This is a genomic window from Psychrobacter sp. Ps7 (assembly GCF_022129225.1).
GTDB lineage: Bacteria > Pseudomonadota > Gammaproteobacteria > Pseudomonadales > Moraxellaceae > Psychrobacter > Psychrobacter immobilis_A.
The window spans coordinates 115,343-158,857 of record NZ_JADQAH010000003.1; the positions used below are offsets into that span (position 1 = coordinate 115,343).

Here is a 43,515-nt window from a genome sequence, read left to right on the forward strand (position 1 = left end):
CAGGTTTGAGTGATCATCCCGCTCATGAGCTTGCGACGCGTCAACATCATATGACAGATGGCTATGGTGCTATCATGGGTTTTGAAGTAAAGGCTTCTGACAGCACTGATTCAAATAGTCGTGATTCGAAATCTGCCGCTTGGCATGTCATTGATTCTACCCAAATGGTTTCTATCACCAATAACTTGGGCGATGCCAAAACGACGATTACCCATCCTGCAACAACGACCCATTTTCGCTTGAGTGCAAAAGAGCGCGCAGAAGCGGGCGTAAAAGATGGTCTTATTCGTTTGTCAGTAGGCTTAGAAGATGTAGAAGATATCATCAAAGATTTGGCGCGTGGTTTAGACAGTTTGTAAAGATAACGGTATAATCGCGGTTAGCACTTTATATTAGGGCGTGTCCTTATTTCAAAAATGGTGATAAAAATGAGATAAATTGCAGTCAAACGAGGAAAATAGCGCAGATAATATCGGGATATTAACCAGCTATTTAACGATGTTTGGCAAGATTTAGCCATTTTTAGCCCGTTTAGATATGATCAATTGAATTGAGGACACGCCCTAGTAAAATATCAATCATTTATGATTAAAAAACAAAAGAGGCAACTATGAATATCCAAGCATTAATGCAACAAGCACAAACAATGCAAAAGAAAGTCGAAGCAAACGTTGAAAACGCTAAAAAAGAGCTTGCCAATAAAGAAGTACAAGCTGAAGCGGGCAGTGGTCTGGTAAAAGTCACCATGACGGGTCGCCATGTGGTTAAGCGTTTAACCATCGATCCAAGCTTGCTAGAAGATGAGCCAGATATGATCGAAGATCTTATCGCTGCTGCTATCAATGATGCCGTTCGTCAAGCAGATGCGCTATACGAAGAAACCATGGCTGGCGCGACCTCAGGTATGGGTCTACCACCTGGTATGCAAGGTATGTTCTAAGTCGTTATTTTTTAAGCCAAACACGACATGTTAAAGACAAAATGGGGTTGTTATCGACATGATACGACCCCATTTTCATAGCTACGATTTATAAATTAAGTTAAATAAAGGAAGATGCTTTGCTGACAGCCAAATTTGATCAGCTGGTTAAACAGCTGCGTATTTTGCCGGGTGTGGGTCAAAAAAGTGCCCAACGTATGGCACTGCATTTGCTTACCAAAAAACGCCCACAAGGCATGGCACTTGCTCAAGCGCTTGATGAGGCGATGCGCGATATCGTCGAATGCCAACGCTGCCATAGCTTCAGTGATGATCACATCTGTCCGCTGTGCCAAGATCCGCGCCGTGATGATGCCTTGCTATGTGTGGTCGAAACGGCAGCAGACGTGATGGCTATCGAACAAACCGCAGGCTACCGTGGCCGCTACTTTGTGTTAGGTGGTCATTTATCACCGATTGATGGTATTAGCGCTGATGATTTGAATATTGAACAACTGGTCTGGCGGGTCAAGCAAGAGCCTGTTGAAGAGTTGATATTGGCGACTGGTACGACTGTCGAAGGGCAGACCACCGCGCACTTTATCAGCGCAGCGGTTAGTCGTCATGTTAATAAGGTCACACGTTTGGCACAAGGTGTACCAATGGGCGGCGAGCTTGAATATCTTGATAGCATGACCCTTGGACAAGCGATGCAAAATCGTTCATTTTTATAGCATACTGGCATTTTTTCTATAACTTCTTTATAAAAACCAAGTCTTGTCCATTTTATTTCATGAAATTGTTATAATTGATTCACTAATATTTTGTTATCTACTTTTATTGAGACGCCCTTTAGCGTTTTATTTTTTCCTATTTATGCAGGTATCTGCCCGTGTCCAACCATGCTCCAACAGCTTCAACTGCTGCCATCCAATCAAACCTTGCAGACAACATTAACATTGCTGTTTCTGATGATTTATTAGCACCATCAATCAATTCTAAAATAGAATCAGCTATACCTTCAGAGCCAGATATTGATGCACTGCTAGATAGTGCCGACGAAGCTGCTGTCACGTGGGTGCGTGCGCAAAATGGTTTGGCTGAAGTTATCGATGCATTGGCAACTTGTGGTCGGGTGGCGTTAGATACTGAGTTTATCAAACGTGATACTTACTATCCGCGCTTGGCATTGGTGCAGCTCAACACCGGTAATCATGTTTATTTATTAGATGCCCCGCAGTTGCAACTGACCGAACTGTGGCAGGCACTGGCCAAAGTTGATGTAGCGATTTGGCATGCCTGTGGTGAGGATTTAGGAATTTTTTATCTACTCTCTGGCTGTCCGCCATTGACCAATATATTTGATACGCAAATTGCGTTGTCTTACTTAACGGGTCAATTACAAATGGGCTATCAGCAAGCGCTTGACGACCAGCTAGACATGCACATTGATAAAGAACAAAGCCAGTCGGACTGGCTACAACGTCCATTATCAGACGAGCAAGAGCAGTATGCGATTGATGACGTACGCTTTTTGCCAGCGCTTTATTTAAGTCTTGAATATGCGTTAAAAAAGCAAGGTTTATACGATTATGTATGGGCAGATTGCCAGCTTTATGCCAGTGATTTGTATGATGCTCAGCATGTTGAAGACAATGCAATGTACCTAACAATGGCAGATTATCGTTATACTTCACAGCAGATGGCGATACTGCAAGCGGTTGCGACGTGGCGCGAGGAGCTGGCGCGTTCGACCAATCAGCCGCGTACGTTTGTGATCAAAAAACAAGCAGTACGTGAGATCATCACTGAAAAACCAAGCAATATGCGAGAGCTTGCGCACAAAACCACGATGCATCGCAGTATGTTGCGCTTATACGGCGAAGAGCTGCTAAAAGTGATAAATCGAGCAAAAAACCTGCACCCTGCTGAATATCCTGATTGCCTATTACCGCCGTATCGCTCAAAAAATAAAGTACTGTCAAAAGCAGTGCAGCAAGCGATCGATGATCACGCACGAGCTATCGGCGTACCTGACAATGTATTGATGCGTAAGAAGTGGCTCGGGCAATTGTATGAAGTAATTGCTTTTGATAAAGATTTAAGCGAGTTGCCAGAAGGCTTAAAAGGTTGGCGGAATGACTGGGTCATGAACACCCTGATTCCAGTCATCAAAAAACATAAAACTGAGTTGCAGCAGGGTATGGGTATCAATGTTAGATAAGCCATAAGATTCTATCATTGATAAAAGATGATGCTTTTCTCAAGACGTAAGCTTGTTATGCTCGAATTGTCCATGTTGTAAAAAGTACTTGGTTTGCGCGGCCACGGTTTTATCGACCAGCATCCCAGTATGCGACACTGGTAATACGATATGATCCGTGGCTGCCTCTATTTTGGTTTCTGCTACATATACGGTGCCATCATGTAGCAGATGTTCTACTGATGGCATATTATCTGCTCGACGCAGTTTGCGATTATGATACTGCAAAAACAACTGTCCTAGGCCATAAGGACGATTACCCGCAATCACCCCAAGGGTAATATGCTCCGGTAAAGGTGCGACCGTTCCATCTAGCGCATCGACGTACGAGCACCCCACCACAGCTGGGGTCAAGCGCCAAATGTAATCAGCACATACACTGCCTACATGCGGTGTCCCAAGTGTCACGCAGCGTCCTATCTGCCATTGCGGATATGTAGTGACAAAATCACGAATAATCAAACCGCCCAAACTATGACCGACCAAATCTATCGGTTGGTCAGGGTGATGATGGTTTTCTAGCCAGCTATTTAGGCGGGCACTATTGGTTTTGATACCGTCACGCATACTACGATAACCGAATTGATGAGTATCAAATCCTGTTGCTTGCAAGCGTTTGGCCAGTGGTCGCATGATCCAAGCGGTTTGGTGCAGACCATGGATGAGAATGACAAGATTGTTTTTCTGCATAGTTAATTCTAACCAAGTAAATAATGTGAATAGATTGATAGCCATTTTATTATAGCGCTAAATATTAGCGGCAAAATAAAAACCTCCAAGTCAGCTGCTGACTTGGAGGTTTATTTTTATATCAACTGTTCATACTTATTTGAAAACTACATATAGTTTTCGATACTTGGGCAAGAACACATGAGGTTCTTATCACCATAAGCGTCATCGACACGTGCTACGCTTGGCCAGAACTTATGGGCGCGGATATAAGGCAGTGGGAATGCTGCTGTGTCACGGCTGTATGGGTGCGTCCATTCGCTGTTGGTGACCATCGCCGCGGTATGCGGTGCGTTGACCAGTGGGTTGTCTTCTAACGTCCAACCCTCTTCGCCAGCTTTGGCTTTCATTGCTTCGGCTTTGATAGATTTTAGGGCACTGATGAAACGATCTAATTCTTCTTTAGATTCAGACTCAGTTGGTTCAATCATCAAGGTACCAGCAACTGGGAAGCTCATCGTTGGTGAGTGGAAACCGTAATCCATCAAGCGCTTAGCAATATCGCTTTCACTGATGCCAGTCTCTTCTTTCAACGGACGAATATCGATGATACATTCGTGAGCAACGCGACCGTTTTTGCCCGTATAAAGGACAGGGTAGTGGTCTTTTAATTGAGCAGCGACATAGTTAGCATTTAATAGCGCAAGCTCAGTGGCTTTTAGCAGACCATCACGACCCATCATGGCAATGTACATCCATGAAATTGGTAAAATGCTTGCTGAACCATAAGGGGCTGCTGATACGGCCGAGCAGTCTTTTTGCGCATTATGCACAGGGCTCAATGTATGATTGGCCATAAAGGGTGCTAAATGCGACTTCATGCCGATAGGGCCCATGCCTGGACCGCCGCCGCCATGCGGGATGCAGAAGGTTTTATGCAAGTTCATGTGCAATACATCAGCGCCAACGTCAGCCGGTTGCATCATGCCAACCTGTGCATTCATATTGGCACCATCCATATAAACTTGACCGCCATGTTTATGAATGAGGTCACAGATTTTACGGATGCCTTCTTCAAACACGCCATGCGTTGATGGATAAGTAATCATCAATGCACCTAGATTGGCACTGTTTTCTTCACACTTAGCAGTTAGATCATCGATGTCAACGTTACCATTGTCATCAGTTTTAACCACGATTACTTTCATACCCATCATCATAGCTGTCGCAGGGTTGGTACCGTGCGCTGACTGAGGGATTAAACAAACATCACGGTCAGTTTCACCCAATGATTCATGATAGCGGCGAATCGCTAATAGACCCGCATACTCACCTGAAGCGCCAGAGTTTGGCTGCATAGACACATCATCAAAACCAGTAATCGCTTTAAGTTGGTCTTGTAGACTATCAATCATGGCGATATAGCCAGTGACTTGATCACGCGGTGCAAAAGGATGCACATTAGCAAATTCAGGCCAAGTAATCGGTAGCATTTCACTGGTGGCATTCAGTTTCATGGTACAGCTACCCAATGAAATCATGCTGCGGTTCATTGCCAAATCTTTGTCTTCAAGCGATTTTAAATAACGCAGCATTTCGTGTTCAGTATGATGCGAGTTAAATACTGGATGCGATAAAATAGGATCGGTACGCAAGTGCGCACTATCAAGAGAAACGCGAGCGTCTTCTGGTAGGTCATGTGCTTTACTAACAAACAGTTGAGTTAGGACGCTAAAATCTTGTTGATCGCTGGTTTCACTAAAGGCGACGCTTAATTTGGTTTCACCAAGACGCCATAAGTTATAGCCTACATTGTCAGCATTTTCGAAAATTTGAGTGGCCAGTTTTTCTGAGCCACAATCAATCACAACGCTGTCAAAGAATTGGTCATGTACGACATTTAAGTTGCTGTCGTTAGCATGTTTGATGACATCTGCAAAGGCAGTCGCAAACGCATGGATACGAGTAGCGATACGTTTTACGCCACCTGGACCATGATAAACGGCATACATACCGGCTAGGTTGGCAAGCAATACTTGCGAGGTACAGATGTTTGAGTTGGCTTTTTCGCGGCGGATATGCTGCTCACGAGTTTGTAGTGCCATACGGAGGGCAGTATTGCCTTGTGAATCTTTAGAGACACCGATGATACGACCAGGCGCTGAGCGCTTAGCTTTATCAGAGAAGGCAAAGTAAGCAGCATGTGGACCACCAAAGCCCATTGGAATACCAAAACGCTGCGTGCTACCCAAAGCGACATCTGCGCCCATATCTGCTGGTGATTTTAATAGCACCAAGCTCATAATGTCGCTGACGACACTCACGTAAGTTTTGTTTTTCTTCACCGCAGCGATGACGTCGGTTAAGTCTTTAACATCGCCTTCAACACCGACGTACTGGAATAGCGCACCGAAATAGTCGCCAGATTTAGCGGTTTCAAAATCACCAACCACCACTTCCCAACCAAAGTACTTGGCACGGGTATTAATAACATCTAAGGTTTGTGGATAGGTACGGTCATCAACAAAAAACTGCGTTGATTTGCTTTTGCTCACACGCTTTGACATTGCCATGGCTTCTGCGGCTGCGGTTGCTTCATCAAGCAATGACGCGCCAGCGAGCTCAAGACCAGTCAAATCAATACATACTTGTTGGAAGTTAAGCAAGGCTTCTAGACGACCTTGGGCAATCTCTGCCTGATAAGGCGTATAAGCGGTGTACCAGCCTGGGTTTTCAAGGACGTTACGCTGAATGACCGCAGGCATACGTACTGGCGAATAGCCTTGTCCGATATAGCTCTTATTAACAGTGATGTCATCTGCCATGGTACGCAATTTGGCAAGCGCGGCATGCTCACTCATCGCTACTGGCAAATCTAGCTCTTTATGCAAGCGCACTGGCTCAGGCACGGTATCGTTGATGAAGCTCGCCATGTCTTGATAACCAACGGCACTGAGCAGGTCAGCTTGCTTGGTCTCATTAGAGCCGAGATGACGATAGACAAATTCAGCTTCGTTGAATAAACCTTTAAAGGTATCAAACGTTGGGTTTTGCGAGATAGTCATGACAATCCTTGGTTAAGGGAGTAATAAAGGGATGGCTAAAATAACTAGTAATAATAACTAATGACGGTTTAAGATTTTATACGTAATGAACAAATTGCTTTTGGTCAAAGCGGAACTGGCTGTTGTAAACGCCATTATCAGCGCGCTCACCAGCACCAATCATCATAATGATATGTTGATCGTCGCTTAAATTTAATAAGCGCTTCATGGCAGGCTCATCAAAACCACCCATCGGACAGCTATCAAAGCCATGCGCGCGTAGTGCAAGCATTAGGTTTTCAGCCGCAAGGGCGGTATTGTTGGTTGCCCAGTTTTTGGTGTCTTCAAAAGTATAGTAAGGTGATTTAATCGGACCTTTTACCCGTCTGACCACTTGAGTCGCACCCCATTTAGCCGCTGATACCACATTGGCAGGTCCTCGTAAGAAGTCCATGGCAACGACTTTGGTATAATAGTCTTTGACCTTTTTGGGTACTGGCTTATCAGGGTATTCGCGCAATATTTGCTTGGCATGATCATGCCACACATCGGTGCGCGCAACGACTGCGATTAAACGAGCGGCGGTTTTCGCTGCATTTTGATTCATGCAGTTTTTCACCGCGCGTTTGCGCTTATCCGCATCATCAATCACATAAAATTCCCACGGCTGTAGATTGCTAGAGTTTGGTGCAAGCATGGCCAAACGCAAACAGTCTGCTAACACATCATCAGGTATCGGCGCATCGGTAAAGCGGCGCACTGAACGACGTGATTCAACCACTTCGCGAAACGCTTGCAGCTGCGGTGTATTATCAGGCGTGGCAAATTTTTCTTGAGAACTTGCTTGAGCGTTTGCTTGATTATCAGTGTCAGGGGTCATATGAGAATCCATGCTGGAGATTAAGTGATCAACTTGGGGCAGTATTGAGTACGTCTCTTTAATAGCGCCTGACAGGTAATTGATATGAATAAATCAGATAGCGATTGGACGCAATAAATTGAGCGATAAGCATTCTAAGAAAAAGCGTACAGATATCAGCTGACGCCAATATCTGTCATAACAAGCTATATTTTTTAAGGTTATAAGTAGCGGCATTTAAATCAAACACCGCTTTTAAGCGAGAGAGTGAAGATTAGATTACAGCTCGTTTTCGTACTCATCAGCGGTTAGCAGTGCTTCGTAATCAGCGATGTTGTCAGGCTTCATTCTAAAGAACCAACCTTCGCCATATGGGTCAGAGTTGATGATTTCTGGATCGTCTTCTAGGGCTTCGTTGATCGCAACGACTTCACCTGAGATAGGCGCATAAACGTCAGAAGCAGCTTTTACTGATTCAACTACAGAGATTTCGTCATCAACAGCGATGATGTCGCCCACGTCTGGCAATTCAACGAATACCACGTCACCCAATAGGTCTTGAGCATGGTCAGTGATACCAACAGTGATAGTACCGTCGTCTTCTAGGCGTAACCACTCGTGGCTGGCGATGTATTTTAGTTCTGCTGGGATATTGCTCATGGTCTCTCTCCTAAATGATAGAGGATGGTTAACAAAAATAGTGGACGTTAATAATAGGGTTTATAATGCCTACGAGTCAAACTGCTGTTTGCCATTACGGACAAACGGTAGCTTAAGAACACGAACATCAACGAACTTGCCTTTGCCGCGCAGATCGACCTGAACGCTATCATCATCTGATACGCTGGCAGGCACACGGGCAATCGCAATTGAATTTTTTAGACTAGGGGAGAATGTACCACTGGTGATAATGCCAGTTTGTTCATTGTCCGTGCCTTGATTGATGGTGACTGTCATGCCTTCACGCAATACGCCGCGCGTCGTTAGCAACAAGCCAACTTGCTTCATGGCAGAGCTATTGTCTTTTGACTGTCGGCGTTTACTAACTAAAGCATCACGACCGACAAAATCACGTTCGTCTTTAAGCGCGAGTGTCCAGCCCATGTTGCACTCGTAAGGACTGACGTTGTCGTCCATGTCATGACCATAGAGGTTCATGCCAGCTTCCATACGCAAGGTATCACGCGCGCCAAGCCCGGCAGGTTTAATGCCATGGGCTTTTAATTGTTCAAAAAACGCGGGTGCATCATTACCATGCATAATGACTTCGACGCCATCTTCGCCAGTGTAGCCAGTCCGAGCAACGAACCAATCTTTGCCTTCGATGTCTGTTAAATCAGCACCAACGAAAGGCTTAAGACCAGCTAAAGTATCTGCCCAGCTAGGTTTGGTTTGCGCGAGCTTTTCAACAGCGTTTGGTCCTTGCACGGCAATCATGGCAAGCTCTGGACGCTCGGTGATGCTGATGTCAAAACCTTCGGCGACTTTATCAAATTGCGCCATGTCTTTATCACGAGTAGCAGCGTTTGAGACGATACGATATTCAGTAGAGTTTTCGTTCATCAAGTAAACGATTAAGTCATCGATGACGCCACCTTGCTCGTTGAGCATGCCAGAATATAGCGCTTTACCGACGGTTTTGAGTTTATCGACATCATTGGCCAGTAGCTTTTGTAGCCATGCTTTGGTACCGCTACCTTTAACATCAGCGACGACCATGTGTGAGACATCAAACATACCAGCATCAGTACGCACCGCTTCGTGCTCTTCGATTTGCGAACCATAATGGATTGGTAATTCCCAACCAGAAAAATCCACCAGCTTGCCATCACTATCAACGTGAGACTGATAAAGAGGTGTGCGTTTAGGGGCTGAAGTGTTGGCGCTTTGAGCAGTATTATCTTGAGTAGTGGTCATAACAAATCCTTATGTGGACATCAGCTGAATTCGATAACCAGTCGTAAAAACAAGTATCAAAGTATGAGGGCTGATGTGCTTTATCATAGTAGCGAGAAGCAATATTGCAAGGTGCAAACATTGCAACCAAGGGTAGCACAGAAAAATAGCGCAATCCGCCAAACAGACGCTGAACGTCGGTTTAAGCAAAAGCCCTATCTGTCCTGTAACCTGAGATTTTCAACACGAACCATCATTGCACGTTTTTAAAAGCATCAGCCTTAAAAAACCAAATTAAATGATGTCGCATTTTCTCCCCTTCGGTGGGTAAGGCGTCGTCCGTCCTTACCGCTCTCCAGATTTGTTATGCCTTATGTTTGGGTGTACTACGCAATTGATGGTAGACAGCGAAACAGTCGTGACATGTGTTTTTCAGTCCTTTTACCTGAGCGATTGGCAGGGTGGATGCGCCTTCGGTGGTCAAGTAACAACTATCAGCGCCAGCTCATTAATATGAACGCACTTGATATTGTGCTCAAGACTCTCTCCTGAAAAACGCTTTTATTATGAAAGGTTCACCGCGCTTTTACAAGTCATCTAGGCGATTAAAGTGAATAATTTTGGCAAAAATGATTTTTTGTGAGAATAATCAATACCGTATCGATAAGTAAAGCGTTTTACGTTTGGTAGGTAGTAGTCAATTTAGCATGAATGCCCATTGTAAAACGTAAAGCGACTACTGATATTCACCCAAAATATGCTAATCTATGGCGATAGTTTCTGATAGGTCATTATTATGCATTGTGATATTTATAAATTCCCCAAACATAACGATATGTATGTCTATATTGCCCGTCCTGATTATCCTGACGATACCGACGAGATTAAAGATTGGCTTGGCGTATTACCAAAAGATTTTCGTGCCAGTTTAGGGCGCAGTAAATTTGTGATGCACTTGGACTTAGCCAATACGCCGACGCTTGCGCGCGTTGATAAAGCAGAGGTACTGGCAAAATTACAGTCGCAAGGGTATTTTGTACAAATGCCACCGCAAGATGTGATGCGTCGCCAAGCGGAATTACGTGCGCGCGAAGCACAAGACAATATTTATGATTAATGGGTATTTTTGAAGCGAGTTTTTAATTAGCCTCTTTTGACTGTGTTGCATGACAGCCAGCAAGAAAAAGTTTATGACACATTTGCGCTCATGCATTTTGGTAGAAAGTCGTGATAAACTAGCAGGCTATATGAGTGACAAGACAAAAAATACGTGGCGAGGCAAAAGGTCGTGTTTCAAGTGCTTATGTCTTAAGTGCTTTTGACGATAATGTATTCGATATTATGGTTCGTTGAAATAGCACACTGTCTATCGTTAAGCGCGTAAACGCGCTGCACAATTTATAAACGCAGGTAACTACACACGCATGGACTGGTTAAAAGGTATTATAAACAGCTTACCGCTGGAAGCCATTAGTGATATTCTCGGCGAAATTGCTATTTGGTGGGGACAGCTGGTAAAAGACGTGCCACCCGCAGACTTACCGATGTATGCGTATCTGGGTGGTGTCGTTATTGTGTTGGTATTGTGGTTGCTGGTCGCTCGTATGCTGCCGCGGCCGTTGGGCGGTATGAGTTGGATGATACTGTTTGCTGTGTTATTGGCACCAGGTACTGCCCTTGGCGATCCAAGTGTGATTGCCCCCGCTAGTATCGCCGTGGTTTATGCGATTATGATGAAGGACACGGCTGGCGCGATTACCAATATGCTGCCGATACTTGTGGTGTTAGTGGTCGGCTTGTTTGTAGGCTTCGTCTGGCAGCTTATTCGCGGTGCTTTTGAGTCAAGTCTAGACAAAGCGCGCAGTCGTACTGCAGAAGATACACAATCTACCATGCAGCTGACGACTGGCAATTATTTGACAGAAGGTACGACTTTAACCGATCAAGCCACTGTTGCTGAACCGTCTAATAAAACGCCTTTAGCGGCTAATCCTAAAGCAGACGTTAGCTTAAAAAAAGACAGCAGTTTAGCTAAAAAGCCTAATATGGAAAAGCTCGATAAGTAGTAAAGTAGCATTAATAAAGTGCCGTCAGTAAAATGATATTAAAATTTCGCTAGCGATGGTTGGAGCTTTGCTTTTATAGTAGCTATATAAAAGACGCTATCAATAAAAGTACTGTGAATGAAAAGCACCATAAAAAAAGACACCATGCGTGTCTTTTTTTATGAAAAAACGTTTTATGACTGTGCCGACCAACCGTCAAAAGGCGTTCAAGGTATCTATTATTTTTCAACAACTGCGAACGCATGAGTATTTTGGCAATCAATCATGCTGTGCTAATCTAAATGATTATTTATTTGCCATCAATTGCCTTTAAGCCTTTTCTGGCTCTTGATCGCCCTAATCTATAACAATAACTGAGACTTGATTATGACCACGACTGATAAAACGAAAAAAAGCTTTACTGGTACGCAAAACTATATTGCCACTGACGATTTGCAGCTGGCGGTCAATGCAGCGATGACGTTACAAAAACCACTATTGATTAAAGGCGAGCCAGGCACCGGTAAAACATTATTGGCGGAGGAGGTCGCTGAAAGCTTAGGGATGCCGCTGATTACGTGGCACATTAAGTCAACCACCAAAGCGGAGCAAGGGTTGTATGAGTATGATGCCGTATCGCGCTTGCGTGACTCGCAACTGGGTGATGATAAGGTTTATGAGATTGGCAATTATATCAAGCCCGGTAAGCTATGGGAGGCATTTACCAGTAACGAGCGCAGTGTGTTGCTGATTGATGAAATTGATAAAGCTGATATCGAGTTCCCAAATGACTTGCTGCATGAGCTTGATAAAATGTCTTTTTATGTCTATGAGACGGGAGAAACCATCACTGCCGAGCAGCGTCCTGTGGTTATTATCACCTCAAACAATGAAAAAGAGTTGCCCGATGCTTTCTTGCGTCGGTGCTTCTTTCATTATATTGACTTTCCAGAAGAAGAAACCATGCGTCAAATCATTGACGTGCATTTCCCTAATATCCAAGAAAAGCTGGTCAATGATGCACTGGATATATTTTATAAGCTGCGTAATGTCCAAGGGCTTAAAAAGCCACCATCAACCTCAGAATTGGTAGATTGGTTAACGTTACTACTGGCTGATGATATGGCGCAAGCAGAGCTAGAAGAAAACTTGCGTGGTGAAAAGTCTATTCCACCGTTATATGGCGCGCTGCTCAAAAATGAAGCCGATGTGAGTTTGTTACAACGCTTTGCTAATATAATGCGCCGTTAAGCAACAGACTATTTTCAAAATGACGACACGCCCTAATAAAATGGCTTCACTCGTCACCATATCAGCCAATAAGCGATGCGACTCTTATGTTTATCAAATTGTTCTATACCTTACGTACTTATGGTGTGCCAGTCAGTACGCGTGAGCTGCTTGACCTAAATGCCGCGTTAGATCAAGGGCTGATGATGCAGCCGCATCCTGAAAATCCAGAGCTGTCTACCTTTGCCAGTCGTGAGGATATGTACCGGCTGATTCGGCTTTGTATGGTCAAAGACGAACGCCATTTTGATAAATTCGATCGAGCAATGGCAGATTATTTCGAAGGCGTCGACAGTCTAGATATGGATGAGCTGTTGGCTAAATTGACGGACATTCCTAAAGAGTGGCTTGACTTAAAATTAGACCCAAAAAACCTAACCGAAGAGCAGCGCCGACTGCTCAAAAAATACGGCTCGTTAGAGGAGCTAATGAAAGCACTTGAGGAGCGTCTCAAAGAGCAAAAAGAGCGGCATCAAGGCGGTAATAAATGGGTCGGCACTGGCGGTACGTCACCATTTGGGGCTTATGGTGATCATCCGGAAGGGGTGCGCGTCGGCGGTGAATCGCGTAAGCGTAGCGCCGCTAAAGTCTGGGAGCAGCGTAAATATCGCAATCTCGATGATGACAGTCAGCTTGGCACGCGCCAAATTCAGATGGCGTTACGTAACTTGCGTCAGTTTGCCCGTACTGGTAGCGCGGATGAGCTAGACATTCATGAGACTATCAAACGCACGGCCAAAAAAGGCGTTCTCGACATCCATATGCAAGCTGAGCGCCGTAATCGCGTCAAAGTACTAATGCTGTTCGATGTGGGTGGCAGTATGGATGTCCATGTTGAAGCCTTAGAAAAGCTATTTTCAGCGGCTAGAAATGAATTTAAAACCTTAGAGTTTTTTTACTTTCACAACTGTTTATATGACTATGTTTGGAAGGATAATAACCGTCGCCATAGTGCGCCGATGCCAACGTATGAGCTGCTCAATAAATACGGTCGTGAATATCGCGTTATCTTCGTCGGCGATGCGTCAATGTCGCCATATGAGCTGATGACAGTTGGTGGCAGCGTTGAATATATGAACAATGAGGCGGGTATTGTTTGGCTCAAGCGGGTGCTCGCGCATTTCGATAAAGTCGCTTGGCTCAATCCTGAAGATCCAGCGTACTGGCAATATACCCAAACTATCGTTGAAATTAAGAAACTATTCGACAATAAAATGTATCCGATGACCTTACATGGGGTAGAAGAGATGACCAATTATCTAGCGCGTTAATTTTGACGTGTGGATAAAGATACGCCCTAACTTAGAAAACCTGTTAGTCCCCATATTTTTTGATAAAAGCAGCCGTTATGACAGCATAGCGGCTGCTTTTTTGTCAAAAATAATCAGTTTTGCAGTCATATGGCATTGGTATAAGCAGCAAAATATGATAACATTCATTTTAAATGAATCTTATAGAGGCGTTTTGACTGGTTCGGCGAAAAATTTGATGACAAGAATTTGATAATCGTTTGTAAAAATCAGTCGTCGTTGCTTATTTAAGCACTTCATTTTTCATATGTTAATCAACCAATCAATGTAATGAACTTATGCCATTTTCAATCATTTTAGTAGCAAAAAGCGCGTGCAAGTACTACATTCAGTAGACTACACGAGTTTGATGGTGCTCCTCAGATATTTTGGAATTGGTATTAATAAGAGAGACAGTATGGCTTCACCAAAGACTTTAGAAATCGTCACCGCAACTGTTCCCGTCCTTGAAGAGCATGGAACGGCAATCACCACGGTGTTTTATAAAAATATGTTTGAAGAGCATCCTGAGCTGTTGGACATCTTTAACGAAACCAATCAAAAATTGGGTCGTCAACAGACGGCTCTAGCGACGACCGTGTTAGCCGCTGCTAAGCACTTGGATAAATTGGCGACGTTATTGCCACAAGTCACGCAAATCAGCCACAAGCATCGTGCTTTACAGATTTTGCCTGAGCATTATCCTATCGTGGGTAAGCATTTAATTGGTGCAATTAAGGAAGTACTGGGCGAGGCTGCCAATGACGATATCATTAATGCTTGGACTGAAGCTTATGATGAGATTGCCTCAGTATTTATCCAGATTGAACATGGCATGTATGAGGAGGCAATGTGGCAGGGTTTTGCGCCTTTTGTAGTGACTAAAAAGGTAGCAGCTGCTACGGATATTGCGGCTTTTACAGTTGTACCAGCCAATGATAATGCAGAAAGTCATCAAGAGATCGATCTGAGCAAATTGACTTTAACCGCAGGTCAGTACATCACGGTGAAAACAGATCCAAAAGACAGTGACCATGTTGCGCTACGTCATTACTCTTTGTACTCTGCTAGTACCGATGCAGGCATTCAGTTTGCAGTCAGACGCGATAACCGCAATGAGCATCATGGTTTGGTCTCTAACTATATGCACGACCAATTAGAAGTGGGTGATACGGTTTTATTATCGGCACCAGCAGGTGACTTTGCGCTCAATCAAGACTTGGTACAGCAAAATGAGATTCCGCTAGTATTGATGAGTGCTGGTGTTGGCGTAACCCCTGTGTTATCTATGTTGGAGGCACAAGTATTAGCCAATCCAAAACGACCTATTATCTGGGTTTATGCTTGCCAAAATGATGCGCATCACGCTTTCAATACTGAAGTGGAGACGCTGTTAGAAAAGGCTGAGACTGTAGATAAGCATGTCTTCTATTTTGAGTCTGGACAACTATTAGATGAGGCGTGGCTTGCTCAATTACCTAAGCCTGCTGATATTTATGTCTGTGGCTCGATGCCATTTATGGAAAGCATGATCGATGGGCTAGTGACGCTAGATCACGGTGTTGATAGCGTTCATTATGAACCGTTTGGTCCCAAGATGAGTTTGGGCGGTTAATTTTAGCTATTGTTAGCCATTCACTGTTGCTATTAATAAAAAAAGCACTTGGATGACAAAGTCGTCTCAAGTGCTTTTTATTCAATGCAATTTATCTTATTTTTATCACTATTTTAAAAATGGATACATCTTTAAAAACAAATATATCGCCTAATCTTTATTTTCAACCAATCCAACCATCACGCCCATCTCTTTTTTATCATGCTTATCAATGCTGGGCGCATATAATGCCGACGCAATCCCGCCATCTAAAAACAGAGCATTCGGACAGTTTAAGTCATTCTTAAACAACGATGCAAATTGATAAAATGTCACCGGCTCATCGCTATTGACAAATTTTATGTGGCCGTCATCGCAAACACCTGCGCCATTACGAATCTTGAGTGAAGTACTATCAGGATTAAACTGTGTATGTATCTCGTTATTGATAACCAACATAGGACCTGATTGGGTGGCACACCAAGGCTTCGCTTCGCCGCTGCTAAGCTGCTCGTTTAAGGCGTTGCTTTCTGTGATATGTACTTTTCCAACTTTATCCCACCACAGCACACCATTGGGTAATAAATGGAAATTGCCACCGCCTTCTTTGAGATTTAGCGATTTGATCTCTTCACCATCAATGATGGTATAGCCAATCGGTGCATAGTTCTCATTGTACATGCCGGCATTCATAGCAAAGTTCAGCGCTTGATTTGAGGGCAATGTGGCTAATAACGTCTCAAAGGTTAGCAACGATTTCGTACTATCAGGCTGCTGCCAAAATAATTTTAATGAGTAGCGGCCATCCATCAAGGCTTGAGCGTCAATGCTACAAACACTATAAGAAAATGGTGCATCCTGAGTCTGGCACGACCAGTTTTGTGTCTTGTTGTCAGCAGCATCAGTGCTTATCGGTTGGCAAGCACTGACACTTAGCAACAGTAGGGCGACTGCTCCTAAAGGTAAGGGAAGAGCGAAATTTGGCATCAATGATATATCTTTTATAGTATGGAGTGAGATATAAATAGTCAGGGCTCACGGATTTTTGATCGCTATTTCTTAATCGCTGCTAGGCGGAAATTCGCGAAAAGTATTGTTGACGTTGCCGATTAACTGCCCACCGCCAGTGATACTCGCAAAGTTACCAAGGCTCTGTTCCACCGATGTGGTGGTTTCTCTACCTTTATCCCGTGAGTCTTTATTATAAGCAATGAGGGCGTCATCATTGGCTAAAAAGCTATCTGGGTTCGCCATGACCCACATCTGATTAAACACATCTGCGCGGGCGCTATTATTGAGTAGCGCTCCCTTATCGGTAAAATAAAAGAACTTCGATAATAGTTTTATCTGTCCATCATCGAGGCGGCGCGCGATATGATACGGTTGTAATTGGCTTGGGTGTTGTAAGCCGACCGCACCGACGATACTGGCTAGGGATTTCAGAGTGTTTTTATGGAAGCTTGCGACACGCTCAGCTTTGCTTGGTACATCCAGCGCTTTTTGACGATAAGGGTCTTGGGTGGCAACGCCCGTCGGGCAAGTGTTAGTATGGCACGAACGTGATTGAATACAGCCAACAGCAAACATAAAGCCGCGCGCTGAATTACACCAGTCTGCGCCCAAGGCAATCATACGGGCAATATCGAAACCAGAGACGATTTTACCGCTCACACCAAGTTTGATTTTATCGCGAATGCCTGCGCCGACCAAAGTATTGTGTATTAATAAAAATCCTTCAACCATCGGCATGCCGACATTGTCCATAAATTCGACAGGAGCCGCGCCAGTACCCCCTTCTGCGCCATCGATGACGATAAAATCAGGATAGTTGTCGGTTTCGATCATGGCTTTCACAATGGCCATAAACTGCCAAGGCTGACCAACACAAAGTTTGAAGCCCACAGGTTTGCCGCCTGACAACTCACGCAGTTGTTGCCAAAAAGCCACCAATTCTCGCGGGGTGCTAAAGGCTGTATGCGATGAGGGTGACACACAATCTTGACCTGTCGGTACTTGACGGGTATCAGCGATTTCTTGGGTGATTTTCTCCGCGGGTAGCACGCCACCTTTACCAGGTTTTGCCCCTTGAGATAATTTAATTTCAATCATTTTTACTTGTGGATCAACCGCTTTTTCGGCAAAAGACTGCGGGTCAAAATTGCCACTATCATCACGGCAACCAAAATACCCTGTACCTAGCTCCCAAATCAAATCACCACCGAACTTGCGATGATAAGGGCTGATAGCCCCTTCACCCGTATCATGAGTAAAGCCGCCCATTTTTGCGCCTTGATTGAGCGCCATAATCGCGTTAGCCGATAAGCTGCCAAAGCTCATCGCCGAGATATTAAATACCGACATATCATGCGGCTGTTGACAACGCTCACCGCCGACCATAATACGAAAATCTTTGTTTTCTAAAGGTTGGCTAATCGCTGATTGTAGAAACCATTCTTTACCATTGGTGTATAAATTATCTAACGTACCAAAGGCATTGGTGTCGCTGACGTTCTTAGCACGTTGGTAAATGAGCGCCCGCTGCTGGCGTGAAAACGGTACTTGTTCTTTGTCATTTTCTAGTAAATATTGACGAATTTCAGGACGAAAGTCTTCAAGTACATAACGAATATGTCCGGCAACAGGATAGTTTTTCAAAATAGCATGCTTTGATTGTATGACGTCATAAATCCCCAAGCATACCCCAAACCCACCGAGAATAATTAACCACCAATTTAGCAATAGTAGACCTGCTAAAAATATTAAGATGGCAGCGCCAAAGGTGCTATAACGCAGCAATAAGCCGACCAAATACGGAGAGTTGGTTTTAGGTTCAGGATTTAGATTGGTACGAGATTGGGGCATGGCTACACTCAACAGTAATACATAAATATTAAAAAGGTGACAATGATTTAAAGAGAGAGTAGGGTAAAAACCACCCTCTTATGACCATTATTGTTAGACACTGACAAAGCGCTCAGATTTATCGCCTACATCATACACATATGATATCACTGCATAGCAGTAATTGGGTAACAGAGTGCTACTGGTGATGTTGCTAGTGGCGTGATTTTAACAGACAACTTGTACCAAAATTTTCTGCTCATCGATCACTGTAAGCTTAATCTCAACGGGCAAAAATTGCTGAATGAGCCATGCTTGGGTTTCAGTGTGCTTACTAACGACACGCGCGGTAAACTCGCCACCGCCTGCTAAAGCCAACGGTAAGAGTAATTGGTCGGTTAAGTATGCATCGACCAGTGAGTCGGTGTTAAATACATAACGTTTGACTAAGCCTGATAAACGACAACCTATCTTTTCCGCCGAGCTGCGTTTTTCTCCTAGTAAAGTGAACACCTCGGCGTGATATTCTTTATGATTTTGGGTGTCAGAAACCTCATGAGTGACTTGTGCATAGCAGCTATTGCCTTCACCGATGCCTTGTAATTTAAAGCTTTTAGTCGTAATTAGTGTCTTATCAATACCTGCTTCAACCAATGATGCTTGAACACTGGCAAGCTCGCGTTTGCAAATGTCGTACTCTAGATTGAGCACGCTCGCGACCAGCTCTATACAGTTAAGCTTACCGCGTTTAGTCAGGTTAAATTGTGAAGCGCTTGCATGGCGCATAAATGGCGTTATCGTCGCTTTAATCATGCCGCCACCAATAGGCGCAAACCCTGCTTGCACGCATTCGATACCCACGTGCATACCCAATTTCGCTAATGCAGGGACGAACGCTTGCTGTAGGAAGTCCGTGGTTGGCGCTAGGGTGTTGTGCGTACCACCTTTTATCGTTACGGTTGAGTAGATGCTTTGCTCTGTATTGGCAAACAATAACGCTGGCAATAGTGTTTGCAGCACAAGACTGGTGCTGCCTGCTGAGCCAATATCAAACGTATAATTGCCAGATTGTATAGTATTAGGAGTAAAGCGGAACGATGCGCTGCCCAAAACTGCACCTGTCACGGTGGCATTTGATATTTGTTGCGAGGCTTGTACACACATCAAGTGCTGACGCATCAATCCTGATTTGGCTCTTCCAGCGCGAATATTGGTGATCTCCATTGGTGTGCCTGTGAGCATCGATAACGATAGGGCAGTGCGAATGATTTGCCCGCCACCTTCGCCAGTGCTGCCATCTATTTTTAGGGTTTTGGGCTTTGTTTTAGTCATGAGTATTTATTATCTTTATTGGCAAATGAGTAAGGCTTCTGCGAGTTTCATTTTGTTTCCCTCTCTCTTATTTTTTATTTTCTAAGTATATTTCTTTCGCTCGATAAACTTGTCCTGACTTAAAATATTAGGAATATCTTCAAGAGCTTCTTTCTCAGCTTTGATCCTAACTGCAAAGACGAAAGAGAAAATAGCTGAACGCGTCAACTGCAAAACATGCTCTGCACTCTCAACAAATTCGGACTCAGAAATAAAAACTGGTTCTTCATAATAGGTTAACGAGGCTTCAGTGCTTTCAGGTTTTTCATTCTCATAAATAAATACGAAGATATGTTCCAAGGCGTTTCGCCACTGCTTGTAGAAACTAAGCTCGCCTTCGAACTTATGGTTTAAATCACAAGCTATACTATATAAACCAATCAAACCTTCATTATTATAAGCTTCGAACTTTTGCAGTCTGTCTTCATTTTCAAGTTCCCAGAAAGTATGAAAATATGAAGGTCTGACTTTACCTTTATTATTTTTAAGTTGTAAATCAAACAGCAAGGCTACAGCATTACCTATCTTGTCTAATATACCAAAGCAAATTCTAAAAGCAGTACGGAGCTTTTCAATATTTGTTCCTAGTAGCTCGTTGTCATATAGCTCTGCATAGCAAGCGTCATCGTCGATATCGTTATCTCTTTTAGCAAATTTATATTCATATAACATTAATCTGGCAAGACCAAACTCAGATTTTAATCTATTTAACACTTTTTCCATGGGATAGATGAAGTTCCCAGATATAGCTCTAGTATTTAAAGGAATAGTTAAGTTATCACGGGCACTTCCATAGCATTTACAATACAAGCCATGTTCACTAAGGCTTAAAAAGCTATCTAAGCACCACTTTCGATACTCTGAAAAAGATTGGTATTCCTGCTCATCTAAATGGTTGTCATCTTCTATATCTATACCCAAATCCAAACAATATTCTTTGATTTCTTCTTCTGTGCGTTTAGCCTTATCGAGAAAGCTGCTTTGCCAGTCAGGAGGAAATTTACTCGAAACACTAGCATGATAATAGCCTTTAGCTACTTCTTTATACTGTTTGATCGAGAATACTTCTGTGATCTGATTTAATAGTGCTAAACATTCACTGCGATTTACCCAAGATTCTGGAATGTCTAATCCCATACAATTGATCTTATCAAATAAACTTAATGCTTCTGAGAATCTATACTGCTGATATAGATTTATTCCCATATTAACCATGACCTGTGGCGCCAAAATATCTTTATTCCTTCTACGAATCATAGTTGCTTTAAGAAGCAATGATCCTATTTCTGAAAGTCTTTCTATCCGACTGACATCAGTTTTCCAATGGTTATTGGACTCATTTTGAGTCAAATTGCTTTTGGCATTTGCTAAGCAGTAGTAATAACTATCGCGAGTTAAACAATTTTCAAAGCTATTAGACTCTATTATTTCCAATCCGATATGAGAAGACTCTAGATTGAAATTTCTATTACCCAAATCAATAAATAGTCCAGCAAGTCTAAAAAATGCGTAGGAAACACTAGGTTCAGTGAGATCGTGGACTTCTTCTAGAAGCTCCTTCAAATATAAGCATAACTTATAGCTTTCTTCAAACTGTCCTTTATCAATCATTTCAGATGCGTTGTCTAGCTGTAAGTTTGTGTATAGAACCCTAGAGTGAATGGAATCTTCCATAAAATTTCTCCTTTTTATAAAAAATATTATAGTTTCTGCCTAACCTTTAACACAAACCACCTGACGCAGTGTATGTACCACTTCTACCAAATCACTTTGCGCTTGCATCACGTCATCGATGTTCTTATAAGCCGCTGGAATTTCATCAATCACATCCGCGTCCTTTCGGCATTCTACGCCCTCGGTCTGTGCAATTTGATCGGCGACTGTAAATACCTTTTTTGCCTCGGTACGTGACATGATACGACCTGCACCATGCGAGCAAGAGCAAAACGACTCTTCGTTTCCTTTACCGCGTACGATGAATGATTTGGCACCCATCGACCCCGGAATGATTCCGTATTCACCAACACGGGCACGCACTGCGCCTTTACGGGTCACAAATACTTCTTCACCATAGTGCTCTTCTTTAGCCACATAGTTGTGATGACAGTTCACCGCTTTTACGGCAGCATCAAACGGCTTAGGTATGATGTGACGTAGTGCTTTGATGGCTTTTTCCATCATGATTTCACGGTTTTTAAAAGCAAAACGCTGCGCCCAACCAACCGCAAACCAATAGTCATCGAAATGTTCTGTACCTTCGGCAAAGTAAGCCAAATCTTTATCTGGCAAGTTGATAAACCACTTGCGCATGTCCTCACGTGCCAGCTCAATAAAGTAGCGACCAATGGCATTACCCACACCGCGTGAGCCTGAGTGCAGCATGATCCAAACTTGGTTGGTTTCATCAAGGCACACCTCGACGAAATGGTTACCCGTACCCAGCGTACCCAAATGGTTAAGGTTATTGGTGTTTTTAAGCTTAGGGTGCTTTTGGGTTATATAGTTAAAGTCATCAACCAGCGTTCCCCAACCGTTCATTACGGTGTCGTCAGGGTTTGCCCATGCACCCACATCACGGCGTGATCCGCGACCACGCGTTTTACTACGACCATGCGGAATGGCTTTTTCCAGTTCGGTACGCAGACCAAGCAAACTATCGGGCAAGTCGTTTGCGATTAAGGTGGTTTGTACTGCCATCATTCCGCAGCCAATATCGACGCCAACGGCAGCCGGAATAATCGCTTCTTTAGTCGGCAATACCGTACCGATAGTTGCGCCAATACCGACATGCACATCGGGCATTACCGCAAGCCATTTATAAACAAACGGCATTTTTGAGGCTTTGATCAATTGGTCGTGTGCTTTTGGATCGACAGGCACGCCCTTAGTCCAAAGTCTAATTGGCGTTCCACCGTCTTGAATGATGTTATGAGTAGTTGGTTGCATGGCATTTTCCTTAGCGTTGCAAAGTTTGTTTATTATGAAAGATGATTCTTGCTTTATATGATGCTAAGGGCGTGCCAAGTTTTTAATATATTCAAAATTTATTTATAAGTGATTGATAGTAAATGGTTTAATTTCTTAATTGTTTTTCGAATAGATTAATTTACTTAACTATGGGCTAAAAATATATAGAAATAAATCTAACTAGATAGAAAATAATATATGATTTACTAATGATAATCAGTGATAAGTAATATTATGAATAGTGATCCAAATAACAAAACCGCCGTCATCGGTTTCCTCGGCACTACTTTAGATAATGGCTTTAATGACAAGCGTTGGCAACGCTGGCGACCAACCGTGAGCTTAGGTCTGCATGATGAGCTACTGGTCGATGAGCTACATATCTTATATAGCAAGCGTGATAAACGCCTGTTTAAAATAATTGTCGATGACGTGGCACAAGTCAGCCCGAACACTACCGTTATTGGTCATCATGTGGCATTGGCTAGCCCATGGGATTTTGCCGACGTTTATACTGAGCTGTATGACTTTGCCGCAGGATTTAACTTTCAGGACAATACCGACTACTTACTGCATTTGACCACAGGTACGCATGTGGCGCAGATTTGCTGGTTTTTATTGGTAGAGGCGGGCTTTATTCCCGCAGACTTGATTCAGACCTCGCCTTGCCCAAGACCTGACCAAGCTGATCCGCAAGGTCGCTATCAAGTGATTGATTTGGACGTCTCGCGCTATGATGGCTTGCGTGAGCGTTTTGAGGCAGAAAAACAGCAACATTGGCAAACCTTGCAAGCCAATCTAGTCACCCAAAATGCCGATTATCAAAAGCTCATCTCCGACATTGAAAAGGTCGCAACCCGATCAACTGCACCCATACTACTGATGGGCGCAACAGGGGCGGGCAAGTCGCAATTGGCAGGCCAAATTTACGCGCTCAAAAAAGCCAAAGCCAGTATTACACAAGGCAAAAACACGCTTGAACAATTCATCGAGGTCAACTGCGCCACGCTGCGTGGTGACACTGCCATGAGTGTGCTATTTGGTCATGTCAAAGGTGCATTTACGGGCGCTGCGACGGGTCGAGATGGGCTGCTAAAATCAGCCGATGGTGGTTTATTATTCTTAGATGAAATCGGTGAATTAGGGCTTGATGAGCAAGCGATGCTACTGACCGTACTTGAGGAACAACGCTTTTACCCGCTCGGTAGTGATACGCCGATTAGCGTGTCGTTTCAGCTAATGGCAGGTACCAATAAAGACTTGCGCCAAGCGGTCGCTAATGGCGAGTTTCGAGCGGATTTATTTGCGCGACTTAATACGTGGACTTTCTTTTTGCCATCGCTTAAAGACCGTCTAGAGGACTTACCTGCCAATATCGACTACGAGCTAGCGCGTTTGGGTAGTGAGCAGCAGCAGCACTATCGATTTACCCCAGAAGCAAGGCAGCTGTATGAAGCTTTTGCGATTAGTGCGGATGCGACATGGCAGGGGAACTTTCGTGATTTGACGGCCAGTATGATTCGCCTGACCACGCTAGCTGAAAGTAAAGTCATTCGCAATGATGATGTGCAAGCGGAGATTGATCGCTTAACACATCTTTGGGAGCTGCCTGACAGTTTGAGTGGCTCGAATAGTTTAATTAATGACAATAAAGGCAATAAAAATAGCCCAAGCGATAATAACCCTGATACTAGTTTAGATAGCGAAACTGTTGAGCAGGGTAGCCATAATATTTTAAGAAGATATCTCGATGAAGAGATTCTGACAACTATTGATCCGTTTGATGTGGTGCAATTGGCGTATGTGATTGAGGTTTGTATCAACCATAAAAACCAAGCAGCGGCTGGGCGCTACCTGTACGCGAATTCACGTGATAAGCTAAAAAGCCCGAATGATAGCGATAGATTGCGTAAGTATCTAATGAAGTTCGGGTTGCGGTTTGATGGGTTAAAATGAAGCATCTTTCATAAGATAAAACCCATCAATTAAGCCAAGATGCTCGTACTATAGATTTATCGTTTGTTCTTTTTTAAACCCCACTACCAATTCTTTCTGCCAGTGCCTGCAATTTAGGCACAATCGTCGCCGCATATTCATCTGCTTCCCAATTGGCACTCGGCACACTGGCATTGAGTGAATACGCATACTGCCCAGTCGCAACATCAAAGACACCAACGGCCACTGCCAATATATCAGTAGAGAACTCACCATCTGATACCGTATAGCCATGCGCTTTATAATGCTCTGCGGCGTCAGATAGAGCAGACTGCGCGTGGTTATAATCTTCTGTAGATAAATGCTCTTTTAAATTACCTTCAATGACAGCCTGTCTTGCTGGCGAGCTAGCCGCATAAAAAGCGCGTCCAATAGCGGTGCGAGCGACGGGTACAGCTGAGCCGACTTGTAAATTGACCGATAGGCGAGCAGGGCTACGACAGCAGGCGTGATAACGCATTTCTCCTTCGACTTCGGTTGCCAGATTCACTGATACTTCATTCTCACTAGCAAACTGTCGCAGTAATGGTTCAGCCGTTGCGACCATATCGTGACGACTCCATGCGGTAGCACTTAATCGTACAGCACTACTGCCCAATTGATACTGTCCGTGCTCAGTGACACGTAAAAATCCAAGCGTGGTTAGAGTATGGATAAGGCGAGTAATGGTCGCTTTTGGCAGATCTGTCATCTGACACAATTGCTGATGGGTGAGCCGTCCATCATTTTCAAATGCTGTGAGTAAAGACAGCCCGCGACCCAGTGCTGTAACGAACTGTCGATCATTATCTTCCTTGCTTTGTTCAATCGTGGTCGTCATACGATCCAATAATGGTATGGCTGCCGATAATGTTTTTGTCATTTTATACTCATATTTTTTGGATAAAGGTTTACAGCGCGGCGAAAGTTTGCTTAAATGGTTTTAAATTATGAAACTAAGTTTCGCATAGCGGAATCATGAAGTCAATAGCCTATTAGTCCAAACCACTTATTAATCACCATTCATCGGTCAGGATGACTGATATCAAGGAGCTCCACATGGCAACATCTACTCGTCCAAGTTTTGATTGGGAAGACCCATTTTTATTACGTGACCAGCTCACTGACGAAGAACGCATGGTGACGGACAGTGCCCGCCAGTTTTTTCAAAATGAGCTCATGCCTGGCATTTTAGAGGCCAATCGTAACGAGAGTTTTGACCGTAATATCATGCGCCAAATGGGTGAGATGGGTCTGCTGGGTGTGACGATCGAAGGCTATGGCTGTGCTGGTTTATCGAGTGTTGCCTATGGTCTGATTGCCAAGGAAGTAGAAGCAGTCGATTCAGGCTACCGCTCAGCGATGAGCGTACAGTCAAGCTTGGTTATGCATCCTATTTGGGCGTATGGTACTGAAGAGCAGAGAGAGCGTTATTTGCCTAAGCTGGCATCGGGTGAGTATGTCGGTTGTTTCGGTCTGACTGAGCCTGATTCGGGTTCTGACCCTTCATCAATGTCGACGCGTGCGCGTGCTGTGGATGGCGGTTATGAGTTGACGGGTAATAAAATGTGGATTACCAACAGTCCTATCGCTGATGTGTTTGTCGTTTGGGCAAAAGACGATGCTGGTGAGATTCGAGGTTTTGTTTTAGACAAAGGCATGAAAGGCTTGTCTGCGCCGAAAATCGAAGGCAAATTTTCACTACGTGCATCAGTCACAGGTGAGATTGTCATGGACAAAGTGTTCGTCCCTGAAGCCAATGCTTTCCCAGATATCCGTGGTTTAAAAGGACCATTTGGTTGCTTAAATAAAGCCCGTTACGGTATCGCATGGGGCGCGATGGGTGCGGCTGAATTCTGCTGGAAAGCTGCCCGTCAGTACACGTTAGATCGTAAGCAGTTTGGTCGTCCGCTAGCCGCGACACAATTGGTACAGCTGAAACTTGCCAATATGCAGACTGAAATCACGCTAGGTCTACAAGCCGCGCTACGTGTGGGTCGTCTGATGGATGAAGACAATGCAGCGCCTGAGATGATTTCACTTATTAAGCGTAACAACTGCGGTAAAGCACTAGATATCGCACGTATTTCGCGTGACATGCATGGCGGTAATGGTATCTCTGATGAGTTCCACATTATCCGTCATGTGATGAACTTAGAGGCAGTTAACACCTATGAAGGTACGCACGATATTCATGCTCTCATCTTAGGTCGTGCGCAGACTGGTATTCAAGCATTCTTTTAAGTATTCCTAGCTAATACAACTGTATTTATAACGTACGTTACTGCTTGGCTTTTTATTAATAACAGCATTAATAGTGGCGTACGTTTTCAGTTGTTCTTCATGATTTTACTGCTTAGCCATTAAATGATGAAGAACAATTTTATCATCAAAAAATCAAAAAAATACGTGACACAATAAGGGATTATTATGACGGATATGGCAAAAGGTGCATTGCATGGTATCAAGGTGCTTGATTTATCGAGAGTGTTGGCAGGTCCTTCTTGTACTCAAGTACTCGCAGATTTGGGCGCTGAAGTCATCAAGGTTGAGCGTCCGCATATCGGTGATGAAACGCGCCATTGGGCACCGCCAACATTCAGCAATGACACCTCTGCTTACTACGCTACCATCAATCGTAATAAAAAATCACTCACGGTCGATATCACTACTGATGCAGGGCAGGCCATCATTAAGAAACTGGCCGTTGATAGTGATATCTTGGTAGAGAATTTCAAAGTGGGTGGTCTGAAAAAATATGGCTTGGATTATGACAGTCTAAAACAAGACAATCCACGTCTGATTTATGCGTCATTGACGGGGTTTGGTCAGACAGGGCCAGATGCTGCGCGCCCTGGTTATGATTACATTATTCAGGGGTTGTCAGGACTGATGAGCATTACAGGTCCAAGTGATGGCGAACCGCATAAAGTTGGCGTCGCAGTGGTCGATTTGTTTGCAGGGTTGCAGCTGACGATTGGTATTCAAGCGGCTTTGATTGCTCGTGAGATTACGGGGTTAGGGCAACAGGTAGACGTTGCACTTTTAGATAGTGCGCTTGCCATGCTTGCCAATGTGGGTATGAACCATTTGGCATCAGGTCAAATCCCGCCCAGACTGGGCAATCAGCATCCTAATATCGTGCCTTATCAAGTGTTTGCAGGTCAGGGTGAGCAGCACTTTATATTAGCCTGTGGGAATGACAGTCAGTTTGCCAAACTATGTGACGTGCTCGCAGTGGATTGGCACATGGATGAGCGTTTTACGACCAATCCACAACGCGTTGCTAATCGTGAGCTGCTGTGTGATGAGCTGAGCAAGAAATTTGCCGAGCAACCACGCACTTATTGGTTAGAGGTGTTGGATAAAGCGGGTATTCCGTGCGGGGCAATTCATAATGTCGCTGAAGCCTTGGCAATGCCGCAAGCGCTGGCACGTGAGATGGTGGTTGATTTTGCCACGCAAGGCAGTCCGGTAAGAGCACTTGGTAGTCCAATCAAACTATCTGCATCACCCGTCACTTATCGGTCACCGCCACCGAAGTTGAGCGAGCATACCGATAGTACGCTTGCTGATTTGGGCTACGACAGCGACATGATTGCTAAGCTAAAAGCCGATGGGATTGTTTAGTTAGGCATCAAAAAAAGCGCCATTGGAAAAAATGTTAAACAAAGGAATGTTAAGCATGAAGATATATAGCCATGAAAATCTAAGTCTACACAGACCACTCCCTTATTTTTCTTATGGAAAGATGCATGAGCCGTTAGAGATACCAGAGCGTATGGTTGAGTTCTTAAAAGCACCAGCAGCGTTAGGGTTAGAGGTGACGACCGTTACCGATATTGGCATTGGGCCTATATTAGCGGTTCACGATTTTGGTTACGTTGAGTTTCTCAAACATGGCTATGATGACTGGATGGCAGTAGAGGAAGATTTGGGTGCACAGGTGCAAACGGGGATTTTTGTGCCGTATGACAATTCCGGTATCGGTATCATGGCAAAAGCGGCGAAGTATCAGGCCGATGATAGTGCACCTATCAGCGAGCATTCTTGGACGTCCATTTATTGGTCGGCACAGACTGCACTCAATGCGGCTGAAGCATTGCTGAACAATGATTTATCAGATACCGAGCGTGCCGAAAGTCATATACAGCTTTGCTTCTCACGGCCGCCTGGTCACCATGCGCGCAAGAGCGCAGCAGGTGGATTTTGTTACCTTAATAACGCCGCCATCATCGCCGAACATCTGCGGCAAAAATACGAAAAAATCGCCATCATAGACACCGACATGCACCACGGACAAGGTATCCAAGAGATATTTTATGGTCGCAGCGATGTGCTTTATACCTCGGTTCACGGTGACCCCGTTAACTTTTATCCCGCCGTGACAGGGCATGCGTTTGAAAGGGGCACAGGCGTGGGTGAAGGCTATAACATTAACTTCCCGATGCCACATGGCACCGATGAAGCTGGGTTTTTTGAGTATGTTGATAAATCTATTGAAGCGATAACGCTATTTGACCCTGATGTCATTGTGCATGTCTTAGGTTTTGATGTTTACGAGAACGACCCAGAAGCGAGATGTGCGGTGAGTACGCAAGGATTTAAAATATTGGCACAAAAGATAAAAGCGCTAAACAAACCACTGATTGTTTTAGTCGAGGGCGGGTATTACTTGCAAAAGCTCAATGACAATTTGCAAGCATTTTTATCAGGGCTTATTTCAGAAGATTAACAGTTATCACCAAAATAACTGAAAGAGTTTGAAGTAAACAAGAAACTAGCAGCGTTTAAGTTTTATTTATTATCGATAAAACCCAAACGCTGCTCAATTTGCTGCGCCAATTCAATCAATACCGCGCTGACCTCAGCACGCTTGGACTCATATTCGCCTTGCAAAAAGCTAACTGCCATACCCGCAACGGCATTGCCTGACGCATTGCGAATATAAGTACCTAAACAATACATCCCTTCGCGCAGTTGCCCATCATCGAGTGAGATACGACTGTTTTGAATGGCGGTCAACTCGGTGGACAAATCGCTAAAGTTATCAACACCGTGTTGGGTAATAGGCGTAGGGAAGCCAGTAGCGTAGATAGATTTTATACTGTCCATAGAAAAGGTTGAGAGCATGGCCTTGCCCGTGGCAGAGAATACCGCTGGTACGCGAACACCAGCGCGAAAGGTAAAGCCAAGCGGGGCAGGCGCTTCATGACAGGCTAAAAAAACCACTTCACCTAAATCAAGTTTAGATAAGGTGACTGTATGTTGAAGAAGAATCGGATACTGGACAATGAGGTCTTTAAATAACTGGATGACGCCTTGCTGCTGTTCATACTTACCTGCCCAATACATCAAATAAGAGCCTAAATGAAAGCGGCTATCGCTGTCTTTATAAATGACATGCTTAGCCAAAAGACTTTGCAAAATATTGTGGGTTGAGCTACGTGGTAGATTGAGCTCTTTAGCAATATGAGCTGCCGTCAAAGGCTGCGCACTGTCGGTAATTAAATCTAAAATCTGAAAGGTTTTGTCCAAGGCAGGAACAGCAGTTGAGCTCATAAGGAACCTATAAAAGTCAGTAAAATTGGGAAAATATAAAAATAACGCGATAAATCATCATTAAAATGAGAATAGGGGTTGCAAATAGCTGGCTATCATTCTTATAATGATGTCTCATATATAGAATAGATGTTCAGTATATTGAACACTTAACAAGTTATCAATAATTATTTAAATCATAACCTTCTATTTATTATTATTCACTTATCGCTATAAATCTGCGAATCCTATTTGCAAACCTCAATTGACAAGGAGCGTCACAATGTCACAACTGTCACAGTCTACGCTACAGCTATCGAACCCAGATCTACTTAAACAGCAGTGTTTCATCAAAGATGGCTGGCATGCCGCTAGTGATGACTCGACTATTGATGTGAGCAATCCTTTCAACGGCGATATCATCGGTACGGTACCAAGCCTAACGACCGACGATGTGAACGACGCGGTTACCGCCTCTCATGAAGCCCAGATCCTTTGGGCAGCCAAAACCCCAAAAGAGCGGGCAGAACTGCTGCAAAAGTGGGCTGACCTTATCGATGCCAATAAAGAAGATTTGGCCATCATTATGACTGCCGAGCAAGGCAAGCCTTTAACCGAATCACGCGGGGAAGTTGGCTATGCCAATAGCTTTATCCGCTGGTTTGCTGAAGAAGGTAAGCGCGTATACGGCGATGTTATCCCTGCCAATCAAACCCAATTGCGCCATGTCATCCTAAAACAGCCTGTCGGTGTCTGCGCGGCTATCACACCTTGGAACTTCCCAGCAGCGATGATTACCCGTAAAGCAGCTCCTGCACTAGCGGCAGGCTGTACCATGATTATCAAACCTGCGACCGAAACGCCATTTTCTGCATTGGCACTCGCGGTATTGGCTGAGCAAGCCGGTATTCCAGCAGGCGTTATTCAAGTCGTCACGGGCAAGTCGTCAACCATCGGCGATATCCTAACCGGCGATGCACGCATTCATAAGCTGTCATTTACTGGCTCTACCGAAGTCGGTCGTACCTTGATGGCACAGTGTGCCCCAACCATCAAAAAACTGTCATTAGAGCTCGGCGGTAATGCACCCTTTATCGTTTTTGATGATGCCGATCTTGAAAAAGCCGCTGAAGGCTTAATCGCTTCTAAATATCGTAACGCGGGTCAAACCTGTGTTTGTGCCAACCGTGTCTATGTACAAGACAGCATTAAAGATAAATTCCTCGACGTATTTGTACAAAAAGTCGCTGAGCTTAATGTCGGTAATGGCATGGATGAAGGCGTGGATATTGGTCCTTTAATTAACAAAAAGGCGTTGGAAAAAGTGCAAGCGCTGCTCAAAGACGCGTTAGATAAAGGCGCGACGCTTATCGCTGGCGGCAGCACCAATGACGCCTCAGAGCTTACTTACAATCCAACAGTCATTACCGATATCAGTGCTGAGATGGATATCGCGCACGAAGAAATCTTTGGCCCTATTGCTACTATCTTTACCTTTAAAGATGAGGCAGACGTTATTCGTCAAGCCAACGATACTATCTACGGCTTGGCTGCTTATTTCTACAGTGGTAGTTATGCACGTTCATGGCGCGTTACCGAAGGTCTTGAGTACGGCATTATCGGTCATAATACGGGTCTGATCTCTACCGAAGTCGCTCCATTTGGCGGTGTCAAGCAGTCTGGCTTTGGCCGCGAAGGATCAAAATACGGCATCGAAGAATATGTCGTGACCAAATACTGGTGCTCTGACGTCAGCTAATCGTTTAGCGACATGCGCTCTCTTTTAAGGTTTTAATTGTCACACCGTATCGAACGGGATTCAGCACCATGAATCCCCTCTATAGCTAGCAACTAACAACTGTTAACTATTAGATAAACCATTCCTCAAAACCGCCATTTAATCATTGGCACTTATGTTAAAAATAAAGAAAAGGACATTCCCATGACGACTACCAATAAATCACTACTTGAGCGCCGTAAAGCTGTGTTACCAACAGGACTTGGCGTTGCTTATCCCATCTTTGCAGAAAAAGCAAAAAACTCAGAAGTTTGGGATGTTGAAGGCAATCGTTATATTGACTTCGTTGGTGGTATCTCAGTACTGAATACGGGACACAGCCATCCAAAAATCACCCAGCGTGTGCATGAGCAACTCGACAAGTTTACCCATACTGCGGCGCAAATGATCAACTACGAATGCTATGTGGATCTTGCCGAAAAACTTTGTGAAAAAGCCCCTATCAGCGGTGAGAAAAAAGCATTCTTTTTAACGACTGGTGCAGAAGCGGTCGAAAACTGTATCAAGATTGCTCGTGCGAAAACTGGTCGTCCAGGTATCATCTCTTTCGTTGGTGGTTGGCATGGTCGTACTTTAATGTGCATGAGTTTGACAGGTAAAGTGCTGCCGTACAAAAAGAACTTTGGTCCAATGCCAGGCCCTGTATTCCATGCGCTATTCCCAGCTGAAGAGTTGAATGTCACAGAAGCACAAGCGCTGCATAGCCTTGAGATGATTTTCCAAGCGGATATTGATCCTAGCGAAGTGGCGGCGATGATTATCGAGCCAGTACAAGGCGAGGGTGGTTTTCATCAAGTCACCCCATCATTTGCCAAGTCTTTACGCGATATCTGCGACGAACATGGCATTGTCTTGATTTTTGATGAAGTGCAGTGTGGTTTTGCCCGTACGGGTACGTTGTTTGCCACCGAGCAGTTGGGCGTTGAGCCAGATCTAATGACCAGTGCTAAGAGCTTGGCAGGTGGTTATCCTATCTCTGCCGTTATCGGTCGCGCCGATATCATGGATGCGCCGCAAGTCGGCGGTTTGGGCGGTACATACTCTGGTAACCCACTGGCTTGTGTGGCTGCACTCGCTGTCATGGAAGTTATCGAAGAAGAAAACCTACTTGAGCGCAGTATTGAGATTGGCGACAAAATCGAAGCTTTCTTAAAGGGCTTAAACTTAAGCAGTATCGGTCATATACGCCATAAAGGCGCCATGCTAGCGTTTGAGCTAATCGATAGTGATGGCAAGCCTGATGTGGAAGCGACTACTAACCTAAAAGCCAAAGCGTTTGAGCAAGGTTTATTATTAGCGTCTTGCGGTATGTATGGCAACGCCATTCGTGTGATGGTGCCATTGACGGTTGAAGATGAAGTGCTCCAAGAAGGTCTAGATATTATCAAAGGTATCCTAACCGCTTAATAGGTATTCAGTGTTTATTTATAGTGAAATACATCACTTTTAATCAAGCCTCGATCTTGGTTAGAAGGTTATCTTTAATAGCACAGCAAGATTGCCCATATGGCACTCGCTTTGAGTACATTTTTTACAACGGCGCCTTGCAAGTCAAGACGCCGTTGCTGTTTGTACTATTTGAATATGAAACAAGTAGTGCCGAACAGCTTGGATCAAAAGGTATATATGATAATTATGATGGGTACTATCCCACTAAACAAAAAATAGTGTGACCGTCAAGGGTTAACACGGATGACACACAGACAAGGAGCAGGTTATGTCTGAATTAAAAAAATCGTTAGGGACGCTAGATATTATCGCCTTAGCATTCGGTGCTATGGTTGGTTGGGGCTGGGTAGTCTTGGCTGGTGGTTGGATTTTATCTGCGGGGACGTGGGGCGCAATGCTGGCGTTCTTGATAGGCGGCTTGGCAGTGATACTGATTGGTGTGACTTATGCCGAGCTTGCCGCATCGATGCCGATTACGGGCGGTGAGCATACCTATACGCATAGAGCACTGGGGGTAAATGTCTCCTTTATCTGCTCATGGAGTATTTTATTTGGGTATTTTTCGGTGGTCGCGTTTGAGGCGGTTGCCTTGCCGACAGTCGTAGAGTATTTTATCCCCAATTACAATCAAGGATATCTCTGGACCATCGCTGGTTGGGATGTTTATGCCACTTGGGTTGGTGTTGGGATGCTGGGCTCAGTCATCGTCACTTGGCTAAATATCCGCGGTATGGAAGTCAGTGCGTGGTTCCAAAAGACGGCCGTATTGGGCATCTTATTTGTTGGTACGTTGCTGTTCATTGGCGCAGTCATGTTCAATCCTGAAGGCTCAAACTCAGTACAAGCACCTGCATTTATCGGTGGTATTGGCGGTATGATGGCCGTTATTGTCATGGTGCCGTTTATGTTTGTCGGCTTTGACGTTATTCCGCAAGCGGCAGAAGAAATTGATCTGACTCGTCCTAATATTGGTAAATTTTTGATTTTATCGATTGTCGTTGCGGTAATGTGGTACGTGGGTATCGCTTGGAGTGTTGGCACGACCTTGCCACTCTTACAAGCCGAAAACTCAACGCTCGCCACTGCGGATGCGATGACCAATGCTTGGCATGGCAAGTGGGCAGGTATTTTATTAGTCATTGGCGGTGTGCTTGGTATTTTATCAAGTTGGAATGCCTTCTTGATTGGTGGTAGCCGCCTACTTTATGCCATGTCAAAAGCACGTATGTTACCCGCATTTTTAAGCAAGCTACATCCAAAGTATAAGACGCCGTCGAATGCCATTTTATTGATTGGTGGTTTGGCGACTCTAGCACCCTTGTTTGGTCGTAAAATGCTGGTGTGGATCGTCGATGCTGGTGGCTTTGGTATCGTTATTGCTTATACCTGTGTCGCTATCTCATTCTTAGTACTCCGCTACCGCGAGCCTGATATGGTACGCCCATTTAGAATACCAGCAGGTAAGCTTGTGGGCATGATTACGATTGCGCTAAGTTTTGGAATACTCATGCTGTATATGCCAGGTATGCCATCCGCGCTAACCCCTATCGAGTGGTGGATTTTCTTTGGCTGGACAGTCTTAGGCATTGCGTTATATGGCTATGCAAGGGTGAAGTATCCGGGTATTAGCGAGTCAATTATGGCAGAAGAGTTACGTGAATTAAAAATCGTCAATCAATTATGGTTAAAAGACAATCCACCTAAGCAATAGTTTTTTCGATGGGTTATTTTTTAATAACCTCAACTTTTAAAAAAAGCCTAACAGCCAATGTTAGGCTTTTTTTATCTAAATGTCCCGTCCTGAAATTAAGTTGTCGATTACGACTTATCACGAATCAGTTTATAGTTTAAAAACTCAGTGATACCAAGGGTGCCAAGCTCGCGACCAAATCCTGAGCGTTTAACGCCGCCAAACGGGGTATTGGCTTCGCTACCAGAAGGCGCATTGATAGTGACCATACCGACTTCTAATTTGTCAGCAATCTCAGCGGCTAGCGCAGCATCTTGCGTTTGGATAGAAGCGCCAAGTCCAAAGGGTACGTCGTTAGCGATTTTAATAGCATGCTCGATATCACAAGCTTTGTAGACGACTGCCACAGGACCAAATAGCTCCTCACGATAAACATCCATAGACTCAGTTACATCTGTCAATACCGCAGGCTTAAACCACGCACCCGGCTTGTCTTTGACCATGCCACCTTCGACCAATACGGTCGCGCCTGCTTGAATGGCGCTATCGAGCTGTTCTTGCAAGTTAACTGCGGCTGCCTTTGAAGACATTGGACCAATGAAAGTACCTTCATCAAGTGGATCAGCGAGTGTCATGTTACTGACGGCATTAGTGAACCCTTCAACGAATTTATCATACACAGATTCGACGACGATAAGACGTTTGGCAGCATTACACGCTTGTCCTGTATTGCCAAAACGACCAGAAATAGCCCCTTTTATAGCTTGTTCGATATCCGCATCAGCTGCAACGATAAAGGCGTCTGAACCGCCAAGCTCTAGCACGACTTTTTTCAGCGCGCCGCCTGCTATTTTAGCAACTGCTTGCCCAGCTCGCTCAGAGCCTGTTAGCGAAACGCCTTGTACGCGGCTGTCTTCGATGATAGTCGCCGCTTGCTCATTGGTGGCAAACACATTGTTATAAACACCCTCTGGTAAGCCAGCATCTTTTAGGATATCAGCGATGGCTTCTGCAGTCTTAGGACATTGCGGCGCATGCTTTAGAATAACGGTATTGCCTGCCATAAAGTTTGGCGCGACAAAACGTGCCACTTGATAGTGCGGGTAGTTCCACGGCATGATACCTAATAGAGCGCCCACAGGACGTTTTTCTACTGAAGCTGACCCTGAGTCAACATCAATGGTACTAGGTGCTAGTAGCTGCTCAGCGTTGTCTGCATAGTAGCGATAGATATCGGCAACTAGACCGATTTCACCTTTCGCTTGTGCAACGGGCTTGCCCATCTCATTGGCAACGACGCGGGCCAGCTCATCTTGACGTTCAAGATAGATATCGGCAATTTTATGAAGTATGGCACTGCGCTCATCCAATGAAACCTGACGCCAATCTTGATAAGCGGTATTGGCTTGTGCAATAGCGTTCTGGATGTCCTGCTCAGTTGCCGTAGGGTAGGTGGCTTCTACTTCGCCAGTGGCTGGGTTATTAACTTGATAATCGCTCATAGCTATGTCCTTTTTTAAAATATTATTGGGTTCAACATCCATTTGGGTCTATATTTTTATGCGCGTGCTTTTAATTGATGATTTTGGCTGCTGCTGAGTAATACAGTGAATATTACCACCGCCAAAGACAATCTCCTTTGTGCGTACTCCCACTACTTGATGCTGAGGAAATACTTTTTCAAGCTGCTCGATGGCTAATGAATCATTTTCATCATCATATTGCGGTACGATGATAGCCTCATTACAAATTAAAAAATTGGCATACGAGGCGATACAAACATCGCCAGTATGACGCGCCTTGGCATCGTCAGACTGCTCAATATCATAGTCCTCAGGTAAAGTAACAGGTTGCTTGGTACAGCAAAGCTTATGGACTTTTAGGCGGCGACCTTTTGCATCGGTCATATTTGAGAGCTGCTCATAGGCTTTTTGCGTTGCTTCATAAAACGGATGCTCAGAATCATCAGTGTATAAACAAACCACTTCACCAGGGCGCGCAAAGCAGGCAATATCATCAATATGACCAGTGGTTTCGTCAGGATCAATACCGTCATCAATCCACAGTACTTTTTGCACATTGAGATAGGCTTTTAACGTGTCTTCAATTTGAGCTTCGGTTAGGTGCGGGTTACGCCCAAGACTGAGCAAACACATACGTGTGGTCAGAACCGTGCCTTCACCATCGACATGAAATGCACCGCCTTCCATCACAAAGTCATCCGTTCGATAGCGTTTGATATCTAGATGGTCACATAAGCGTTCAGCCAGCTTATCATCGTCATCCCACGGCGAGTATAGTCCATCATAGTCGCCGCCCCATGCATTGAATGTCCAATCACAGGCGCGTAGCTCACCTTTATTATTGATTAAAAATGTCGGGACAGTATCACGCGCCCAAGCATCGTTACTGGGCATTGATATGACGTCGATGTCAGCAGGTAGACTATCGCGGCATGATTGATAATCATCAGGATTGACCAGTACGCCAACCTCACAAAATCTGTTGATTGCCAATGCGACATCAGCATAAGCTTTCTGAGCAGGAGCGGCTTGTTGTCGCCAGTTATCAGCACGGTATGGCCATACCATCCATATTTTTTGTATCGGCTCAAATTCTGCTGGCGTGTAAAAGCCGTCTTGTTGTGGTGTTGAGCCAGTGATTGATTGGTTCGGGAATAATGACATATAGAGCACCTTATTTGACGATAGCGCGAGTGAGCTTGCTTGTTAACAAACTCTATCCATGAGTTAGCAACGTGCCATACATCGATGGACGACGATCACGGAAAATGCCCCATTGCTGACGTTCGATAGCCAGTTGATCTAAGTCAAAAGTCGTACTAAGTATCTGTTCTTTATCTTTAGATGCTTCTTGGATGATCTCACCGCGACCATCCGTGATAAACGAGCCACCGTAGAATGCCATGACGCTATCGTTTCCGTTTTGAGTAATCGTCTCAGTGCCAATACGATTGGCTGCTACGACTGGCATGAGATTAGCGGCAGCATGACCCTGCATACAGCGTTGCCAATGACCTTTTGAGTCGATGTCCAATGTTGGCTCATCACCAATCGCAGTCGGATAAAACAGTATTTCTGCACCCATTAATGCCATGCTACGAGCGCATTCAGGGAACCATTGATCCCAGCAAATACCGACACCAATTTTGGCATACTTGGTTTGCCAAACCTTGAATCCAGTGTCGCCGGGGGTAAAGTAAAATTTTTCGGCATAAGGAATGCCATCTGGTATATGCGTTTTACGATAAGTGCCAAGTATCTCGCCATCGGCATCAATCACGGTCACGCTATTAAAAAAGGTATTGCCTGATTTTTCATAAAAGCTAATCGGTAATACCACTTCTAAGTCTTTAGCCAACTGTTTGAAGTGATTGATGGCCGCATTATCCTCAACTGAGGTCGCAAGGCTAAAGTAATCAAAATCATGAACTTGGCAGAAGTAAGGCGTCTCAAACAACTCTTGTAGCAAGATAATATTGGCACCAGCTTTAGCAGCTTTGGTCACTAATTCAGTAGCAGTATCAATATTTTGTTGTATATCCCAGCCGCAAGCCATTTGGGTCGTAGCAACGGTGACATTTCGCATGATCTAAATCCTTATCGTATTTATTAGTGACTACCATATAAAAGGGCTGTTTTTATTGACTGACGAACAATCTCTCATTGTCCGTTAGTCAATGATTAAAATAATAGCGCTAAGGTTGGCTTAAGCCATCATATAACCCAATCCTAAGAAGGTGACGACGGATAAACCCGCGCCGAGCATGGCATAGGGGAACTGGGTAAAAGCGTGCTGCATGGGGGAGCAGCCAGCACCTTGCGCGGCAAGTAGCGACGAATCACTAAAGAAGCAAGCATGACTACCAAATGATGATGCTGATAACAATGCGCCAATCATAAGGGGAGTGCTAACGCCTAGTGCAATAGAGATTGGAAAGACAATCGGCATGGCAAGGACATACAGCCCCCAGCTTGATGATGTGGCAAAAGTTAAGAAAGCCATGACGGCAAAGATGACGGCAGGGAAAATAATAATCGTCATATAAGGCGTGATAGCTTCAATCACATATGAGGTCATGCCAAGCTCATCATTGATGGCTTTTAAGAAAAAACCGCCGATGACAGTTGAGAGCGGATAAAGCATGACTTTAAAGCCTTTAAAGATGGCTTCAACTTGCGTCTCAAAACTTAAAATGCCTTGCATCCAATAGACAACGACAGTCACAAAACAGGTCAATAATGCACCGCGTAATAGATCGATTTCGAAGTAGACCGTCGAGACAATTAACAAAATCATTGGGAAAGCAAAGTTTGCGATATTGGCTTTGAACGATAGCTTACGCTTGGCTTGGACGTTTGAGATCAGTTGCTCTTCGACAAAGGCTTCAGGAACAGGATTACCCGCTTTGGCGCGTGCCTCGGCTTTTTTCATCGGACCCCAGTCACCCAAAATGCCATACGCGACCAAGAATACAATCAAAAGTGCAAACCAAGCATATGCCATATAAGGAATCGCGCTGATATAAAGCCCAATACCTTCGCCATCGCCAGCCACACCGTTTTCTTCTAAAAGACCTGCAAAGTAGACCGCCCAAGTAGAAATAGGCACGATAATACACATCGGTGCGGCGGTTGAATCGACGATATAAGCAAGCTTCTCACGAGAAACGTTATAGACGTCAGTGAGTTTTTTGACGGAGGTTGATACGGCTAGACAGTTTAAATAATCATCGATAAAAACCACCACGCCCAAAGCAAAGGTGGCAAGTAATGACTGACGGCGTGACTTAATGATTTTTTGTAGCCATTCACTAAAGCCATCTAGACACCCACTGATCTCAAGCAGTTGAATGAGACCGCCCATTAGACCACAGACGAGAACAATCCAAATAATGGTCTCATTACCTAGCACCATCGACATGTTGTCTGCAAAAGGGGAGACCAAATCAAAAGGATTGAGCATCACGAGGCCAGCGACACAGCCTGCGATCATGGATTCGAATGGTCGCCTAGAGACAATGGCAGTGACTAATACTAGTAATGTTGGTAGTAAAGATAAGGCGCCCCAAGATTGGTCTGGGGCACGGCTGGTAGATAGCCAAGCAAAAGCCAGATAAATAACGACGGCTACTATAACGGTGAGAAATACTCGCTTATTATGATACTGTCCTTCGACCGCATCATTGAGCTTCATGTTCATATTTACGCTCCCTGTAAAACCTCATTGTTTTTTTAAACAAGCTCTATTCTATGGTTGACGCGCGACAGACAGTAGCGAATCAACTGTCTATCGGGCCCTATCACAACAATCCGTTGCTATGATAGGTCACTGTAACGACCGCTTTTAAAGTAAAAACACCTTATTCAATGTTTATTATTCAAAGTTTTTATGCGTTTACATGCCAGTGGTATCTTTTAGCGCATACCACCATGAGCCCATAACCGAGTAAGGGACTCGCAGCGCTCGACCACCTGGGAATGGAATCCAAGGAATCTGTGCAAAAGCATCGAACTCTTTGGTTTTACCATTGATGGCATCGGCTAATATTTGTCCAAATAGATGCGAGCCTGTCACGCCATGACCACTATAACCATGGGCGAAATATACTCGCTCATGTAGTTTGCCCATTTGTGGTACGCGGGAAAAAGACAACGCAAAGTTCCCACTCCACGCATAGTCGATTTTGACATCGCGTAACTCTGGAAAAATCTTAGTCATGTTTGGTCTAATTTTAGCTGTGATGTCGGCGGGGTCTTGACCACCGTAGACTGTACCACCGCCGAATAACATGCGCTTGTCTGCTGAGAGGCGATAGTAATCCAAAATGTAGCGGACATCTTCGACACAAACATCGGTTGGGAGGAGCTGGTCTGCTAAATCACCCAGCGGCTCGGTGGCGATAATCTGCGTCGATACAGGCATGACACGGTCAGTCAGTTTAGGGATGACTTTATTGAGATAGGCATTGCCGCATAGCACCGCGTGCTTACAAGTTACGGTGCCAAACTCGGTGATGACTTTGATAGAGTCATCGGCATATTCAATATCAACCACTAAGGTGTTCTCATAAATGGTGCCGCCGCCTTGCTCAATGGCCGCTGCTTCACCTAGAGCAAGATTCAATGGATGGAAGTGTCCACCAGAGTGATCGATGACCCCGCCCACATAGGCATCTGATTTTATATGCTCTTGGATACCGCGCTTATCGAGCATCTCTCTATCATGCATACCATGGCTCTCCCACAGTGCATGCGTTTCTTGTAAATCTTTTAGCTGACCATTATTTAATGCCGCAAAGATGTTTTTTTCTTTGAGATCACAGTTGATATCGTAGTCTCTAATAAAACGACGAATGATTTTGCCACCACGAGTCACAAGCTGACCAACGAAATCTGCATTTTCTTGACCATAAGACTTCTTGATTTTTTGTAGGCTGGCATTTAGACCATTGACAATTTGACCGCCATTACGACCTGATGCGCCCCAACCAATTTGCGCGCCTTCTAAAACCACGACTTCATGATCGGTTTCAATAAGATGCAGGGCAGTTGATAAACCGCTATAGCCGCCGCCAACCACACAGATCTCCACTTGGATGTCATTTTTTAGCGTTGGTCTATCCGGCTTAGGATTACGACTGGCTGCATAATAGCTATCAGGATATTGCCCTTTATCTGAATAATGCGGGATATTGCGCGTGTTATTCGAGGATAGGTTTTGGTTCGTTTCTGCATTGCCGTTTAAATTGCTACTTGAGTTGCTATTTGACATATCAAACATCCTGTAAATAGGTGAGGTATTCAAGGTTGGTCACTTGTTGAGCAAAGCGTTTGGCTTCTTGCTTTTTGACCGCGATCAACAGCTCAATCATCTCGCTTGGGAACAGCGAATCAATCACATCACTGCTTTCAAATTTGCGGATGGCGGACAGCCAGTCAAGTGGCAAGGTCTTAAGTTCTGCTTCGTCGTAAGTAATGCTATTAATGGGTTCTGGCGCTTCTAGCTTGTTTTCGATGCCATACAGCATACCTGCCAGTACCGCACTACAGACCAGATAAGGATTGGCGTCGGCGCCAGAGACACGATGCTCGATACGGCGTGCTTTTGAGTCACCACCAGGGATACGTACTGCCGCCGTGCGGTTTTCATAACCCCATGACACATTGTTTGGTGCTAGCGTACCGGGTGTAAAGCGGCGATAAGAATTCACATGTGGGGCAAATAACAACGTGCAATCTGACATGGTCTTTAACAATCCGGCGACTGCATGGCGCAAGATATCTGAGCCTTCATCTGACCCATCATCAAAGACATTATTGCCGTCTTTATCTAATAAGCTGCAATGCACATGAAAACCATTACCCGACTGTAGACCAAAAGGTTTTGCCATGAATGTCGCAGTGAGTTTACGGCGAGCAGCGACGGCCTTGACGACCTGTTTGAACAAAATCGCATCGTCAGCGGCTTTTAGTGGATCGTCTACGTGTAATAAATTAATCTCAAACTGACCACAGCCATTCTCTGCCAAAGCAGCATCTGCTGGGATATCGAGATTTTTGCACTGTGCATAAACTTCGTCTAAAAATTCATCGAATTGTAATAGATCATTGATGCTCAAAATTGAGGTTTTATTCAGTCTTAGCCCACTTTTGGGGCGGATAGGTGGTCTTGGCGTTTCACCTTCAGTATAGTCAACCAAATAAAATTCCAGCTCAGTAGCCATCACTGGAGTCAAACCAAGCGCTTTGAATTTTTTGCTAATGTAATCCAAAACGTGTCTGGCATCACCGTAATAAGGTTCGTTATTTTCTGTATAAAGCCAAACAGGCAATAGCGATGAAGGCGCACTGGTGTTGAGAAGTGGATAGGCGGCACGACCAGTAGGACGAGCAATGGCATCTATATCGCCATTACATTGAGAAGACTCGATGACATCAGCACCCCAAATATCAACGCCTAAGATAGATAAAGGCAGTCGTATCGCACCGTTTT

General features: G+C 44.5%; 34 protein-coding genes and 2 riboswitches (1 of these 36 running past the window's edge). Of the genes, 16 read left to right on the forward strand and 18 right to left on the reverse strand.

Annotated elements, in window-relative coordinates; translation table 11 throughout:
• From I3257_RS02175 to I3257_RS02190, 4 genes are all read left to right on the forward strand, one after another.
• Positions 1–359, forward strand: partial view of an O-succinylhomoserine sulfhydrylase gene (locus I3257_RS02175; protein WP_238048702.1) — the end only. 931 nt of this gene lie to the left of the window's left edge; the window shows 359 of its 1,290 coding nt (coding positions 932–1,290); its start codon lies beyond the left edge, outside the window; it ends in the stop codon at positions 357–359.
• Between the two features lie 251 nt (positions 360–610).
• A complete protein-coding gene (locus I3257_RS02180; RefSeq protein ID WP_045445429.1) occupies positions 611–940 on the forward strand; it encodes a YbaB/EbfC family nucleoid-associated protein in 330 nt (109 codons plus the stop codon).
• 119 nt (positions 941–1,059) lie between these two features.
• On the forward strand, positions 1,060–1,653 hold the full coding sequence (gene recR, locus I3257_RS02185; protein ID WP_055123892.1) for a recombination mediator RecR: 594 nt from the start codon (positions 1,060–1,062) through the stop codon (positions 1,651–1,653).
• A 158-nt stretch (positions 1,654–1,811) separates the two neighbouring features.
• Positions 1,812–3,143 carry an HRDC domain-containing protein gene (locus tag I3257_RS02190; protein ID WP_238048679.1) on the forward strand — a complete coding sequence of 444 codons (1,332 nt, stop codon included), beginning with the start codon at positions 1,812–1,814 and terminating at the stop codon, positions 3,141–3,143.
• 39 nt (positions 3,144–3,182) lie between these two features.
• On the opposite strand, the gene I3257_RS02195 is transcribed toward I3257_RS02190, so the two are convergent.
• From I3257_RS02195 to gcvT, 5 genes are all read right to left on the reverse strand, one after another.
• Positions 3,183–3,872, reverse strand: a complete 690-nt coding sequence (locus tag I3257_RS02195) for an alpha/beta fold hydrolase (protein WP_238048680.1) — start codon at positions 3,870–3,872, stop codon at positions 3,183–3,185.
• Positions 3,873–4,018: 146 nt separating this feature from the next.
• Positions 4,019–6,916: an aminomethyl-transferring glycine dehydrogenase gene (gene gcvP, locus I3257_RS02200; RefSeq protein WP_238048681.1), complete on the reverse strand. Its 2,898-nt coding sequence runs from the start codon at positions 6,914–6,916 to the stop codon at positions 4,019–4,021.
• A 76-nt stretch (positions 6,917–6,992) separates the two neighbouring features.
• A complete protein-coding gene (locus I3257_RS02205; protein ID WP_055123896.1) occupies positions 6,993–7,775 on the reverse strand; it encodes a nitroreductase family protein in 783 nt (260 codons plus the stop codon).
• A 258-nt stretch (positions 7,776–8,033) separates the two neighbouring features.
• Positions 8,034–8,414, reverse strand: a complete 381-nt coding sequence (gene gcvH / locus I3257_RS02210) for a glycine cleavage system protein GcvH (RefSeq protein WP_011280078.1) — start codon at positions 8,412–8,414, stop codon at positions 8,034–8,036.
• Between the two features lie 69 nt (positions 8,415–8,483).
• Positions 8,484–9,671, reverse strand: a complete 1,188-nt coding sequence (gcvT, locus tag I3257_RS02215; protein ID WP_055123897.1) for a glycine cleavage system aminomethyltransferase GcvT — start codon at positions 9,669–9,671, stop codon at positions 8,484–8,486.
• A 188-nt stretch (positions 9,672–9,859) separates the two neighbouring features.
• Positions 9,860–10,019, reverse strand: a riboswitch (glycine riboswitch).
• A gap of 54 nt (positions 10,020–10,073) precedes the next feature.
• Positions 10,074–10,211: riboswitch (glycine riboswitch) on the reverse strand.
• A gap of 235 nt (positions 10,212–10,446) precedes the next feature.
• Between gcvT and I3257_RS02220 the strand changes: the two genes are divergently transcribed.
• From I3257_RS02220 to I3257_RS02240, 5 genes are all read left to right on the forward strand, one after another.
• Positions 10,447–10,767: a YcgL domain-containing protein gene (locus I3257_RS02220; RefSeq protein WP_045451381.1), complete on the forward strand. Its 321-nt coding sequence runs from the start codon at positions 10,447–10,449 to the stop codon at positions 10,765–10,767.
• 307 nt (positions 10,768–11,074) lie between these two features.
• Positions 11,075–11,716, forward strand: a complete 642-nt coding sequence (locus I3257_RS02225; protein ID WP_045445440.1) for a hypothetical protein — start codon at positions 11,075–11,077, stop codon at positions 11,714–11,716.
• 366 nt (positions 11,717–12,082) lie between these two features.
• A complete protein-coding gene (locus I3257_RS02230; RefSeq protein WP_238048682.1) occupies positions 12,083–12,946 on the forward strand; it encodes a MoxR family ATPase in 864 nt (287 codons plus the stop codon).
• A gap of 86 nt (positions 12,947–13,032) precedes the next feature.
• Positions 13,033–14,256 (forward strand): VWA domain-containing protein, encoded by a 1,224-nt coding sequence (locus tag I3257_RS02235; RefSeq protein ID WP_238048683.1) that lies wholly within the window; start codon positions 13,033–13,035, stop codon positions 14,254–14,256.
• A gap of 436 nt (positions 14,257–14,692) precedes the next feature.
• Positions 14,693–15,889 (forward strand): globin domain-containing protein, encoded by a 1,197-nt coding sequence (locus I3257_RS02240; protein WP_238048684.1) that lies wholly within the window; start codon positions 14,693–14,695, stop codon positions 15,887–15,889.
• A 150-nt stretch (positions 15,890–16,039) separates the two neighbouring features.
• On the opposite strand, the gene I3257_RS02245 is transcribed toward I3257_RS02240, so the two are convergent.
• The 5 genes from I3257_RS02245 to I3257_RS02265 form a co-directional block, all read right to left on the reverse strand.
• Complete coding sequence (locus I3257_RS02245) at positions 16,040–16,855, reverse strand: phosphodiester glycosidase family protein (protein WP_238048685.1); 816 nt, start codon at positions 16,853–16,855, stop codon at positions 16,040–16,042.
• A gap of 72 nt (positions 16,856–16,927) precedes the next feature.
• Complete coding sequence (locus tag I3257_RS02250; protein ID WP_087813738.1) at positions 16,928–18,730, reverse strand: FMN-binding glutamate synthase family protein; 1,803 nt, start codon at positions 18,728–18,730, stop codon at positions 16,928–16,930.
• Positions 18,731–18,937: 207 nt separating this feature from the next.
• A complete protein-coding gene (rtcA, locus tag I3257_RS02255) occupies positions 18,938–20,041 on the reverse strand; it encodes an RNA 3'-terminal phosphate cyclase (RefSeq protein WP_238048686.1) in 1,104 nt (367 codons plus the stop codon).
• An 81-nt stretch (positions 20,042–20,122) separates the two neighbouring features.
• Entirely contained in the window at positions 20,123–21,754 is a 1,632-nt protein-coding gene (locus tag I3257_RS02260) for an LA2681 family HEPN domain-containing protein (protein ID WP_238048687.1), read from the reverse strand.
• A gap of 39 nt (positions 21,755–21,793) precedes the next feature.
• Complete coding sequence (locus I3257_RS02265) at positions 21,794–23,026, reverse strand: RtcB family protein (RefSeq protein WP_238048688.1); 1,233 nt, start codon at positions 23,024–23,026, stop codon at positions 21,794–21,796.
• A gap of 255 nt (positions 23,027–23,281) precedes the next feature.
• Between I3257_RS02265 and rtcR the strand changes: the two genes are divergently transcribed.
• Positions 23,282–25,003 carry an RNA repair transcriptional activator RtcR gene (rtcR, locus tag I3257_RS02270; RefSeq protein ID WP_238048689.1) on the forward strand — a complete coding sequence of 574 codons (1,722 nt, stop codon included), beginning with the start codon at positions 23,282–23,284 and terminating at the stop codon, positions 25,001–25,003.
• A 73-nt stretch (positions 25,004–25,076) separates the two neighbouring features.
• Here the strand turns inward: rtcR and I3257_RS02275 are convergent, their stop codons facing one another.
• Positions 25,077–25,904, reverse strand: a complete 828-nt coding sequence (locus I3257_RS02275) for an IclR family transcriptional regulator (RefSeq protein ID WP_238048690.1) — start codon at positions 25,902–25,904, stop codon at positions 25,077–25,079.
• Between the two features lie 176 nt (positions 25,905–26,080).
• On the opposite strand from I3257_RS02275, the gene I3257_RS02280 reads away from it, so the two are divergent.
• From I3257_RS02280 to I3257_RS02290, 3 genes are all read left to right on the forward strand, one after another.
• The gene (locus I3257_RS02280) at positions 26,081–27,265 is read left to right on the forward strand and encodes an acyl-CoA dehydrogenase (RefSeq protein WP_238048691.1); all 1,185 of its coding nucleotides are present in this window, start codon (positions 26,081–26,083) and stop codon (positions 27,263–27,265) included.
• Positions 27,266–27,451: 186 nt separating this feature from the next.
• Positions 27,452–28,651: a CaiB/BaiF CoA-transferase family protein gene (locus tag I3257_RS02285; RefSeq protein ID WP_238048692.1), complete on the forward strand. Its 1,200-nt coding sequence runs from the start codon at positions 27,452–27,454 to the stop codon at positions 28,649–28,651.
• A 55-nt stretch (positions 28,652–28,706) separates the two neighbouring features.
• Positions 28,707–29,756, forward strand: a complete 1,050-nt coding sequence (locus I3257_RS02290) for a histone deacetylase family protein (protein WP_238048693.1) — start codon at positions 28,707–28,709, stop codon at positions 29,754–29,756.
• A 62-nt stretch (positions 29,757–29,818) separates the two neighbouring features.
• Here I3257_RS02290 and I3257_RS02295 read toward each other — a convergent pair whose 3' ends face one another.
• Positions 29,819–30,583, reverse strand: a complete 765-nt coding sequence (locus I3257_RS02295; protein WP_238048694.1) for an IclR family transcriptional regulator — start codon at positions 30,581–30,583, stop codon at positions 29,819–29,821.
• A 262-nt stretch (positions 30,584–30,845) separates the two neighbouring features.
• Between I3257_RS02295 and I3257_RS02300 the strand changes: the two genes are divergently transcribed.
• The 3 genes from I3257_RS02300 (at position 30,846) to I3257_RS02310 (ending at position 35,520) form a co-directional block, all read left to right on the forward strand.
• Positions 30,846–32,321, forward strand: coding sequence for an NAD-dependent succinate-semialdehyde dehydrogenase (locus tag I3257_RS02300; protein ID WP_238048695.1), 1,476 nt, complete (start codon positions 30,846–30,848; stop codon positions 32,319–32,321).
• A gap of 183 nt (positions 32,322–32,504) precedes the next feature.
• Positions 32,505–33,767 carry a 4-aminobutyrate--2-oxoglutarate transaminase gene (gene gabT / locus I3257_RS02305; protein WP_055123915.1) on the forward strand — a complete coding sequence of 421 codons (1,263 nt, stop codon included), beginning with the start codon at positions 32,505–32,507 and terminating at the stop codon, positions 33,765–33,767.
• Between the two features lie 310 nt (positions 33,768–34,077).
• Positions 34,078–35,520, forward strand: a complete 1,443-nt coding sequence (locus tag I3257_RS02310; protein WP_060491417.1) for an APC family permease — start codon at positions 34,078–34,080, stop codon at positions 35,518–35,520.
• A gap of 107 nt (positions 35,521–35,627) precedes the next feature.
• Here I3257_RS02310 and I3257_RS02315 read toward each other — a convergent pair whose 3' ends face one another.
• From I3257_RS02315 to I3257_RS02340, 6 genes are all read right to left on the reverse strand, one after another.
• Complete coding sequence (locus tag I3257_RS02315) at positions 35,628–37,001, reverse strand: NAD-dependent succinate-semialdehyde dehydrogenase (protein ID WP_238048696.1); 1,374 nt, start codon at positions 36,999–37,001, stop codon at positions 35,628–35,630.
• A 48-nt stretch (positions 37,002–37,049) separates the two neighbouring features.
• Positions 37,050–38,186: an agmatine deiminase gene (aguA, locus tag I3257_RS02320; RefSeq protein WP_238048697.1), complete on the reverse strand. Its 1,137-nt coding sequence runs from the start codon at positions 38,184–38,186 to the stop codon at positions 37,050–37,052.
• Between the two features lie 52 nt (positions 38,187–38,238).
• Positions 38,239–39,111, reverse strand: a complete 873-nt coding sequence (gene aguB, locus I3257_RS02325; protein ID WP_346014805.1) for an N-carbamoylputrescine amidase — start codon at positions 39,109–39,111, stop codon at positions 38,239–38,241.
• A 117-nt stretch (positions 39,112–39,228) separates the two neighbouring features.
• A complete protein-coding gene (locus I3257_RS02330) occupies positions 39,229–40,722 on the reverse strand; it encodes a Na+/H+ antiporter NhaC family protein (protein WP_020443104.1) in 1,494 nt (497 codons plus the stop codon).
• 195 nt (positions 40,723–40,917) lie between these two features.
• Entirely contained in the window at positions 40,918–42,294 is a 1,377-nt protein-coding gene (locus I3257_RS02335) for an FAD-binding oxidoreductase (RefSeq protein WP_238048699.1), read from the reverse strand.
• Position 42,295: 1 nt separating this feature from the next.
• Positions 42,296–43,515, reverse strand: a 1,220-nt coding sequence (locus tag I3257_RS02340) for a glutamine synthetase family protein (RefSeq protein ID WP_238048700.1), incomplete at its 5' end; no start/stop codon positions are given.

What these genes read in the sequence shown, in the direction of transcription:
- I3257_RS02180 (WP_045445429.1), top strand. Translation starts at nt 611, where the DNA reads ATGAATATCCAAGCATTAATGCAACAAGCACAAACAATGCAAAAGAAA.
- I3257_RS02195 (WP_238048680.1), bottom strand. Translation starts at nt 3,872, where the DNA reads ATGCAGAAAAACAATCTTGTCATTCTCATCCATGGTCTGCACCAAACC.
- gcvP (WP_238048681.1), bottom strand. Translation starts at nt 6,916, where the DNA reads ATGACTATCTCGCAAAACCCAACGTTTGATACCTTTAAAGGTTTATTC.
- I3257_RS02205 (WP_055123896.1), bottom strand. Translation starts at nt 7,775, where the DNA reads ATGACCCCTGACACTGATAATCAAGCAAACGCTCAAGCAAGTTCTCAA.
- gcvH (WP_011280078.1), bottom strand. Translation starts at nt 8,414, where the DNA reads ATGAGCAATATCCCAGCAGAACTAAAATACATCGCCAGCCACGAGTGG.
- gcvT (WP_055123897.1), bottom strand. Translation starts at nt 9,671, where the DNA reads ATGACCACTACTCAAGATAATACTGCTCAAAGCGCCAACACTTCAGCC.
- I3257_RS02220 (WP_045451381.1), top strand. Translation starts at nt 10,447, where the DNA reads ATGCATTGTGATATTTATAAATTCCCCAAACATAACGATATGTATGTC.
- I3257_RS02225 (WP_045445440.1), top strand. Translation starts at nt 11,075, where the DNA reads ATGGACTGGTTAAAAGGTATTATAAACAGCTTACCGCTGGAAGCCATT.
- I3257_RS02230 (WP_238048682.1), top strand. Translation starts at nt 12,083, where the DNA reads ATGACCACGACTGATAAAACGAAAAAAAGCTTTACTGGTACGCAAAAC.
- I3257_RS02235 (WP_238048683.1), top strand. Translation starts at nt 13,033, where the DNA reads ATGTTTATCAAATTGTTCTATACCTTACGTACTTATGGTGTGCCAGTC.
- I3257_RS02240 (WP_238048684.1), top strand. Translation starts at nt 14,693, where the DNA reads ATGGCTTCACCAAAGACTTTAGAAATCGTCACCGCAACTGTTCCCGTC.
- I3257_RS02245 (WP_238048685.1), bottom strand. Translation starts at nt 16,855, where the DNA reads ATGCCAAATTTCGCTCTTCCCTTACCTTTAGGAGCAGTCGCCCTACTG.
- I3257_RS02250 (WP_087813738.1), bottom strand. Translation starts at nt 18,730, where the DNA reads ATGCCCCAATCTCGTACCAATCTAAATCCTGAACCTAAAACCAACTCT.
- rtcA (WP_238048686.1), bottom strand. Translation starts at nt 20,041, where the DNA reads ATGACTAAAACAAAGCCCAAAACCCTAAAAATAGATGGCAGCACTGGC.
- I3257_RS02260 (WP_238048687.1), bottom strand. Translation starts at nt 21,754, where the DNA reads ATGGAAGATTCCATTCACTCTAGGGTTCTATACACAAACTTACAGCTA.
- I3257_RS02265 (WP_238048688.1), bottom strand. Translation starts at nt 23,026, where the DNA reads ATGCAACCAACTACTCATAACATCATTCAAGACGGTGGAACGCCAATT.
- rtcR (WP_238048689.1), top strand. Translation starts at nt 23,282, where the DNA reads ATGAATAGTGATCCAAATAACAAAACCGCCGTCATCGGTTTCCTCGGC.
- I3257_RS02275 (WP_238048690.1), bottom strand. Translation starts at nt 25,904, where the DNA reads ATGACAAAAACATTATCGGCAGCCATACCATTATTGGATCGTATGACG.
- I3257_RS02280 (WP_238048691.1), top strand. Translation starts at nt 26,081, where the DNA reads ATGGCAACATCTACTCGTCCAAGTTTTGATTGGGAAGACCCATTTTTA.
- I3257_RS02285 (WP_238048692.1), top strand. Translation starts at nt 27,452, where the DNA reads ATGACGGATATGGCAAAAGGTGCATTGCATGGTATCAAGGTGCTTGAT.
- I3257_RS02290 (WP_238048693.1), top strand. Translation starts at nt 28,707, where the DNA reads ATGAAGATATATAGCCATGAAAATCTAAGTCTACACAGACCACTCCCT.
- I3257_RS02295 (WP_238048694.1), bottom strand. Translation starts at nt 30,583, where the DNA reads ATGAGCTCAACTGCTGTTCCTGCCTTGGACAAAACCTTTCAGATTTTA.
- I3257_RS02300 (WP_238048695.1), top strand. Translation starts at nt 30,846, where the DNA reads ATGTCACAACTGTCACAGTCTACGCTACAGCTATCGAACCCAGATCTA.
- gabT (WP_055123915.1), top strand. Translation starts at nt 32,505, where the DNA reads ATGACGACTACCAATAAATCACTACTTGAGCGCCGTAAAGCTGTGTTA.
- I3257_RS02310 (WP_060491417.1), top strand. Translation starts at nt 34,078, where the DNA reads ATGTCTGAATTAAAAAAATCGTTAGGGACGCTAGATATTATCGCCTTA.
- I3257_RS02315 (WP_238048696.1), bottom strand. Translation starts at nt 37,001, where the DNA reads ATGAGCGATTATCAAGTTAATAACCCAGCCACTGGCGAAGTAGAAGCC.
- aguA (WP_238048697.1), bottom strand. Translation starts at nt 38,186, where the DNA reads ATGTCATTATTCCCGAACCAATCAATCACTGGCTCAACACCACAACAA.
- I3257_RS02330 (WP_020443104.1), bottom strand. Translation starts at nt 40,722, where the DNA reads ATGAACATGAAGCTCAATGATGCGGTCGAAGGACAGTATCATAATAAG.
- I3257_RS02335 (WP_238048699.1), bottom strand. Translation starts at nt 42,294, where the DNA reads ATGTCAAATAGCAACTCAAGTAGCAATTTAAACGGCAATGCAGAAACG.